Source organism: Roseateles sp. AC306 (assembly GCF_979253795.1).
The window spans coordinates 441,066-497,437 of record NZ_CEEDEB010000002.1 but is presented as its reverse complement, the minus strand read 5'-3'; the positions used below and the strand labels follow the sequence as shown (position 1 = coordinate 497,437).

General features: G+C 67.5%; 50 protein-coding genes and 1 tRNA gene (2 of these 51 cut by a window edge). 27 read left to right on the top strand and 24 right to left on the bottom strand.

The genetic code is table 11. From position 1 onward, the window contains the following. Positions 1-119, top strand: the 3' end of a protein-coding gene (locus AC0IZJ_RS07065; protein WP_471848067.1) for a glycosyltransferase family 9 protein. It extends 847 nt beyond the left edge of the window; the window shows 119 of its 966 coding nt (coding positions 848-966); its start codon lies beyond the left edge, outside the window; its stop codon occupies positions 117-119. On the opposite strand, the gene gpmA is transcribed toward AC0IZJ_RS07065, so the two are convergent. Continuing rightward, complete coding sequence (gene gpmA / locus AC0IZJ_RS07060) at positions 104-847, bottom strand: 2,3-diphosphoglycerate-dependent phosphoglycerate mutase (RefSeq protein WP_471848065.1); 744 nt, start codon at positions 845-847, stop codon at positions 104-106. The genes AC0IZJ_RS07065 and gpmA overlap by 16 nt on opposite strands. Positions 848-936: 89 nt before the next feature. On the opposite strand from gpmA, the gene AC0IZJ_RS07055 reads away from it, so the two are divergent. From AC0IZJ_RS07055 to AC0IZJ_RS07040, 4 genes are all read left to right on the top strand, one after another. Then, positions 937-1,347 carry a rhodanese-like domain-containing protein gene (locus tag AC0IZJ_RS07055; RefSeq protein ID WP_471848063.1) on the top strand — a complete coding sequence of 137 codons (411 nt, stop codon included), beginning with the start codon at positions 937-939 and terminating at the stop codon, positions 1,345-1,347. A gap of 51 nt (positions 1,348-1,398) precedes the next feature. Then, on the top strand, positions 1,399-1,659 hold the full coding sequence (gene grxC / locus AC0IZJ_RS07050) for a glutaredoxin 3 (protein WP_457422427.1): 261 nt from the start codon (positions 1,399-1,401) through the stop codon (positions 1,657-1,659). A gap of 129 nt (positions 1,660-1,788) precedes the next feature. Next, positions 1,789-2,262: a protein-export chaperone SecB gene (secB, locus tag AC0IZJ_RS07045; protein ID WP_457422429.1), complete on the top strand. Its 474-nt coding sequence runs from the start codon at positions 1,789-1,791 to the stop codon at positions 2,260-2,262. A gap of 74 nt (positions 2,263-2,336) precedes the next feature. Beyond that, complete coding sequence (locus tag AC0IZJ_RS07040; RefSeq protein ID WP_471848060.1) at positions 2,337-3,335, top strand: NAD(P)H-dependent glycerol-3-phosphate dehydrogenase; 999 nt, start codon at positions 2,337-2,339, stop codon at positions 3,333-3,335. Here AC0IZJ_RS07040 and trmL read toward each other — a convergent pair whose 3' ends face one another. Both trmL and AC0IZJ_RS07030 read right to left on the bottom strand, forming a co-directional pair. Beyond that, a complete protein-coding gene (gene trmL / locus AC0IZJ_RS07035) occupies positions 3,336-3,806 on the bottom strand; it encodes a tRNA (uridine(34)/cytosine(34)/5-carboxymethylaminomethyluridine(34)-2'-O)-methyltransferase TrmL (protein ID WP_471848058.1) in 471 nt (156 codons plus the stop codon). It lies immediately after the preceding gene. Between the two features lie 22 nt (positions 3,807-3,828). Next, the gene (locus AC0IZJ_RS07030) at positions 3,829-4,572 is read right to left on the bottom strand and encodes a ComF family protein (protein ID WP_471848056.1); all 744 of its coding nucleotides are present in this window, start codon (positions 4,570-4,572) and stop codon (positions 3,829-3,831) included. A gap of 23 nt (positions 4,573-4,595) precedes the next feature. Between AC0IZJ_RS07030 and AC0IZJ_RS07025 the strand changes: the two genes are divergently transcribed. From AC0IZJ_RS07025 to AC0IZJ_RS06995, 7 genes are all read left to right on the top strand, one after another. Further along, positions 4,596-5,519, top strand: a complete 924-nt coding sequence (locus tag AC0IZJ_RS07025; protein ID WP_471848054.1) for a biotin synthase — start codon at positions 4,596-4,598, stop codon at positions 5,517-5,519. A 198-nt stretch (positions 5,520-5,717) separates the two neighbouring features. Continuing rightward, positions 5,718-6,899, top strand: a complete 1,182-nt coding sequence (gene coxB, locus AC0IZJ_RS07020; RefSeq protein ID WP_471848471.1) for a cytochrome c oxidase subunit II — start codon at positions 5,718-5,720, stop codon at positions 6,897-6,899. 27 nt (positions 6,900-6,926) lie between these two features. Next, positions 6,927-8,570 (top strand): cytochrome c oxidase subunit I, encoded by a 1,644-nt coding sequence (gene ctaD, locus AC0IZJ_RS07015; RefSeq protein ID WP_471848052.1) that lies wholly within the window; start codon positions 6,927-6,929, stop codon positions 8,568-8,570. Positions 8,571-8,575: 5 nt separating this feature from the next. After that, positions 8,576-8,686, top strand: a complete 111-nt coding sequence (locus AC0IZJ_RS07010) for a cytochrome oxidase small assembly protein (RefSeq protein WP_471848050.1) — start codon at positions 8,576-8,578, stop codon at positions 8,684-8,686. Position 8,687: 1 nt separating this feature from the next. Next, a complete protein-coding gene (locus AC0IZJ_RS07005) occupies positions 8,688-9,293 on the top strand; it encodes a cytochrome c oxidase assembly protein (protein ID WP_471848048.1) in 606 nt (201 codons plus the stop codon). Further along, positions 9,290-9,532 carry a DUF2970 domain-containing protein gene (locus AC0IZJ_RS07000; RefSeq protein ID WP_471848046.1) on the top strand — a complete coding sequence of 81 codons (243 nt, stop codon included), beginning with the start codon at positions 9,290-9,292 and terminating at the stop codon, positions 9,530-9,532. Before AC0IZJ_RS07005 ends, AC0IZJ_RS07000 begins: the two co-directional genes overlap by 4 nt. A 50-nt stretch (positions 9,533-9,582) precedes the next feature. Continuing rightward, positions 9,583-10,467 carry a cytochrome c oxidase subunit 3 gene (locus AC0IZJ_RS06995; RefSeq protein ID WP_471848045.1) on the top strand — a complete coding sequence of 295 codons (885 nt, stop codon included), beginning with the start codon at positions 9,583-9,585 and terminating at the stop codon, positions 10,465-10,467. A 56-nt stretch (positions 10,468-10,523) separates the two neighbouring features. Here the strand turns inward: AC0IZJ_RS06995 and AC0IZJ_RS06990 are convergent, their stop codons facing one another. Beyond that, positions 10,524-10,742, bottom strand: a complete 219-nt coding sequence (locus AC0IZJ_RS06990) for a DUF2909 domain-containing protein (protein WP_471848043.1) — start codon at positions 10,740-10,742, stop codon at positions 10,524-10,526. Positions 10,743-10,772: 30 nt separating this feature from the next. On the opposite strand from AC0IZJ_RS06990, the gene AC0IZJ_RS06985 reads away from it, so the two are divergent. Genes AC0IZJ_RS06985 through AC0IZJ_RS06965 form a run of 5 tightly spaced genes read left to right on the top strand, consistent with a single transcriptional unit; the run spans position 10,773 to position 14,733 of the window. Further along, a complete protein-coding gene (locus AC0IZJ_RS06985; RefSeq protein WP_471848041.1) occupies positions 10,773-11,489 on the top strand; it encodes an SURF1 family protein in 717 nt (238 codons plus the stop codon). Positions 11,490-11,493: 4 nt separating this feature from the next. Beyond that, complete coding sequence (locus tag AC0IZJ_RS06980; protein WP_471848039.1) at positions 11,494-12,138, top strand: SCO family protein; 645 nt, start codon at positions 11,494-11,496, stop codon at positions 12,136-12,138. Next, positions 12,138-13,220: a COX15/CtaA family protein gene (locus AC0IZJ_RS06975; RefSeq protein WP_471848037.1), complete on the top strand. Its 1,083-nt coding sequence runs from the start codon at positions 12,138-12,140 to the stop codon at positions 13,218-13,220. The genes AC0IZJ_RS06980 and AC0IZJ_RS06975 overlap by 1 nt, the downstream gene beginning before the upstream one ends. Before the next feature lie 2 nt (positions 13,221-13,222). Further along, positions 13,223-14,128 (top strand): heme o synthase, encoded by a 906-nt coding sequence (cyoE, locus tag AC0IZJ_RS06970; protein ID WP_471848035.1) that lies wholly within the window; start codon positions 13,223-13,225, stop codon positions 14,126-14,128. Continuing rightward, entirely contained in the window at positions 14,125-14,733 is a 609-nt protein-coding gene (locus tag AC0IZJ_RS06965) for an SCO family protein (protein WP_471848034.1), read from the top strand. The genes cyoE and AC0IZJ_RS06965 overlap by 4 nt, the downstream gene beginning before the upstream one ends. A gap of 45 nt (positions 14,734-14,778) precedes the next feature. Here the strand turns inward: AC0IZJ_RS06965 and rpoH are convergent, their stop codons facing one another. The 6 genes from rpoH to AC0IZJ_RS06935 form a co-directional block, all read right to left on the bottom strand. Continuing rightward, a complete protein-coding gene (rpoH, locus tag AC0IZJ_RS06960) occupies positions 14,779-15,696 on the bottom strand; it encodes an RNA polymerase sigma factor RpoH (protein WP_471848032.1) in 918 nt (305 codons plus the stop codon). Between the two features lie 156 nt (positions 15,697-15,852). Then, positions 15,853-16,353 carry a chemotaxis protein CheW gene (locus AC0IZJ_RS06955; protein WP_471848030.1) on the bottom strand — a complete coding sequence of 167 codons (501 nt, stop codon included), beginning with the start codon at positions 16,351-16,353 and terminating at the stop codon, positions 15,853-15,855. Between the two features lie 31 nt (positions 16,354-16,384). Next, positions 16,385-19,558: a CHASE domain-containing protein gene (locus tag AC0IZJ_RS06950; RefSeq protein ID WP_471848028.1), complete on the bottom strand. Its 3,174-nt coding sequence runs from the start codon at positions 19,556-19,558 to the stop codon at positions 16,385-16,387. A gap of 5 nt (positions 19,559-19,563) precedes the next feature. After that, positions 19,564-22,134 carry an ABC transporter permease gene (locus tag AC0IZJ_RS06945; protein ID WP_471848026.1) on the bottom strand — a complete coding sequence of 857 codons (2,571 nt, stop codon included), beginning with the start codon at positions 22,132-22,134 and terminating at the stop codon, positions 19,564-19,566. A gap of 26 nt (positions 22,135-22,160) precedes the next feature. After that, positions 22,161-23,111 carry a PA2778 family cysteine peptidase gene (locus tag AC0IZJ_RS06940; protein WP_471848024.1) on the bottom strand — a complete coding sequence of 317 codons (951 nt, stop codon included), beginning with the start codon at positions 23,109-23,111 and terminating at the stop codon, positions 22,161-22,163. Continuing rightward, positions 23,108-23,506, bottom strand: a complete 399-nt coding sequence (locus tag AC0IZJ_RS06935; RefSeq protein WP_471848022.1) for a PA2779 family protein — start codon at positions 23,504-23,506, stop codon at positions 23,108-23,110. Before AC0IZJ_RS06935 ends, AC0IZJ_RS06940 begins: the two co-directional genes overlap by 4 nt. Before the next feature lie 147 nt (positions 23,507-23,653). Between AC0IZJ_RS06935 and AC0IZJ_RS06930 the strand changes: the two genes are divergently transcribed. Further along, positions 23,654-23,727, top strand: a tRNA-Gly gene (locus tag AC0IZJ_RS06930). Positions 23,728-24,078: 351 nt separating this feature from the next. On the opposite strand, the gene AC0IZJ_RS06925 is transcribed toward AC0IZJ_RS06930, so the two are convergent. From AC0IZJ_RS06925 to AC0IZJ_RS06900, 6 genes are all read right to left on the bottom strand, one after another. Beyond that, entirely contained in the window at positions 24,079-25,626 is a 1,548-nt protein-coding gene (locus tag AC0IZJ_RS06925; protein ID WP_471848020.1) for a sensor histidine kinase, read from the bottom strand. 3 nt (positions 25,627-25,629) lie between these two features. After that, the gene (locus AC0IZJ_RS06920; protein WP_471848018.1) at positions 25,630-26,433 is read right to left on the bottom strand and encodes an alpha/beta fold hydrolase; all 804 of its coding nucleotides are present in this window, start codon (positions 26,431-26,433) and stop codon (positions 25,630-25,632) included. Positions 26,434-26,567: 134 nt separating this feature from the next. Continuing rightward, a complete protein-coding gene (locus AC0IZJ_RS06915) occupies positions 26,568-27,158 on the bottom strand; it encodes a DUF1349 domain-containing protein (protein WP_471848016.1) in 591 nt (196 codons plus the stop codon). Positions 27,159-27,168: 10 nt separating this feature from the next. After that, complete coding sequence (locus AC0IZJ_RS06910; RefSeq protein WP_471848014.1) at positions 27,169-28,107, bottom strand: diguanylate cyclase; 939 nt, start codon at positions 28,105-28,107, stop codon at positions 27,169-27,171. Further along, positions 28,104-30,704: a response regulator gene (locus tag AC0IZJ_RS06905; protein WP_471848012.1), complete on the bottom strand. Its 2,601-nt coding sequence runs from the start codon at positions 30,702-30,704 to the stop codon at positions 28,104-28,106. The genes AC0IZJ_RS06910 and AC0IZJ_RS06905 overlap by 4 nt, the downstream gene beginning before the upstream one ends. Positions 30,705-30,825: 121 nt before the next feature. Then, on the bottom strand, positions 30,826-32,493 hold the full coding sequence (locus AC0IZJ_RS06900; protein ID WP_471848010.1) for a bifunctional metallophosphatase/5'-nucleotidase: 1,668 nt from the start codon (positions 32,491-32,493) through the stop codon (positions 30,826-30,828). A 419-nt stretch (positions 32,494-32,912) separates the two neighbouring features. On the opposite strand from AC0IZJ_RS06900, the gene AC0IZJ_RS06895 reads away from it, so the two are divergent. After that, complete coding sequence (locus AC0IZJ_RS06895; RefSeq protein WP_471848008.1) at positions 32,913-35,405, top strand: TonB-dependent receptor; 2,493 nt, start codon at positions 32,913-32,915, stop codon at positions 35,403-35,405. Positions 35,406-35,608: 203 nt separating this feature from the next. Here the strand turns inward: AC0IZJ_RS06895 and AC0IZJ_RS06890 are convergent, their stop codons facing one another. Then, positions 35,609-37,093: an NAD-dependent succinate-semialdehyde dehydrogenase gene (locus AC0IZJ_RS06890; RefSeq protein ID WP_471848006.1), complete on the bottom strand. Its 1,485-nt coding sequence runs from the start codon at positions 37,091-37,093 to the stop codon at positions 35,609-35,611. A 368-nt stretch (positions 37,094-37,461) separates the two neighbouring features. Here AC0IZJ_RS06890 and alaS point away from each other — a divergent pair, with 368 nt between their 5' ends. Next, complete coding sequence (alaS, locus tag AC0IZJ_RS06885; protein WP_471848004.1) at positions 37,462-40,086, top strand: alanine--tRNA ligase; 2,625 nt, start codon at positions 37,462-37,464, stop codon at positions 40,084-40,086. A gap of 69 nt (positions 40,087-40,155) precedes the next feature. Here the strand turns inward: alaS and AC0IZJ_RS06880 are convergent, their stop codons facing one another. The 5 genes from AC0IZJ_RS06880 to AC0IZJ_RS06860 form a co-directional block, all read right to left on the bottom strand. Beyond that, positions 40,156-42,081, bottom strand: coding sequence for a methyl-accepting chemotaxis protein (locus AC0IZJ_RS06880; RefSeq protein WP_471848002.1), 1,926 nt, complete (start codon positions 42,079-42,081; stop codon positions 40,156-40,158). Between the two features lie 118 nt (positions 42,082-42,199). Continuing rightward, positions 42,200-42,724: a chemotaxis protein CheW gene (locus AC0IZJ_RS06875; RefSeq protein WP_471848000.1), complete on the bottom strand. Its 525-nt coding sequence runs from the start codon at positions 42,722-42,724 to the stop codon at positions 42,200-42,202. Positions 42,725-42,755: 31 nt separating this feature from the next. After that, complete coding sequence (locus tag AC0IZJ_RS06870; RefSeq protein ID WP_471847998.1) at positions 42,756-44,885, bottom strand: chemotaxis protein CheA; 2,130 nt, start codon at positions 44,883-44,885, stop codon at positions 42,756-42,758. 25 nt (positions 44,886-44,910) lie between these two features. Next, positions 44,911-45,273: a response regulator gene (locus AC0IZJ_RS06865; RefSeq protein WP_394410235.1), complete on the bottom strand. Its 363-nt coding sequence runs from the start codon at positions 45,271-45,273 to the stop codon at positions 44,911-44,913. A gap of 54 nt (positions 45,274-45,327) precedes the next feature. Then, positions 45,328-45,795: a hypothetical protein gene (locus tag AC0IZJ_RS06860; RefSeq protein ID WP_471847995.1), complete on the bottom strand. Its 468-nt coding sequence runs from the start codon at positions 45,793-45,795 to the stop codon at positions 45,328-45,330. 197 nt (positions 45,796-45,992) lie between these two features. On the opposite strand from AC0IZJ_RS06860, the gene AC0IZJ_RS06855 reads away from it, so the two are divergent. Further along, positions 45,993-47,150, top strand: coding sequence for a hybrid sensor histidine kinase/response regulator (locus AC0IZJ_RS06855; RefSeq protein WP_471847993.1), 1,158 nt, complete (start codon positions 45,993-45,995; stop codon positions 47,148-47,150). Then, positions 47,147-47,794 carry a response regulator gene (locus tag AC0IZJ_RS06850; RefSeq protein ID WP_471847991.1) on the top strand — a complete coding sequence of 216 codons (648 nt, stop codon included), beginning with the start codon at positions 47,147-47,149 and terminating at the stop codon, positions 47,792-47,794. The genes AC0IZJ_RS06855 and AC0IZJ_RS06850 overlap by 4 nt, the downstream gene beginning before the upstream one ends. On the opposite strand, the gene AC0IZJ_RS06845 is transcribed toward AC0IZJ_RS06850, so the two are convergent. Beyond that, positions 47,795-50,665, bottom strand: a complete 2,871-nt coding sequence (locus tag AC0IZJ_RS06845) for a M16 family metallopeptidase (RefSeq protein ID WP_471847989.1) — start codon at positions 50,663-50,665, stop codon at positions 47,795-47,797. Between the two features lie 146 nt (positions 50,666-50,811). On the opposite strand from AC0IZJ_RS06845, the gene AC0IZJ_RS06840 reads away from it, so the two are divergent. From AC0IZJ_RS06840 to AC0IZJ_RS06820, 5 genes are all read left to right on the top strand, one after another. After that, entirely contained in the window at positions 50,812-52,110 is a 1,299-nt protein-coding gene (locus tag AC0IZJ_RS06840) for an efflux RND transporter periplasmic adaptor subunit (RefSeq protein ID WP_471847987.1), read from the top strand. Beyond that, positions 52,107-52,805: an ABC transporter ATP-binding protein gene (locus tag AC0IZJ_RS06835; protein WP_471847985.1), complete on the top strand. Its 699-nt coding sequence runs from the start codon at positions 52,107-52,109 to the stop codon at positions 52,803-52,805. Before AC0IZJ_RS06840 ends, AC0IZJ_RS06835 begins: the two co-directional genes overlap by 4 nt. Before the next feature lie 16 nt (positions 52,806-52,821). Further along, positions 52,822-53,991, top strand: coding sequence for an ABC transporter permease (locus tag AC0IZJ_RS06830; protein ID WP_471847983.1), 1,170 nt, complete (start codon positions 52,822-52,824; stop codon positions 53,989-53,991). A 2-nt stretch (positions 53,992-53,993) separates the two neighbouring features. Further along, positions 53,994-55,310 (top strand): ABC transporter permease, encoded by a 1,317-nt coding sequence (locus tag AC0IZJ_RS06825; protein ID WP_471847981.1) that lies wholly within the window; start codon positions 53,994-53,996, stop codon positions 55,308-55,310. Positions 55,311-55,435: 125 nt separating this feature from the next. Next, positions 55,436-56,299, top strand: coding sequence for a DUF4394 domain-containing protein (locus tag AC0IZJ_RS06820; protein WP_471847979.1), 864 nt, complete (start codon positions 55,436-55,438; stop codon positions 56,297-56,299). On the opposite strand, the gene fliR is transcribed toward AC0IZJ_RS06820, so the two are convergent. Beyond that, positions 56,296-56,372 carry the final stretch of a flagellar biosynthetic protein FliR gene (gene fliR / locus AC0IZJ_RS06815; RefSeq protein ID WP_471847977.1) on the bottom strand. It continues 688 nt past the right edge of the window, so the window shows 77 of its 765 coding nt (coding positions 689-765); its start codon lies beyond the right edge, outside the window; it ends in the stop codon at positions 56,296-56,298. The two genes, AC0IZJ_RS06820 and fliR, sit on opposite strands and share 4 nt — an antisense overlap.

Genomic DNA, 56,372 nt, shown 5'->3' with positions numbered 1-56,372 from the left:
CCGTGGACGCCGCGCGCTGGGCGCCCTGGGGCTCGACCGTGACCCTGATGCGACGTGGACCGGGTGAGTGGTCCAGCGTCGACGAGGTCATTTCAGCCGTGGATCAGGCCTTGCCTTGATTGGCTACAGCGGCTGCCGCCTTGGCCGCCGCTTCGGCGTCACCCAGGTAGTAGCTCTTGATCGGCTTGAGGTTCGCGTCGAGTTCGTAGACCAGCGGGATGCCGTTGGGGATGTTGACGCCGACGATCGCGTCGTCCGCGATGTTGTCGAGGTACTTCACCAGTGCGCGGATGCTGTTGCCGTGGGCGGCGATCAGCACGCGCTCACCGCCCTTGATGGCCGGCGCGATGGTGTCGTTCCAGAACGGCAGCACGCGGGCGACCGTGTCCTTCAGGCATTCGGTCAGCGGAATGTCCTCGGCGTCCAGGCCGCGGTAGCGGCGGTCGCTGCGTTCACTGCGCGGGTCGTTCGCTTCCAGTGCCGGCGGCGGCGTGTCGTAGCTGCGGCGCCAGATCAGCACCTGCTCGTCGCCGTACTGCTTGGCCATGTCCGCCTTGTTCAGACCCTGAAGGCTGCCGTAATGGCGCTCGTTCAGGCGCCAGGCGTGGCGCACGGGCAGCCAGGTGCGGTCCATCTGGTCCAGCGCATGCCACAGCGTCCAGACGGCGCGCTTGAGCACCGAGGTGTAGGCGATGTCGAAGTCGTAGCCGCCTTCCTTCAGCAGCCGGCCGGCGCTCTTGGCCTGCTCGACGCCGGTGGGCGTCAGGTCCACGTCGGTCCAGCCGGTGAAGCGGTTTTCCAGGTTCCAGGTCGATTCGCCGTGGCGGATGAGGACGAGCTTGTACATGGGCAGAAGACGCACAGGGTTGATGGAAGCGGCGGATTATCGGACGCGGCGATAATCGCCGGCTTCGTTGAATCTCACGGGATGCTTGCTTGAACTTCCTGATCCAGAACTGGTACTTGATCGTCGTCGCCCTGGCCTCGGGCGGCCTGCTGATATGGCCCCTGGTGGTGTCCGGCTCGCAGGGTGCGGCCGTCAGCCCCGCCCAGGCGGTGCAGCTGATCAACCGCGAGAAGGGCATCCTGATCGACGTCAGCGAGCCCGAGGAGTTCGCCAAGGGCCACGCCGTGGGTGCGCGCAACGCGCCTCTGGGCCAGCTCGAAGGCCACAAGGCCCTGCCGTCCAACAAGGCCCTGCCGCTGGTGCTGGTGTGCGCGACCGGCGCACGCGCCGGCCGCGCCGCAGGCATGCTGCGCAAGTTGGGCTACGAGAAGGCCCAGGTGCTGGCCGGCGGCCTGAAGGGCTGGCGGGAGGCAAATTTGCCGGTGGAGAAAACCGCGTAGCGGTTTCGCCAAAACGGCGTAAAGCCGCTTTAGCTACCCAGGAGACGGACCATGGCCCAAGTCAAGATGTACACGACGCTGATCTGCCCGTTCTGCATCCGCGCCAAGATGCTGCTGAAGCGGCGCGGCGTGGAGGAGATCCAGGAGATCCGCGTCGACCTGAATCCCGCCGAGCGGGACGCGATGATCCAGATGACCGGCCGCCGCACGGTGCCGCAGATCTTCATCGGCGACACCCATGTCGGGGGGTGCGACGACCTTGTCGCACTGGACCAGCAGGGTCGGCTGGAGCCCTTGCTCCAGGCCGCCTGATTTCAAGCCCGGGCAAGTCCCCGCATTCCCGCGTGGGGCCTCTCACGAGGCCTCACCCATAATTCATCACCGCCCGCAGCGCGCCGCCTGCGGGCTTTTGTTTGACGCTTCGTTCGAAAGAAGAGTTCCATGGCCGACGAGATCCAAGCTGCCGCCGAAGGCACCCCCGTGTTCCAGATCCAGCGCATGTATCTGAAGGATCTGTCGCTTGAGCAACCCAATGCGCCGCACATCCTGCTGGAGCAATCGCAGCCCCAGGTCGACATCAACCTGACGCTGTCGGCCGAGAACGTCACCGACGGCATCTTCGAAGTCACCGTCACTGCCACCGTCAACACCAAGGTGGGCGACAAGACGCTGTTCCTGGTGGAAGCCAAGCAGGCCGGCATCTTCGAGATCCGCAACGTGCCCCAGGATCAGGTCGAAGGCATCCTGGGCATCGTCTGCCCGCAGATGGTCTACCCCTATCTGCGCGCCATCGTGTCGGACGTCTGCACCCGCGCCGGCTTCCCGCCCGTGCTGCTGACGGAAGTGAACTTCCAGGCCATGTTCGAAGCCCAGCAGGCGCAGCGCGCCGCGCAAGGCGGCCAAGCGGTCAACTGATTCACCTGAGCTGATACGACGCCCCGCCAAGTGCGGGGCGTTTTACTTGGGTGAAACTCTCGCGCATGACGACGATGAAGATCAGCGTTCTCGGTGCCGGCGCCTGGGGCACGGCCCTGGCCATCCAGGCCGCGCGGGCCGGCCATGACGTGAGCCTGTGGGGCCGGGACGCCGAGGCCATGGCGCAGATGCGCGCCAGCCGCCGCAACGCCACCTATCTGCCAGATAGCGACCTGCCCGCCGCCCTCGGATTGACGGCTGACCGGAGTGCGGCAATCGCCCACGCCGCCGAGGGCCTGACCATCATTGCGACGCCCATGTCCGGACTGCGCGAAACCCTGGCGGCGCTGCCGTCCACCCAGCGCGTGCTGTGGCTGTGCAAGGGCTTCGAAGCCGGCACGGGTCGGCTGGGCCACGAGATCGCTCGCGAGCTGCAGCCGGCCATGCATGTCGGCGTGCTGTCGGGGCCAAGCTTTGCGCAGGAAGTAGCCGCCGGCAGGCCGACGGCGCTCGTCGCCGCCAGCGAGAACGCCGAACTGGCGCAGGCCGCCGTCGATGCCTTCCACGGCGAGCGCTTGCGCGTCTACACCTCCAGCGACCCGGTGGGCGTGGAGGTGGGCGGCGCGGTCAAGAACGTGATGGCCATTGCCGTGGGTATCTGCGATGGGCTGTCAGCTGCGGCGCCCGACGGGCCCGGTCTGAATGCCCGCGCCGCGCTGATCACGCGCGGCTTGGCCGAGATGCTGCGGCTGGGCGTGGCGCTGGGTGCCAAGGTCGAGACCTTCATGGGACTGTCCGGCCTGGGCGACCTGGTGCTGACGGCGACGGGCGACCTGTCGCGCAACCGGCGTGTCGGCCTGATGCTGGCCGAGGGCCTGGCGCTGCCGGAAATCCTGGCCCGCCTGGGCCATGTCGCCGAGGGCGTCTACAGCGCGCCAACGGTGCTGGCGCGGGCGCGCGAGGCGGGTGTCGAGATGCCGATCACCGAAGGCATGGTGGCCTTGCTGGAAGGCCGACTGCCGGTCGGCGAGGCGGTCGAGCGGTTGATGAGCCGGGACGCGCGGGCTGAGTAGTCAGCCCCCGCCTGCGTAGCCGTTCTGGCGCCAGGCTTCAAACACGGCGACGGCGACGCTGTTGCTCAGATTGAGGCTGCGCTGACCTTCCCGCATCGGCAGCCTGACGCGCTGTTCGAGCGCAAAGCCGTCCCGCAGCGCGGGCGGCAGGCCGGCGGTCTCACTGCCGAAGACGAACCAGTCGCCCGGCTGCCAGGCCACTTCGCTGAACGGCCGGCTGCCGCGTGTCGTGAAGGCGAACATCCGCGCCGGGTCGGGCGACTCGGCAGTCAGAAACGCGGCCCAGTCGGCGTGGCGCTGAACGCGGGCGTACTCGTGATAGTCCAGGCCGGCGCGCTGCAGCAGCTTGTCTTCCATCGAAAAGCCCAGCGGCTCGATGAGGTGCAGCGTGCAACCGGTGTTGGCCGCAAGCCGGATCACGTTGCCCGTGTTGGGCGGGATCTCGGGGTTGACGAGGACGATGTGGAACATGGGGCGGGAGTATCCCGCGCAGCTACTCGTCGCCAGGCTCCGGCGTCCTTGAAATGACCCAGGCCCGCACGCTCATCGCGCCCGCCTGCAGCAGCACGCGGGCCAGCTCGAACAGCGTGGCGCCGCTGGTCATCACGTCGTCCAGCACGGCGACGCTGGCGCCTTGCAGCCGGGTCGTCTTCAGCGGCTCGACGGCGAAGACACCGCGCACATTGGCCGCGCGTGCCTCCAGCTTGAGGCCTGCCTGGCGCTCGTTGTGGCGCACGCGCAGCAGCATGTCGGGCTCGCAGCGCAGGCCGCGCCGCCGCGCCAGCGCCTTGGCCAGTTCGTGCGCCTGGTTGTAGCCACGCTCGCGCAGCCGCTCGACGGACAGGGGCACCGGCAGCAGCCAGTCCGGCGTGTTGACGTCGGCCGCACCGAGTGCGGAGTTCAGCCGCTCCAGCAGGCTCTCGCGCAGCTCCAGGGCCTGGTGGTACTTGAAGTGCTGCAACAGGCCGTCCCACGGGAAGCGGTAGTCCAGCGCAGCCACCGTGCGGTCCAGCGGTGGGGCGTCGACGAGGCAGCGGCCACACTGCGGCCGCGGCCTGTCGGTCAGTGCAAGCGGCAGCTTGGCCGCGCAAGTCCAGCAGCGCGGCTGCGGCCGGGCGTAGAGGGCCAGGCAGTGCTCGCAAATGGTCTGGTGGCTCCAGGCGCGGCAGACGGCGCACTGGCCGGCGCAGCGCATCAGGACCTTCTCGACGAGTGCCGGTTTGGGCGCTGGCAGCATCGGCTCAATATACTGACCGGCCCATGAGTGATTCCGTCCCGGCCCCTACTTCAAACAAGGGGCCGCGGCCTCAGGACCTGGATGAGGCTGCGCTGCGTCACCATGCCCGCCGTCTCGCCAAAGCCGCCGAGGCGCCCTGGCTCCATGCCGAGGCAGCGCGCCGCATGGCCGAGCGCCTGCCCTTCATCAAACTGCAGCCGGACCGCCTGCTGGATGCGTCGCCCGCGCTGGGCGCCAGCACCGAAGTGCTGCGTCTCACCTACCCCAAGGCAGAGATGCTCTGGCACGAAGCGGACGCGTCGCTGGCCAGGCGCGCGGCCGCAGCGCGCTCCCTCGGCTGGTGGCAGAAGCTGCGCGGCACGGGCTCCGGCCAGGTTGACGCCTTGCCTGTGAAGCCCGATGTCGAGCTGCTGTGGTCCAACATGGCCTTGCATGCCAGCGCCAACCTGCCCGAGCAGTTGAGCGCATGGCAGGCGAGCCTGGCTGTGGGTGGCTTCGTCATGTTTTCCTGCCTGGGCCCGGACAGCTTCGTCGAACTGCGCCCGCTCTACGCCCGCAACGGCTGGGGCCGGCCGGCGCCGGACTGGTGGGACATGCACGACATTGGCGACCTGGTGCTGAAGGCCGGCTTTGCCGACCCGGTGATGGACCAGGAGCGGCTGCGCCTGACATGGGCCAGCCCCGAAGCCCTGCTGACCGACCTGCGCGCCCTGGGCGGCAACCTCGCCCCGGCGCGCTTCCAGGGCCTGCGTGGTCGCAAGTGGCGGGCCGGACTCGTCGCGCAACTGGAAAGCCTGCGTGGCGCCGATGGGCGGCTGGGCCTGACGCTGGAGCTGGTATTCGGCCATGCCTTCAAGGCTGCGCCGAGGCTGACGATGGCAGCAGAAACCCATGTCTCGGTCGACGCCATGCGCGCCACGCTGCGCAAGGGGCGGGCCGAAGGCTGATCGCTAGGTGATTCCCGGGGGCCGGCCTGCGCCGAGCACCCGGGCACCTCGGGCTAAAATCCCGGGCCGCTTAGAGGGCTACGGGCAAAACCCGGCCCAATCCGCGGATCTTGCAGCGCCAAGTCCGGCCCATTCCTCAGTTTGGGATGGACAAGCAAGTCCTGCTCTTCAAAGAACCAAGTGACAACCATGACGATGATGAACGCACGAGTGCACAGCGCCTCACGCGGCTGGGCCTACCGGGCCGCTGCGGCGGCGACGGCCGCCCTGGCCACGGGTTCGGCCCTCGCGGTGAATGACCTCAAAGGCGGCCCGGGCGTCAATCAGCTCAATCTGCACGAGCCGGTCACGCGCATCGCGCACGACCAGATGTGGCTGCACAACTTCGTGTTGATCGTCTGCGTGGTCATCTTCGTCGCCGTGTTCGGCGTCATGTTCTATTCGATCTTCAAGCACCGCAAATCCAAGGGTGCGGTCTCGGCCAACTTCCACGAAAGCGTGGCCGTCGAGATCGCCTGGACCGTGGTGCCTCTGCTGATCGTCATCGGCATGGCCCTGCCGGCCACCAAGGTCGTCGTTGCCATGAAGGACACGACCAACGCCGACGTGACCATCAAGGCCACCGGCTACCAGTGGAAATGGGGCTACGACTACCTGAAGGGCGAGGGCGAGGGCATCGGCTTCCTGGCCACGCTCGACACCGCCCAGCGCGAGCAGTCCGACTCCGGCAAGCCAGCGCCGGTCGACGACTACCTGCTGAAGGTCGACAACCCGCTGGTCGTGCCGGTGGACAAGAAGATCCGCATCATCACCACGGCCAACGACGTCATCCACGCCTGGATGGTGCCGGCCTTCGGCGTCAAGCAGGATGCCATCCCCGGCTTCGTGCGCGACACCTGGTTCAAGGCCGAGAAGCTCGGTGACTTCTATGGCCAGTGCGCCGAGCTGTGCGGCAAGGAACACGCCTACATGCCCATCCACGTGAAGGTCGTGTCCGCCGAGGATTACACCGCCTGGGTCACGGCCAAGCAGAAGGAAGCCGCCGCCAAGGCCGATGATCCGAGCAAGGTCTGGGAGCAGGCGGCGCTGATCGCCCGCGGCGAGAAGGTCTACACCGCCAATTGCGCGGCCTGCCACAAGGCGGACGGCAGCGGCGCAGGCCCCGTCAAGCCGCTCGACAAGTCGCCGGTGGTGCTGGACGCCGACAAGTCCAAGCAGATTGCCATCCTGCTCAACGGCATCCTCGACAAGGGCATGCCGGCCTGGAAGCAGCTGAGCGACACCGACATCGCGGCCGTCATCACGTACACGAAGAACAGCTGGTCCAACAAGACGGGCCAGACCGTGCAGCCGGCCGAAGTGCTGGCAGCCCGCAAGTAAGACGAACGCCGAATCAGAGGAAATCACATGAGTGCAGTGCTCCCCCCCCACGGCGTTCACGGCGGCCACGACGGCCATGCCCACGACCACCACGACGACCACCATGCACCCCACGGCTGGCGCCGCTGGGTGTTCGCGACCAACCACAAGGACATCGGCACGCTGTACCTGCTGTTCTCGTTCGCGATGCTGATGGTCGGCGGCATCCTGGCGCTGTGCATCCGCGCAGAACTCTTCCAGCCGGGACTGCAGTTCTTCAACCCCGAGCTGTTCAACCAGTTCACGACCATGCACGGTCTGATCATGGTGTTCGGCGCCATCATGCCGGCCTTCGTGGGCTTCGCGAACTGGATGATCCCGCTGCAGATCGGCGCGGGTGACATGGCCTTCGCGCGGATGAACAACTTCAGCTTCTGGCTGCTGATCCCCGCGGCCCTCATGCTGGTGGGCAGCTTCTTCATGCCCGGCGGCGCCCCCGCCGCCGGCTGGACGCTGTACGCGCCGCTCACGCTGCAGATGGGCCCGTCGATGGACGCCGGCATCTTCGCGATGCACATCATGGGCGCCTCGTCCATCATGGGCTCCATCAACATCATCGTCACCATCCTCAACATGCGCGCCCCCGGCATGACGCTGATGAAGATGCCGATGTTCGCGTGGACCTGGCTGATCACAGCCTACCTGCTGATCGCCGTCATGCCCGTGCTGGCCGGCGCCATCACGATGACGCTGACCGACCGCCATTTCGGCACCGCCTTCTTCAACCCTGCGGGCGGCGGCGACCCGGTGATGTACCAGCACATCTTCTGGTTCTTCGGCCACCCCGAGGTCTACATCATGATCTTGCCGGCTTTCGGCATCGTCAGCCAGATCGTGCCGGCCTTCGCCCGCAAGCGTCTGTTCGGCTATGCCTCCATGGTGTATGCGACGGCCTCCATCGCCATCCTGTCGTTCATCGTCTGGGCCCACCACATGTTCACCACCGGCATGCCGGTGACGGGCCAGCTGTTCTTCATGTACGCGACCATGCTGATCGCGGTGCCCACGGGCGTGAAGATCTTCAACTGGCTGGCGACGATGTGGCGCGGGTCGATGACCTTCGAGACGCCGATGCTGTTTGCCGTCGGCTTCATCTTCGTGTTCACCATGGGCGGCTTCACCGGCCTGATCCTGGCCATGGCGCCGGTCGACATCCAGCTGCAGGACACCTACTACGTCGTGGCCCACTTCCATTACGTGCTGGTGGCAGGCTCGCTGTATGCGCTGTTCGCCGGCGTGTACTACTGGGGCCCGAAGTGGACCGGTGTCATGTACTCCGAGACGCGCGGAAAGATCCACTTCTGGGGCTCGCTGATTGCGTTCAACGTGACCTTCTTCCCGATGCACTTCCTGGGTCTGGCCGGCATGCCGCGTCGTTATGCCGACTATCCGATGCAGTTCACCGACTTCAACGCCATCGCGTCGGTCGGCGCCTTCTGGTTCGGCCTGATGCAGGTCTACTTCTTCCTGTTCATCGTCGTGCCGATGATGCGCGGGAAGGGTGAGAAGGCCGCTCAGAAGCCGTGGGAAGCCGCCGAAGGCCTGGAGTGGGAAGTGCCGTCGCCGGCTCCGTTCCACACCTTCGAGAACCCGCCCAAGCTGGACGCCTCGGCGACCAAGATCATTGCCTGAACGCGATGACGCCCGAACAGCGCAAGAGCAATCGCCGGCTGGGTCTCATCCTGCTGACGATTGCGCTGACCTTCGGCGTCGGCTTCATCGCCAAGATGGTGCTGCTGGCGCATTGACATGAACTTCCTAGCGGCCCTGCATCGTGACAACCGCCAGCTTCTGAAGAAGCTGCTGTTCATCGTCACGTTGATGTTCGGCTTCAGCTATTCGCTCGTGTACTTCTACGACGCGATCTGCAAGGCGCTGGGCATCAACGTGCTGTCGCTGGCTGAACGCCAGGTGATGTCTGCGGACAAGGGTCTCGCCAACGGCAATGGCCAGGTCGACTACAGCCGGGAGATCACGGTCGAGTTCGACGCCAATGCGCGCGGCCCCTGGGACTTCAAGCCTGCGGTGCGGCACATGACGGTGCACCCGGGCGAGTTGAGCCAGGTCATGTACGAGTTCCGCAACAAGCAGGACCGCACCATGGCCGCGCAGGCGATCCCGAGCTACGCGCCCATGCAGGCGAGTGCGCATTTCAACAAGCTGGAATGCTTCTGCTTCAACGAGTACACGTTGCAGCCGGGTGAGAGCAAGCAGTGGCCGGTCGTGTTCGTCATCGACCCCAAGCTGCCCAAGGATGTGAAGACCATCACCCTGTCCTATACCTTCTTCGAGGTGGCGGGCAAGGGTGGGGTCAAGGTCGGCAAGGCAGCCCAGGGTGCAGAGGCTGCGCTGTGACGAAGCCGGGCCAGGATTTCAAGGACGCGGTGGGCCGCAAGGCCTCGCTGCGCCAGACGATCTCGGCCGTGGCCTGGAGTTTTTTCGGCGTGCGCCGGGGCAGGGATCATGAGAACGACATGGCCAGGCTCAACCCGGTGCATGTGGTGATTGCGGGCGTGCTTGGCGCAGCCCTGTTTGTATTGGTGCTGGTGCTGCTGGTCCGTTGGGTCATCAGCAGTGGCGTGGCCGGCGCCTGACGGCGGCGGTCGCAACAGAGTTCAGAACGAGCGAGTACTAGGAGAACAACATGTCGGCAGCGACTACCCCGGGCAAGACCCCGTACTACTTCGTCCCGGCGCCCTCACGGCACCCGGTGATGGCCGCCATCGGCCTGTTCTTCGTCATCCTGGGCGCTGGCCAATGGATCAACGGCCATGGCTGGGGCATGTACTCGCTGTTCGGCGGCCTGCTGTTCTGGGCCTTCGTGCTGCAGCAGTGGTTCCGTGAAGCCATCGGCGAGAGCGAGGGCGGCCTCTACAGCGATCGCATCGACGTCTCCTTCCGCTGGAGCATGGGCTGGTTCATCTTCTCGGAGGTGATGTTCTTCGCCGCCTTCTTCGGCGCGCTGTACTGGGCACGCGTGTACTCGGTGCCGGTGCTGGGCAGCCTGGAGAACAGCCTGCTGTGGCCCGACTTCAAGGCCATCTGGCCGAGCACCGCCGCCGGCTTCACCGCTGCGCCCGGCGGCACCGTCGAACCCTTCTCGACCATCGGCCCCTGGCCGCTGCCGACCGTCAACACGGCGCTGCTGCTGACCTCGGGCGTCACGCTGACCATTGCCCACCACGCGCTGATCGCCGGCAACCGCGCCAAGACCATCGCCTTCATGTGGATGACGGTGCTGCTCGGCGTGATCTTCCTGTTCGTGCAGGGCTTCGAATACGCCCATGCCTACAAGGACCTGAACCTCAAGCTCAGCTCCGGCGTGTTCGGCTCCACCTTCTTCATGCTGACCGGCTTCCACGGCTTCCACGTCTTCGTGGGCATGCTGATGCTGCTGTTCATCACCATCCGTCTGCACAAGGGCCACTTCACGGCCGACCGCCACTTCGGCTTCGAAGGCGCCGCCTGGTACTGGCACTTCGTGGACGTCGTCTGGCTGGGCCTGTACATCGTCGTCTACTGGATGTAGAGCGCTCAGGCGCTGAAATACAAAGCGCCGCAAATGCGGCGCTTTTTCATTGAACTTCAACGACTCAGGGGCAAGCCGGTCGGCTGTATCCAGCCCATCCACCAGCTGAACAGGACGATGAGGAACAGCGCCACCGACACACCGACGCGAACGGCCAGTGCGCGCGCCATGTTCGGGCTGCGCCTGTCGCCGCGACCCTTGCGCAGCATGAAGAAGCCGGCGGCCGCCAGCGCGCCGAGGATGCCGATGAAGGCGATCAGGATCACGAATTTCATGGCTGCGGATTATCCGTCCGAGGTCTCGCCATGTTGACGGGGCGGGGTTGGCTGGTGTTGGTTGCGGCTCTGCTGAGCGCCGCGTTGACCGCTCGCCTGGGTGTCTGGCAACTCGACCGCGCCGCGCAGAAGCTCAGCATGCAGGCCGCCCTGGACGCACAAGCGCAGCGGCCCGCCCTCGGCAACGCCGACCTGGCTGGGGACGCCCAACTCCACCGCCGCGTCGCGCTGCGCGGCACATGGCTGCCCGAGCACACCGTCTGGCTGGACAACCGCCCCATGGACGGCCGCGTCGGCTTCTTCGTCGTGACGCCGCTGCGTCTGGCCGGCCGCGCAGAAGCCGTGCTCGTGCAGCGGGGCTGGGCGCCGCGTCATGCGGCCGAGCGCAGCCGCCTGCCGCCGCTGACGACGCCGGCAGGCGAGGTCGAAGTGGTCGGCCGCCTGGCCGCATCGCCCTCGCGGCTTTATGAGCTGGGCGAAGGTTCGGCCGGGGCGATCCGGCAGAATCTGAACCCTGCGGCCTTCGGTATCGAAGCGGGACTGAAGCTGCTGCCACTGACCGTGGTCCAGACTGAAGGCGCCGCCGGAACCGACGATGGCCTGCTGCGTCACTGGCCGGCACCGGAACTCGGCCTTCACAAACACTACGGCTACGCCTTTCAATGGTTCTCGCTCTGCGCGTTGATCCTCGTCCTCTATGTCTGGTTCCAACTTGTCCGCCCCCGGCTCCGCCGCCAACCCTCCTGAACCCGTGAGCTTTGCTGTGCACAGCCTGCCCGACCCGCGGGCCGTGCCACAGCAGCGTGCCGGCCGTTGGAAGATGCTGCTGGTGCTGGCCATGTGCGCGGCACCGGTCGTGGCGTCCTACTTCACCTTCTATGTCGTCAAGCCAAGCGGCTCAGCGTATGGCGAGTTGATTGCCCCGGCCGTCGACATGCCTGCCGATCTGCCGCTGACAGACCTGGAAGGCCGCGCCGTCACGCCCGCCTCGCTGCGCGGCCAGTGGCTGCTCACCGTCGTGCACGGCTCGGACTGCCCGGCCGCCTGCGAACGCCAGCTCTTCGTGCAGCGCCAGCTGCGCGAGATGCTGGGCAAGGAGCGCCCGCGCGTGGACAAGCTCTGGCTGATCCCCGACACCGGCATGCCGCGCCCGGAGGTGCTCGCCGCGGTGAAGCAGAAGGGCGCCGAGGTCACCGTGCTGCGCGTGCCGGCCGAGCGGCTGGAAGCCTGGCTCAAGCCCGCCGAGGGCCGCAGTCTCGCCGACCACTTCTTCGTCATCGACCCGATGAACCGCTGGATGGAGCGCGCGCCGGCCGAGCCCGAGCCCAAGAAGCTTCAGGCCGACCTCAACAAGCTGCTGAAGGCCAGCGCCAGCTGGGATACCGCAGGCCGATGATGGACAGCCTGATTCCACTCGGCCAGGTCGCCGCGATTGGCGGCGCCGTCGCCATCGGGCCGCTGCTGTGGTGGCGTCAACGCTCGCGGTCCAGCACCCCGGCCGGCCGCCTGCGAGCACTCACCGCGCTGACGCTGTTCCTGACCTTCGACCTCATCGTCTTCGGCGCCTTCACACGCCTGAGCGATTCCGGCCTGGGCTGCCCCGACTGGCCTGGCTGCTACAGCTCGGCCAGCCCGGCCGGCGCGCGCGAGCACATCGAGGCCGCGCAGACCGCCATGCCTACCGGCCCCGTCACGCATGGCAAGGCCTGGATAGAGATGACGCACCGCTACCTCGCCAGCGGCGTGGGCCTGCTCATCCTCGTCATGGCCGCACTCAGCTGGCGCCTCAAGCGCCATGGCGGTGAACGGGCGCCGTCGCCCTGGCTGCCGACGCTGACGCTGGTCTGGGTCTGCGTGCAAGGCGCGTTCGGTGCGCTCACCGTGACGATGAAGCTCTTCCCGGCCATCGTCACGTTGCATCTGCTGTTCGGCATCGGCCTGTTGATGTTGCTGGCCTGGCAACACGAGGCCTACGAGCCCCGCCCGCTCGCCGTGCCTGGGCCGCTGCGGCACGCCGTGCTGGCCATGCTCGTGCTGGCAATCGTCCAGGTCGGCCTGGGCGGCTGGGTCAGCACCAACTACGCCGTGCTCGCCTGCAACGAATTTCCGACCTGCCACAACGGCCAGTGGTGGCCAGCGCTGGACTTCGCCCAGGGCTTCCAGCTCTGGCGCGAGCTTGGCGAGCGCGCCGACGGCGGCCTCCTCAGCTTCGAAGCGCTGGCCGCCATCCACATGGCCCACCGCATCGGCGCGGGCGTCGTTTTCGCGGCCATCTTGGCGCTGGCATGGACCCTGCGGCGGCCGGCGCCTGCCTGGTCGCGCTGGCTGCTCGCCGGCGCCGGCTGGCAGCTCGCCTCGGGCCTGTCGAATGTTGTGCTCGACTGGCCCATCGTCGCGGCCCTGGCCCATACCGGGGGCGCTGCCGTGCTGCTTGCCCTGCTCACCACCTTGCTCGCGCGACTTCGCGCCAATCGTTGACCATGGCTTCCACGTCCACCGCCAGCGCCCTCATGCACAGCCCGCGCTGGCAGCAGTTCTATCAGCTGACCAAGCCGCGCGTCGTCCAGCTCATCGTCTTTTGCGCCGCTATCGGCATGGCCCTGGCCGTGCCCGGCCTGCCCGACCTGTCTCAGGCGCTGACCATGCTGGCCGCCGTCGCCGGCATCTGGCTCGTGGCCGGCGCCGCCGCCGCGTTCAATTGCCTCATCGAGGACGGCATCGACGCGCGCATGAAGCGCACCGCCTGGCGCGCCACGGCCAAGGGCGAGCTCAGCCGCACGCAGACCCTGGCGTTCTCCGGCCTGCTGTGCGCGGCCGGCATGGCGCTGCTGGGCTTTTACGTCAATGTCCTGACGATGTGGCTGACCTTCGCCACCTTCATCGGCTACGCCGTCATCTACACCGTCATCCTCAAGCCGATGACGCCGCAGAACATCGTCATCGGTGGCGCGTCGGGCGCCATGCCGCCGGTGCTGGGCTGGGCTGCGCTGCGCGGCGACCTCGGCCCGGAGCCCTGGCTGCTCTGCCTCATCATCTTCCTGTGGACGCCGCCGCACTTCTGGGCGCTGGCGCTGTACCGCGCGGAGGACTACGCCCGCGCCGGCCTGCCGATGCTGCCCGTCACGCACGGCAACGACTACACCCGCCTGCAGATCCTGCTCTACACCTGGGTGCTGTTCGCCGCCACGCTGCTGCCCTTCCTGACCGGCATGAGCGGCTGGTTCTACCTCGTCAGTGCTGTTGTGCTTGGCATGGGCTTTTGCGGCTATGCCTTCCGGCTCTGGCGCTCGTATTCGGAGATGCTCGCGCGGCGGACCTTTTGGTTCTCCATCTGGCATCTGTCGCTGCTGTTCGCGGCCCTCTTGATCGACCACTACATCGCATGAGCACACGCCGTTTCGCCGTCACCGCGCTGGCCGCTCTCGCGCTGGCGGGCTGCCAGAAGGCCACCTCCGACAAGCCGGCCTTCAAGGGCATCGACCTGACCGGTGCCGAGTACGCCAGGCAGCTCAACCTGACCGACCAGGACGGCCGCGCCCGCTCGCTGGCCGACTTCAAGGGCAAGGTGCTGGTGATCTTCTTCGGCTACACGCAATGCCCCGACGTCTGCCCGACGACGATGATGGAAGTCGCCGAGGTCAAGAAGTCCCTCGGCGCCGACGGCGAGAAGGTGCAGGGTATTTTCGTCACCGTCGACCCGGAACGCGACACGGCGGCTCTGTTGAAGGCCTACCTCGGCAGCTTCGACCCCAGCTTCGTCGGCCTGCGCGGCAGCGAGGAGCAGACCAAGGCGGCCGCCAAGGAGTTCAAGGTCTTCTACGCCAAGGTACCCGGCAAGACGCCTGAGACCTACACGATGGACCACACGGCAGCCAGCTTCATCCTCGACACCGAAGGCCGTGTGCGCGTCTACGTGCGCTACGGCGCCGGCGCCCAGCCGCTGGCCGACGACATCAAGCTGCTGCTGGCCGAAGCCCAGGCCAAGAAGTGACAAAGGCCCCGAGAGGGGCCTTTGCTTTTCGAGCGCAGAAGAAGCTCAGGCGGCTTCGGTCAACGCCTTCTTCATCTTCTTCATCGCCGCCACCTCGATCTGGCGGATGCGCTCGGCCGACACGCCGTACTCGGCCGCCAGGTCGTGCAGCGTCATGCCGCCGGACGAGTCGTCGTTCACCTTCAGCCAGCGTTCCTCGACGATGCGGCGGCTGCGCGGGTCCAGCACGTCCAGCGCGCGGTGGATGCCGCTGCCGGCCAGTTCGTCGCGCGAGCGCGCTTCGATGACACGCGTCGGCTCGCTGCTGTCGTCGGCCAGGTAGGCGATGGGCGCGAAGCTCTCGCCTTCGTCGTCCGTCAGCGGCTCCAGCGCGACGTCGCCGCCGGACATGCGCGTCTGCATCTCCAGCACTTCTTCGCGCTTGACGTTCAGCGTGCTGGCGACGTGCGCAATCTCCGCCTCGCTCAGCGTGTTGCGGTGGGTCTGGCCGTCTGCCTGATCCGCCTTCATGGTGTGCTTCATCGAGCGCAGGTTGAAGAACAGCTTGCGCTGGGCCTTGGTCGTGGCGACCTTGACCATGCGCCAGTTCTTCAGGATGTACTCATGCATCTCGGCCTTGATCCAGTGCATGGCGTAGCTCACCAGGCGCACGCCCTGGTCGGGGTCGAAGCGCTTGACCGCCTTCATCAGGCCAACGTTGCCTTCCTGGATCAGGTCACCCTGGGGCAGCCCGTAGCCAACGTACTGGCGCGAGATGGACACCACCAGACGCAGATGCGACAGCACCATGCGGCCAGCGGCTTCCACGTCGCCTTTGTCTCGCAGGCTGCGCGCGGCGGAAGACTCTTCCTCGGCCGTCAGCAGCGGCAGGCGGTTGACGGCGGAAATGTAGGCGTCGAGATTGCCCAGCGAGGGCACCATGGCCCAGGGGCTGCGAACGGCAATGGCAGAAGAGGCAGACATCGTCTCAATTCCTAGCTAACCGCCGCGTGAAATGCGACGGTGCAAAGATATTAGCACTCCCAACATCAGAGTGCTAAAAGCCAGGAGGTATCAGCTGGAACGCTGTGTTTCTAAGGCAGAAACAGTGGGTAACCGCTAACTTGCTTGGAGCTTGCCTCAGTCGACCAGGCCGAGATCGGGGCTTTTGATCATGGCCTCGATATCCAGCAGGATGAGCATGCGCTCGCCGAGCTTGCCCAGGCCGGTGATGAAACGGGCGTCCAGCGCCGCGGGCACTTCGGGGCGCGGCTTGATGTCGTCGGCGGTCAGCGCCAGCACGTCGGAGACCGAGTCGACGACGATGCCGACGACCCGGCCACCCACATTCAGGACGATGACGACGGTGAAGGCGTTGTACTCGCTGGGCTGCCCGAGCCGGATGCGCAGGTCCAGGATGGGCACGATGACGCCGCGCAGGTTGACGACGCCCTTGATGAAGGACGGCGCGTTGGCCACGCGGGTGGGGGCTTCATAGGAGCGGATCTCCTGCACGCGCAGGATGTCGATGCCGTATTCCTCCTCGCTGATGCGGAAAGTCAGGAACTGGCGACCGTCGCTGCGGGCCAGAGCCTGCCCGGCTTGGGCGCCGGTGCTGGGGACGAGTTCGGTGGAGCTCATTGTTTGCTGCGCTTGGAGAGTGACCGGCGCCTCATTCTGCACGCTGCGGGGTTGTGGGCGGTGCCAACAATTCATCGACGAGGGCCAGCAGCTCACGCACGTCCAGCGGCTTGGTGAGGTAGTGCCCGGCGCCGGCCGTCTGCGCCAGCGCGATCTGCTCGGGCTGGGCATTGGCCGACACGACGACGACGGGCGGCGGCGTGCTGCCCAGCTCGCGCAGCCGCTTCAGCAGCGTCAGGCCGTCACCGTCGGGCAACTGCCAGTCCAGTAGCAGCAGGGCCGGCGGGCGCTCGTGCAGGGCGCGCAGGCCGGACTCTACGGTTGGCGCCACCTCCAGCTCGACGCCGGGGCGTTGCTCCAGGATGCCGCGCATGACTTCGGCATTCAGCGGGTTGTCCTCGACATAGAGCACCCGCCGGTGCGGGCCTGTCTGAGGGGGAGCGGGTTCGCCCTGACCAGCTTCGACGCTGGCGGGCGCCGGTGCGCTTCCGGCGGGTAGCCTCAGCACAAAGCAGGCGCCGGGACCCTCGTCGGGACCCAAACCTTCGGCGCGCAGACTGCCGCCCATCATCTCGGCCAGGCGCTGGCTGATGACCAGGCCTATGCCGGTGCCGGGCAGGCCGCTGCGCTCGCGGCCCAGGCGGTTGAACGGCTGGAAGAGGGCGGCGCGCTGCACATCGGTCATGCCCAGGCCCGTGTCGCGCACCGCCACCTCCACCCAGCCGGGCTCAGGGCTGGAGGACGCGACGCTGACGCTGCCGCCAACGCGGTTGTACTTGACGGCGTTGCTCAGCAGGTTGGTCAGCACCTGGGTCACGCGCGTCGGGTCGCCCATCACGTGCAGCGCGGCCGGGTCCAGGCGCTGGCTGATGGCCAGGCCGCGCTCGGCGGCGTTCTGCTGCACCAGGGCCAGCGCGCGGGCCAGCAGCGGCGCCAGCTCCAGCACGGTGGGCTCCAGGGGCAGCGAGCCGGCCTCGATGCGCGACAGGTCCAGCGTGTCGTTGATCATTTCCAGCAAATGCCAGCCCGCCTGGGCGATCTGCTGCGCCCGTGTGCGCTGGGTCGACGACAGCGGTTCACTGGCGTCCATCTGCATCAGCTGCGTGAAGCCGAGGATGGCGTTCATCGGCGTGCGGAGCTCATGGCTCATGCGCGACAGGAATTCGTTCTTGGCCTGGTTGGCAGCCACGGCGGCCTCGCGGGCGCGGTCCAGCTCCTCGATGCGCAGCTGGTCGGTGATGTCCTCAATGATGCCCACCAGCCGGTGCGGCCGGCCGTCGGCGCCGCGCAGCAGGCTGACCAGCACGCGCGCATGGACGACGCTGCCGTCCGGCCGCACATAACGCTTCAGGCGCCGGTAGAAGGGGATCTCGCCGCGCATCAGCCGGCTCGCCAGGCGGATGTCCTCGCGGCGGTCATCGGCATGGGTCACATCAATGGCGCGACGGCCGGCCAGCGCCTCGGCTGGGACGCCGACCAGGTTGCAGAAGTAGGCGTTGACGTCCTGGAAGCCGCCGTTCAGGTCGGTGAAGACGATGCCTATCGGCGCCGTCTCGAAGATGCTGTGAAAGCGCTGCTCGCTCTGGTTCAGCGCGTGTTCTCCCTCGGCGCGGCCGGCAATCTCGCGCTCCAGCGCCGCGGTCCTTTCCCGGACGAGCGCCTCGACGTGCTGGGTGCGGCCCGACATCAGCAGCAGCAGGGCGCCCACCATGGCCGTCGCCAGCAGGCCCACCAGCGCGAAGGCCCAGCTGCGGCCGGGCGCCTGCGCCATGCCGGGCAGGTCGTAGACGCGCACCTCCCAGTGCCGGCCGCCGAAGTCCAGCGGCATGGTGACCAGGGGCAGGTCGGCGTTGTCACCGCGCTGTACGGCCTCGCAGCCGGGCCGCCCGCCCAGGCGCGGGTGGACGGCGCCGGGCTCCAGGTCAACCAGGCAGGCGCCGAGGTGCTCGGGCCAGCCGGCGGCCAGGCGCGACAACAGCAGGTCCGGCCGCAGCGTGGCGAAGACGACCCCGTCCACCGACGGCTCGCCTGGCGCGACATGGCGCCGGTAGAGGGGCTGGTAGACGACGACGCCGACGGCGCCTTCACCGTCCTGCGACAGCTGGAAACCCGCCGATGCAATCGCGCGCCCCTGGCTCACGGCCTGGTCGATGGCCGCGCGCGCGCTGGGGATGGTGCGCACATTGACGCCCAGTGCGGTGCCATTGCGCGACAGCGGCTCGATGAGGCGGATGACCATCATGTCTTCATCCGGCGGCGGGGTCACGTCGCCGGCGCGCTTGCGATCGCGGGCCTGGAAGCGGCTGGGGAAGTTGTCTGCCGCCGCCGCCGCGTTGAAGCGCTCGACATCGGCACGCGGCACGCGCAGCGTCAGGCCCAGCGCAAGCAGCGGGCTGTCCTCGGTCAACAGGCCACTGGTTGCCCGCGCGAACTCCTCGCGCGTCGGTCGCGGCTTGACCTTGACGAGGCCATGCACGCCTTCCAGCGTCAGCAGCGGCTCGCGCAGCCGGCCGGCCAGCGCCTGGGCGGCATTGGTCGCGTCGCGTGTGAAGTCGGAGCGGTTGCGTTGCCGGTCCCACGCCATCGTTGCCGCCACGCCCATGCCGACCAGCAGCGTCGTCAGCAGCATGGGCAGGCCGACGCTGAGGCGCCGGGTGGCCCAGGCCGAGCGTGGTTGGCCGATGAGGGCCAGCGTGATGGGCGTGGCGATGAGCACGCCCATCAGGTCGCCCGTCCACCAGATCGTCCAGACCTGCCCCATCAGCGGCGCGGTGATGACATCGGCGGCGTTCAGCAGCAGCGTCGCGCAAGTCGGGCTGACGACGCCGGCCAGTGTGGCCGCCGCGAGATAGCCGGCCACTTCGCGCGGCGAGGCCAGCACCAGCGGCCGGCCGCACCAGCGCCGCATCAACAGCGTGCCGGCGGCCGCCTGCGCTGCCGCGCCGCAGCCGATGCCCGCCGCCAGCGGCAGCGCATCGCTGCCCAGCATCGTCGCCTGCACGACAAAGGAGCCCAGCGCCACCGCCGGCAGGTAGCGCAGCCCCAGCACCAGCAGCACCGCCAGGCCCCAGCCGGCGGCCGGGTACATGGGCGACAGCTGGTAGGGCGGCAGCACCATCAGCAGGCCCAGTCGGCCCAGCAGGTAGTAAACGCCCGTGATGCCCGCGGACAGCGCCAGATAGCGGCCGATGTCGCGGGCACCCATCGGCTTCATTCCGCCTGCGCCTCTCGCAGCGTCTGCATCACGGGCCGCTGCAGCACGCCGCGCAGGCTCCACCAACCGGCGCTCCAGGCCAGCAGCGCGCCGCAGGCGGCGCTCACCAGCGGCACCCAGGGCTTGATCTGCCAGTCAAACTCGAACACGAAGCGCGCCAGCAGCGCTGCCAGCACCAGCGCCACGCTGCCGGCCAGGAAGCCCGCCAGCGCGCCCACGCCCAGCAGCTCGGCGCGCTGCACCTGGGCCAGCAGCGACGACGGCGCGCCCAGGGCCCGCATCAGCCCGAACTCGCGCGTGCGTGCCTCCCGGGTGCTGCCCACGGCCGCCAGCAGCACGACGAGGCCGGTCGCCAGCGTGAAGCCGAACAGGAACTGCACGGCCTGGATGACCTGGTCCAGCACGCCTTGCACCTGGTTGAGCTGGGCCGACACGTCGATGACCGTCAGGTTGGGGAACTGCCGCGCCAGTTGGCGGTCCAGCTTGCTACCCGCCGGCGTGCCCGGTGTTCGATAGGCAGCGATCTGCGTGGCCGGCAGCTCGGGCAGCTCGGCCTTCTCGAACAGCACGAAGAAGTTCACCCGCATCGACGACCAGTCCACCTTGCGCAGGCTGGTGACGCGGCCCTGGGCCGGCTGGCCGGCGATGTCGAAGGCGAGGGTGTCGCCGAGCTTCAGGTTCAGCGTCTTGGCCAGGCCTTCCTCGACGCTCATGCCCAGCTCACCGGGCGCGGCAGCGCCCCATCGGCCGGCCACGATCTGGTTGTGCTCCGGCAGCTCGGCCGTGTGGCTGAGGTTGAACTCGCGCTCGGCCAGGCGCTGGGCCCGGTCTTCGGTGAAGCGCTTGCCCTGGACGGTCTCGTTGTTGATCGTCGTCAGGCGCCCTCGGATCATGGGATACCAGTCGAATTTCGCGATGCCGGCGTCGGTCAGCATCTTGCGGAAGGCCTCGCCCTGGTCGGGCTGGATGTTGATGACGAAGCGGTCGGGTGCTGCGGCCGGCGTGGCGCGGCGCCAGCTGTCGATGAGGTCGGTGCGCAGCAGTACCAGCAGTGCCAGCGCCAGCAGCCCCACGGCCAGAGACGACACCTGCATGACCGCGAACCCGGGCCGCGCCGCCACCTGGCGCGTGGCCAGCAGCAGCCAGCGCGGCACGCCCGCGCCACTCACATTGGTGGGCACGATGCGGCGCAGCAGCTTCACGGCGCCCCAGGCCAGCAGCGCGAACACCAGCACCGCACCGGCAAAGCCCGCCGCCGCGATGGCGCCCAGCACGAAATCGCCCGCCAGCACGACGAGGATGGCCGCCAGCCCTGCCACGCCCGCGCCGAGCACCAGCAGCGAGCTGGCCTTGGGCGCCCCCAGGTCGCGGCGGATGACGCGCAGCGGCGGCACGGCGGCCAGTTGCAACACGGGTGGCAGGCCGAAGCCGAGCAGCAGCGACAGACCCAGGCCCAGGCCGAGCAGGGCGGGCCAGATGCTGGGCGCCGGCAGCGCCACGTTGATGAGGCCAGCCAACAGCGACACGAAGACCTGGTGCAGCGCCAGACCGATCAGCACGCCGGCCACGCTGGCGACCAGCCCGGCAATCAGGAATTCCAGCCCGTAGGCCCAGGCGATGCGCCGCTGCGGCTGGCCCAGCACGCGCAGCATGGCGCAGGCATCCAGGTGGCGCGAGGCAAAGTCACGCGCCGCCAGCGCCACGGCCACGGCCGCAAGCAAAGCGGACAGCATCGCCACCAGCCGCAGGAAGCGCGCCGCGCGGTCGAGTGTCTGGCGCATCTCGGGCCGGCCGGACTCCAGCGACTCCAGCCGCAGGCCGCGTAGCTTCTGTGCCTCAATGAGCTTCTCGGCGCCCGCCACGAAGCGCTTCACCGCGTCCGGCGCCGCGCCGGGCGCAGGCACCAGCGCGAGGCGGTAGGTGATGCGGCTCGCCGGCTGCACCAGATGAGTAGCGGCCAGGTCCGCCTCGCCCAACATCACGCGCGGCGCGAAGTTGATGAAGCCGGCGCCACGGTCCGGCTCGGTCTCGATGAGGGCGCTCACCTTGAGCCGGCTGTCCCCAAGCAGAAGCGAGTCGCCGAGCTTGAGCCCGAGGCCGTCGACGACGGCCGGGTCCACCCAGACCTCGCCGGCGGCCGGTGCCGCGCCCTGGGCCGGCAGGCTCTCGCGCAGCTGGATGCGGCCCCGCAGCGGGTAGCCGCTGCTGACCGCCTTGACCGACACCAGCCGGCTCTCACCGCCCTGGCGCTCGTCGGCCCGCGCCATGCTCGGGAAGGCCGCGCTGCGCACGGTGGTCAGCTTGAGTTCGGCGGCGAGGTCGACGATGGCCTGAGGCGTCGGCTGGTCACTGGCGACGACGGCATCACCGCCGAGCAACTGGGCGGCGTCGCGGCGCAGGCCTTGATCGAGCCGGTCCGATAGAAAAGCCACCGCGCACAGCGCCGCGACGGCCAGCGCGACGGCGAGCATCAGCAGGCGGAGTTCGCCGGCGCGCCAGTCCCGCAGCAATTGGCGCCAGGCGAGCAGCAGCGTGGCGGGCGGACGCAATACAGCGGGAGACGTCATGCGCGCGACTTTAGCCGCGCAGGCCCTCAGTGCTGGTCGTCAGTGGCCGTGAGTGTGGCGAGCGCGGCATCGCGCCACGCGGGCTCGGCGGCGTTGGCGCGTTGCAGGCCCTGCTTTGCAGCGGTGTGGGCGCCGCTACGGTCACCAGCGTCCAGGCGCAAGCGCGCGAGATTGATCCAGGCCACGGCGCTGTCGTGCTGGTTTACGACGGCCTCGAAGGCGGCGCGCGCGCCGGCCGCATCGCCGGCTGCATTGAGCGTGTTGCCCAGGCCGATGCCAGCCAGCAGGTTGCCCGGCCAGCGAGCCAGCAGCGTGCGATAGGCCAGCGCCGCACGGGGCGGTGGCCCGGCGCGCTCGAAGCCGACGGCGGCGTCCAGCGCATCGGCCTCAGTGGCCGTGGCCGGCAGCCGGTCCGGCGGCAGCACGGCGATGGCCCAGCGGCCGCCGCGTGCCCAGGTGTATTCGAAGGTGCGCAGCGGCAGCGTGGCGCGCTCGGTCACGCCGCTGCGCAGGATGAGCTCGCGCGCGGCCAGGTCGTAGCCGACGACGACGGCGTAGTGCCAGCGTGGGATGAAGTCCAGGCCCAGGTTCTGCAGCACGACGACAGCGTGGCCGGCAGCCACCTCGCGCAGCAATGCCTCCAACTCGCGAGGCAGCCGGGTGGCCACCGCGCCCTGGCGCCGCGCGCCGCCCAGCATCTCCAACTGAAGGCTGCCGCCGCGTGAAGGCAGGAAGACGGCGTCGGCCAGGCGGTCGGGGTCGGCGGCCAGGCCGATGTCCGCCAGCACGGTGGCCAGCGCGGCCGGGCCGCAGTGGTCGCGCGTCTGCGCAAAGAACGGCACTTCAGTGCGCTCGACGCGCGGGCGCAGATCTTGCGGCGGCTGGGCGAGCAGCGCGGCGGTCTGGGGCGGCGTAAAAAAGCTCGCGCAGCCGCCCAGCAGCAGCGCCGCGATGGCCGCTGCGGTTCGGCCGATCAACGCACCGAGCGGGTGAAGGGGAACACCTTGGTCAGGCCCAGGATGTCGGTCACCAGCAGGACGATGAAGACGGTGAAGAGAATGCCAAGAACGTCGCTGGCGCCGGCCGGTGCCTGGTCGATCTGCGTCACCATCTGCCGGGCTTCGGCGTCTGTCAGCGCGTCGACACGGGCACGCATCTCGTCTGCCTGCACGCCGCGGGCCTGCAGCATGGCGGCCAGGTCGGCGCGGTTCAGCGCTTCATGAAGCCTGGCGTGGGCATCGCTGCGCGGTGCAGCCTGCATGGCGGCGGCCGCCTGCTCGGTGCTGATCAACGCAGTGGGCGCTGCCTGAGCCATGCCGCTGAAGACAAGGGAGGCAATCAAAAGGGAGGTGAGGGTGCGCCGTGCGGTCATGGTGTTCTCCTGCTTGGGGAGGCGGTTGTGGAATGTGGGCGGGATGCTAGGGCTGGGGGATGGAGCGCCGCCCGCACAAGTCGCATCTCGCGGCCTTGTCCTACACGCTGGCGCCGCCCGCCTGATCGCGTAAACTCGCGCCCCGATGCGGGTGTAGTTCAATGGTAGAACTCCAGCTTCCCAAGCTGACTACGTGGGTTCGATTCCCATCACCCGCTCCAGCTAGACGGCCCCCAAGGGGCCGTTTTTGTTTGGAGTGCGGTCCTGGGATAAGAACCCACCCGGGTTCGCTCAAGGACAGCCAGTGGCTGTCCCTGGACGTGCCGCAGGCGCCGGCCGAACGGGAGTGAAGCCGAGGAATCGGCCCGTGACTTCACGATCCTGGAGTTTGGAGAGAGACGGCTCGGCGCGATCACGAAACTGGCGCTGGCTTTCGTTGTTCGTGGCATCGACGATTACACCCCGACGACCGGGTCCGTGCGATGGAACAGCTTGTTGCCGCTGGCGCCATGACCGATGGCGGGATGCCGCCCGGGCTTCGGCCAGGAAGCGTTCTGAGCGGAAGGATGACGCTACGCCGACTCGCCCGTGCAGCGCGACTCCGTGCTGGCCTGGCCCAGCACAAATGTGAAGGTCGTCCCGTCCTCACGCGACGATCGAACGGACACGGCACCATCGTGGGCTTGCGCGATGGCTTTCACGATGAAAAGGCCGAGCCCCACGCTTCGCACCGAATGGTCGCTCGTGCCGCCACGCACCATGGGCTCGAAAATACGCTCAGCCATCGCTTCCGGGACCGGTTCTCCGAGGTTGTGAACCTGCAGCCTGCATCCGTCGTCATCTCCAGTGGAGGTGACGGTGATGGGACCTCCCGGCTCGCCGTAGGTCACGGCGTTCGCGACCAGATTGCCCAGGAGCTGGGCAACGCGGTCCGGGTCAAGGATGCATTTTCCGTGGCCTTGGGCGACGTGATGTATGGGGTTGGTCGGGAAGGCCAGCTTCAGTTCCTCGACGCACTGGTGGATCACTTCATGGAAACTCGCCGGCCGGCGCGTGACCGTCAGGCCGTGCCCGACCCGGACAAGCGTGAAGTCGAGGAGTTCGTCGATGAGCCCGCGAGCACGCTTCAACGAGCGGTCGATGTTGGCGAGCACTTTTTTGTGTTTGTCGCCAAGCGTGGCGTCGCGGCTCAACACCGCCGCGCCCATCGTGACAGCCGACAGCGGGTTGCGCAGATCGTGGCTGACGATGCCGACCATCTGTTCAGCAAACAAGGCGCGGTCCTCCGCTTCGGCAGCCTTTCTGGCCATCTCGGTCACGTCCTTGAGCACGCCCACGAACCGGCGCTGCGCATCGCTGCCGTAGGGCACGGCTTGGCCAGAGGCAAGCAGCACCCTCTGATTTCCGTTGGCATCTCGAACGCCGAACGTCCAGTTCCTGATCGTGGTCGACTCAGAAAGAGCCGCTTTGAAAGCTTGCTCTTCCGCTTCGCGGTCCTGCGGAAGAATTGCGGCGAGGAAGTCCTGCTCGGTCGGCGGGAGGGTTCCATCTAGCTCCAACAACTCGGCGACCGACGGCTCGAAATATCGTCGGCCCGCGTGGTCTGCACTCCACAGGTGTAGCCCTCCGACTCGCACGGCCTGGCGAAGTTGTGCCTCCGCAGCCTGAAGGATCTGCTGTGCGAGAACCTCCCTGTCGGCCAACTCTTCCGAGCGCTTGCGCTCCATCACCAGCTGCCGCTCGTACTTGTTCCGCTCCTCCGCCACGAGGATGGACACCACGTCATAGGCATCCGCGCCGGCTCCCTTGCGAATCGCGTTCAACATCACCGTGACCAGCCGCCCGTCGCTGCGGCGCAGCTCGAATTTCACTTCCGAGATGGAGCGTTGCATCTCAAGGATGGGCATCCAGTGAGTCTGGTGAAAGATGCGCCCACCGACCGTGAAAAGGTCTTGCAGCTTTTTCCATCCCACCAATTCGTGTGCTGCATACCCGGCCCACGTGCACATCGTCCCGTTCACCTTGAGTATGGTTCCTCGGGCGTCGGTGATCAGAAGTCCAACGGGCACTTCGCCGAGCAGTTCCTCAAGCGACGGGCAGGTCTCGGGCGTGAGCGGCACGATCTAGCGCCGTAGGGATGCGAGAAATCGATCGATCGCATCTGCGCTGGCGCCAGGTGAACTCAGATGTGGGCAGTGACCCACGTTGTCGACGATTTCAAGAGTGGATAGAGGGAGCACGCGGTGCATGTATTCCCCCACGGCGACGGGCGCAATGATGTCCTCGGAGCACTGGATGATCAGGGTAGGCTCTTGCAGCCGCGGCAGGTCTGCCCGGTTGTCGGACAGAAACGTCACGCGGGCGAACTGTTTGGCGATGTCGGGGTCGGTCCGGCAGAAGCTCTCGGCAAGTTCAAGCCCGAGTTCAGGTCTTTCGGGTACGCCCATGATCGCTGGCGCCATGTTGCTTGCCCAGCCCAGGTAGTTCGACTCGAGCATGTCGAGCAACCCGTCGATGTCTTCGCGCGAGAAGCCGCCAACATAGTCGCCGTCGTCGATGTAGCAGGGCGATGGGCCGATCATGATGTGCGCTGCAATCGCGCCAGGGGCGCTCAAGCCCGCGACCATGCCGATCATCGCGCTCACCGAGTGACCCACGACGTACACCGGGCCGACGCCGAATTCCTGGACGATCTCAATCAGATCGTCGCCATAGCCACGCAGCGAGTTGTATTTCTCGCGGTCATACGAGGAGAGGTCGGAACTGCCGCTGCCGACATGGTCGAAGGTGACGACCCTGAAGCGCTCCGCGTATTGCGGCGCCAGGAGCCGCCACATGTTTTGATCGCAACCAAAGCCGTGCGCGAAAACCAATGTGCCAGGGCCGGCGCCGCTGACCTGGACATTATTGCGGTGAGCAATGCTCATCAAAACCCTTAGACCTGTACGCCAGCGACCCACTTTAGCTGCCGGCTTTGTGGTGAGGGGACGATTGCGCCGCTTATCTTGTTACGGCACGGGATCGTTCGCCCGATACAGCGCCGTGTAGCACCTTCAATCTCTCAGACGCCCCACACACACGCCCCCAACGCCACGTGCAAAACCCGGCAGTCGAACCCCGCTCCCACGGGGCTGCAGGCATACATGCCTACGTCTATCTGTTGCGGGCAGTCATGCAGGTGCGTGATGCGCATTTGCTGCCACGTCGCCCCATCGGGCGACGACTCGACGCAAAAGTCCGCGCCCCGCCGACTCAGCCGATACCAGAGGCTGTTCAGCGTCGAATCCACGTCCTGGGTAGCCCAGTCGGAGTAGCCTAGATTCGTCACGACAGATCCGAGCCGGCTGGGTCCCTCAGGCTCGTATTCCGTGGATGCCTTGATCCAGGACTCGGCGCCGGCACGGCACATCACCCCGCATTGGTCGTACTGGGCGTTGGGCGCGAATGCGAGCTGGGCGGTGAGACTGAAGTCTCCCGCCACCGGCACGAAGAAGAAGTGGCCGTTGTCGCGCTGAAAGCCGTAGTGGGTGCGCTGCCAATAGTCGGTGTCCGGCCGCGTCGTGAGTTCCAGCGCATCCGTCACATGCCAGGCCGCTGGCTCGTTGGACCATTGGAACCGGGCGAGCGTGTCGCGAAGCAAGGCTTGTGTCATGCGCGGATTGTCAGCCGTCCACCCAGCTGACGCGCCCGCGCCCCGCCGCCTTGGCCAGATACAGCGCCTTGTCCGCCGCCTCGACGAGCCCCTGCGCCTGCGTGCCGGCGGACACCCCCAGGCTGATCGTCACGCAGCCCTCCACGCCGGGATGCGGCAGCGCCAGCGCCCGCACCGTGCTCTCCATCAACTGCGCCACGCCGATGGCGCCGGCCAGGTCGGTGTCGGGCAGCAGGCAGACGAACTCCTCGCCGCCATAACGAGCCAACAGGTCGGTGGGCCGGCGCAGGCAGGCGCGCAGCGCAACGGCCACCCGGCGCAGGCAGTCGTCCCCGGCCAGATGTCCCAGTGCATCGTTGTAGCGCTTGAAGTGATCGACGTCCGCCAGGGCCACTGCCAGCGGTGCGCGTGTGCGTTGGGCCCGGCGGGCTTCGGCCAGGAAGCGTTCATCGAAATGCCGCCGGTTGTGAACGCCGGTCAGGCCGTCCACAAAGGCCAGCTCGCGCAGCAGATCGGCCTGCGCCTTCAGCGTGAGCTGGGTGCGCACGCGCGCCCGGACGACCGTGGGATTGAAGGGCTTGGTGATGAAGTCCGCCGCGCCTGCATCCAGCCCGCGAGTCTCGTCGTCGGGGTGGTCCTGCGACGTGACGAAGATGACGGCGATGGCGCGCAGCAACGGGTCGGCCTTCAGCTCCGCGCAGAGTTCGTGGCCATCCATGCCGGGCATCTGCACGTCCAGCAACACGAGGTCGGGCTGGCGATCGCGGCAGAGCTTGAGGGCCTGGGTGCCGTCGGTGGCCATCAGCACCTGGCAGTCGGCAGCGAAGACGCGGTGCAGGGCCTGAATGTTGGTGGGCTGGTCGTCGACGATGAGCAGGCGCGGACGACGGCCGGTGGGCGCGCTGCCGGGCGTGAGCGGCGTGCGGTCGGGCAGTGACAGCTGCATCATGGTTGGAGCTCCAGCGTCGCGCGCAGTTCGCGGCACAGCGTCAGGGCGGTGCCGAAGTCGAGCGAGCTCATGGCTTCGTGCAGCGGGGCGTCGGCGTCGGGCGGCAGCTGGGGGCGCAGGGCCTCGTGGACGTCCAGGGCTTCGAGGTCGGAGCCGGCCAGCAGCTCGGTCAGCTTGTCCAGCTCTTCGGCAAGGCTGCCCGGCGGGGAGGGTGGGCCAGGCACGGGCGGATGGGCGGCGAGGTCGGCGGCCAAGCGGTCCAAAGCGGCGAGGTCGGCCGTGCGGCGCTCCAGAAAGCGGCGCTGCCAGTCTGCATCCAGCACGGCATCGGGCCGGTCGCCATGCGTGGCGGCGCGCTCGCCCTCAGCGGCCAGCGCGGCGAGCTGCGGGGCACCCAGCATGGCGGCCAGGCCCCGGTAGCCGTGCAGGCCGCGCGCGGCGGCCGGGCCGCCCTTGGCGAGGTCCTGGGCGAGCTTGCGGTCCTGCTCGTGCAGGGCATGCAGCGTGCGCTCGAAGAGTTCTATGCGGCCCGACATGCGTGCGAGTGCCTCGGCCAGTGCGATGCCGGCGCGGCCGGCGTCGTCGAGCACAGCGCCCGGCAGCTGCACTGGCGCGTCGCGGCCCGGCACCGGCGCGGCACCGCAGCGGCGGCGCAGCGCGGCGACGACTGTGTCGGGGTCGAAGGGCTTGCCGATGTGTTCGTCCATGCCGGCGTCCAGGCAGGCCTGTCGTTCGGTCTCCAGCGCGCCGGCGGTCATGGCGATGACGGGCAGCGTCAGGCCGAGCTGACGGCGGATCAGGCGGGTGGCGGTGGTGCCGTCCATCACGGGCATCTGCACGTCCATCAGCACGGCGTCGAAGGCGGTGCGGCCGCGGGTCTGCGCCAGCAGCGTCAGCGCCTGCTGGCCGTCGCCTGCCAACGTGACGGCGGCGCCTTCGAACTCCAGCAGTTCCTGCGTGATCTGCTGGTTGCCGGGGTTGTCTTCGACGACGAGCAGGCGCAGGCCGGCCAGGCGCTGCGGGGCGGGCTCGGGCGGGACGGCGGCGCCGTGGCGGCGCAACTGGAGGGCGCTGGTGACGGCCTGGCTCAGCAGGGCTGCGGTGACGGGCTTGACGAGGAAGCCGTCCAGCAAGGCCTGCTCGGCCGCGCTGCGCTCGGCCAGACGGTCGCGGTCGTGGCTGGTGACCATCAGCAGCAGCGGTTCGGGGCCGAGCTGCTGGCGCAGGCGCCAGGCGGTCTGCCAGCCGTCCACGCCGGGCATGACCCAGTCGAGCAGCACGACGTTTGGCGCGGCGGCTTGCGCGAGCGCGAGCGCCTCGGCGCCGCCCGCGGCGAGGCTGACCTGCCAGCCCAGCGACCCCGCCAGCGAGCCCAGGATGCGCCGCGCCTCGCCGTGGTCGTCAACCACCAGCGCGCGCAGCTCCTGGCGCGGCGCTGGCGCCGGCACATCGGAGGGCAGCGGGAAATCCAGCGTGAAGCCGAAGCGGCTGCCGGCGCCGGGCGTGCTGTCGACGTGGATGTCGCCGCCCATCAGGCGCACCAGGCGGCGGCTGATGGCCAGGCCCAGGCCGGTGCCGCCGAAGCGCCGCGCGGTCGACGCCTCGGCCTGCGTGAAGCCCGAGAAGATGCGCTCCTGCTGCTCGGGCAGGATGCCTATGCCGGTGTCGCGCACGCTGAAGGCAAGCGTCACGCCGCCCGCGCCCTGCGTGACGCGCTGTATGGCCAGCACCACCTCGCCGGCGTTGGTGAACTTGATCGCATTGCTGGCCAGGTTGACCAGCACCTGCTGTAGGCGCAGCGCGTCGGCGATGACGACGGGCGGCAGGTCGGGGTCGAGGTCGAAGAGCAGCTCGATGTCGCGCTGCTCCACCTGGGCGGCGAGGATGACGGAGAGGTCACGCAGCAGCTCTTCAAGGCGCGTGGGGTGGGGGTCCAGGCCAAGGTGGCCGGCCTCGATCTTGGAGAAGTCGAGCACGTCGTTGAGCAGGCCGAGCAGGCCGCGCGCGGCGCCCTCGCTCTTCAGGGCGTAGTCACGCTGGCGGGCGTCCAGCGGTGTCTTCTGCAGCAGCCGCAGCATGCCGAGCACGGCGTTCATCGGCGTGCGGATCTCGTGGCTCATGTTGGCCAGAAAGCGCGTCTTGGCTTGCGAGGCGCGCTCGGCGGCGACGCGGGCCTGGGTCTGGGGCGTCAGATCCAGGCAGGTCACCACCAGCCCGCCATCCGGCAGCGGCGCGGTGCGCGCCTCGATGACGCGGTCGCCGGAGCGATAGGTCTCGAGGCGTCGCGGCTGGGTGTCGCGGCCCAGCGCGAGGGCGGCCTCGACAGTCGCGCGGGCCTTTTCGCCCTGGCCGTAGTCCCCGCGGGCCGCGAAGAAGCTGACGAGATCGTCGAAACGCAGTGACGGCTCTTCGAACAGCGAGGCCGGCACGTTGAGCAGGCGCTCGAACTCGGCGTTGTGCACCAGCAGGCGACGCTCGGCGTCGAACACGGCCAGCCCGCAGGGCAGGTGGGCAATGACTTTGCGGACCAGCGGGGTTGGCGCGGGCCTGTGCCGGTGCTGGGCACCCGCGCCACCTTGCATGTCCCATGCCGCCATCGCGCTCCCCGAACCGCTGGCGCCCGGCAAGGAGTGCCGGACGTCATGAGTCTAGGACCGGGCCATCGGGCCGCCCGGACGGGGTCGCTGCAACAGGCGACAGGTTTGCCCTGACCTTTTGTTACTCCTTGACGATGCGGCCCGGTGCCGTCCGCTCTACCGCCTGGGGTTGGTTGCGCAGCATCTCGACCAGGGCGTCGATGTCCGTGCCCAGCACGGCGCGGTCGCGGCCGTGGCGGAAGCCGGTTTGATCGTCGCCGCCTTCGGCGAGAAAGCCGTTGACGATGACGCGGTAGTCCCTCTCGCGCTCCAGCGGCTTGCCATCGATGAGGATTTCGCCGAGCTGAGGCTTGCCGTCAGCACCCTTGCGCCATTTGTAATGCAGCGTCCACGAGGGTTGCAGGACACGCGGTACGGTGTCGCCTTTGGGCAATTGCCGTTGCAGCACATCCCACAACTGCTGCCCGGTCATCGTCAGCGCGACGATCTCGTTGCCAAAAGGCTGGATGGCGAGCAAGTCGCTCATCGTCGTCGGCTTGCCGGCCTCCACGACGAGATCGGAGCGGATGCCGCCCTGGTTCATGAACGCGACGTCCGCGGGGCCCTGCTTGCGGGCGAAGACGAGCTGGCTGTCGGCGATGAGGTTGCCTAACGCGGCGTCGCCATTGGGCTCTTTGGGGAATCGCGCCGCGCCGCGCGGCAGCAACGCCACCGGCTTCATGCGCGCGGTTTCGGTCAACGCGGCGGCGCGGGCCACCAGCTCGGCCAGCGCCGGGTTGGGCGCATAGACCGACTGAAGCACCGGGTGGTTGACGGCTTGGGCATCGAGCACGCGGCCGGATGCGTCTACCTTCAGGCGGCTCTCGGTGATCCAGCCACCGTAGCTGCCCGCCTGCACGACGAGGCGGCCGTTGATCTTGCACGTGTAGGCCTGGTGGCTGTGGCCGCCGATGATGATGGCGTAGGCCGGGTCCAGGCGCTTGGCGATGTCGTGCACGCGGCCGGTCAGCGTCGGGCAGGCGTAGCTCGTGTCGTTGGCACTGGAGCCGAGCGCCTGCACGCCGCCTTCGTGCATGACGGCCACCAGCACCTGGGCGCCTTCGGCCTTCAACTGCGGCACGAGGGCGTTCAGCGTGTCGGCCTCATCGGCGAAGCGGATGCCCTGGATGGCCTTGGCGACGATGACCTGCGGCGTCTCCCGGGTTGCCACGCCGGCGATGGCGACCTTCAGGCGGCCGGCCTGCCTGATGACATGGGTCGGCAGCAGGGGTTTGCCGGTCTTGGCGTCCAGCACATTGGCGCCGAGGTAGGGAAAGCCGGGCCCTTTGTAGCCCGGCCACAGGCAGCCGTTCGCGCCGCATTCGCCGCGCGTCTGGCGCAGCAGTTCGGGCAGGCCTGCGTCCAGCTCATGGTTGCCCAGGGCGCTGGCCGTGATGCCGAGCTGGGACATGGCCGCCAGCGTCGGCTCGTCGCGCAGCAGGTTGGAGATGAGCGGCGAGGCGCCGATCAGGTCGCCGCCCGCCACGATGAGGGCGTCGGGGTGCTTCGCCCTCAATCCGGCCAGCGCGGTGGCCAGGTGGGCCACACCGCCGGCAGCTTGGGGCTTGACTTCCCCGGTGGTTGCGTCAGGTAGCCGGGGCATCAGCGGCGTGGGGCGGGCGGGCTGGATGTTGCCGTGGAAGTCGTTGATGGACAGCAGCGTCAGCTCGGTGGGGGTAGCGGGCGGCTGAGTGGCGCAGCCACCGAGCAGGGCGCTGGCGAGCGCAACGGCGAGAAGGCGAAGGTGCATGGCGGGCAGGGTTGTTCGGAGCAATCAGCCATCTTAGGAGGGGCCGCTCCGCACCGGTTTGTAGCGGTTTTGCGACAGTTACAACAAACGAGGGGCACGCTGTTGAAGCAGCAGTCGACCCAATTTGGTGCCTGCGAGGATGAATCGGAAGGCCGATTGCCCTGGGAAAAATTCAACAGCGAATGAAAGCTGCGGGCCTGGCGCCACAGTCGGTTGACTGCACTTTTGTGGTGCATTCGAGAGGGCGGTGCTCTAAAAACCGCCACTTCTGACTTACCCGTAAAGTTCTGTCACGGAAAGTCATGACAATTCGAGGACGGTCGCACGCAGTCCCTCAGCTGCTGGTCATTTGACGCGCGGCGACCCAACGAATCTGTCAACGCCACGCGCGCCTTGCCGCGCCCACTAGGAGTCTAGGAATGAAGAGCAGACTGTTCTGCAAGACGGCCACCGCCCTGGCTGTCTCCGTGCTGGCCACCGGCGTCGTCTACGCCCAGGAAGCGGCAAAGGAAGAAGCCGCACCGCGCGCCAAGGACGACATGGTCCGTCTGGGCACGATCACGGTCGTCGGCTCCGGCGCCAAGCTGGGCACGGGCTCGATGATCAACGACGACTCCGTCAAGGGCCGCAGCACGATCACCAAGGCGGCGATGGAAAAGGAACTGGGCACCGGCAACGTGCTGCAGAGCATCGCGCAACTGCCTGGCGTGAACACCTACAACTACGACGCGACCGGCCTGTTCGGTGGCGACGTGACCATCCGCGGCTTCAGCTCCGACCAGATCGGCTTCACGGTCAACGGCGTGCCGGTCAACGATTCCGGCGGCTATGCCTTCTACGCCCAGGAAATGATCGACAAGGAGAACGTCTGTACCGCTTCGGTGGCTCAAGGTTCTCCCGAGCTGGAATCGCCGCACAGCGGCGCCACCGGCGGCAGCGTGAGCATGATCACCTGCGACCCGACGGACCAGTTCCGCATCCGCGCCACCCAGACCGTTGGCGGCCTGAACCTGAATCGCAGCTTCGTGCGCGTCGACTCCGGTCGGTTCATGAACAACATGGCCAAGGTGTTCCTGAGCTATTCGCACGCCGAGGCCGACAAGTGGAAGGGCGTCGGCAAGGCCAAGAAGGATCACATTGACGCCGGCTTCTCGCTGGACCTGAGCGAGGACAACAAGATCCTGGGCTCGGTGCTGTACAACCGGATGGTCAACCAGAACATCTGGAGCGTCAGCAACGCGCAGGTCGCCACCAACGGCTACAACTTCGACTACGCGGCGACCTTCACGCCGCTGAAGACGCCGGGTCCGGGCGCTCAGACCGACGTGATCCAGAACCCGCTTTATTACGGCATGGCGCTGAACCCGTTCAAGAACGTGATCGCGTCCGTGTCGGGCTCGTTCAAGATAGCCCCGGACACGTACCTGAAGGTGCAACCGTACATGTGGTACGGCTTCGGAAATGGCGGCTGGTCGCAAATCCTTCTCGACGAAACGGGCGCTACGCAGGTGTCTAGCACCACGGGTGGGGGCGGCAGCAGCCTTCTCGGTGGCCCCGTCGACGTCAACGGTGATGGCGACAAGCTGGACAAGGTGGTCGTGGGCCGCGCCAGCGTGACCAAGACGAACCGCCCCGGCATCACCGGTGAGCTCAGCACCACGATGGGTAACCATTATCTGAAGGTGGGCCTGTGGTACGAACGTGCCCAGCACATCCAGACCCAGCCAGCCGTGCGTATCGGTACCGATGGCGTGCCGATGGACATCTGGTTGCAGGAAGGCTGCGTCCAGCGCGCTGACAAGAGCTGCTATCAAGGCCGCAACACCAAGACGATCAGCACGGCCTACCAGGTCTATCTGAACGACCAGATCTCGCTGTTCAACGACCGTGCGTTCCTGAACCTCGGTCTGCGTCTGCCCCACATCACGCGTGACGTGACCAACATCGCCAACGAAAGCGGCAACCTGCCCTTCACCGTGAACAGCACCACCGGCGCCTACACGCCAGGCGGTCCCGCCACCCGCGTGTTCCAGGACTACCGCATCAAGCGCTCGTTCTACAAGGCGCTGCCGCAACTCGGCGCCCGCTTCAACGTGAACAGCCAGCAGCACGTCTTCCTGAACGTCGCCAAGAACTTCCGCGCACCGCCGAACTTCGCCTACTTCGGCAGCTACGTCGGCCTGGTGACCCACGGGACCGCCAACATCGTGATGGAGCCTCTGGTCGAAGTGCAGCCGGAAACCTCGGTGATGATCGATGGCGGCTGGCGCTTCCAGTCGAAGGACGTCACGATCTCGGCCACCGTCTATAACAAGAGCTTCAAGAACCGCCAGGTTCAGGCGACGGACCCGAACACGCTGCAAAGCACCTACATCAATGCCGGCGGCACGAAGGGCCAGGGCCTTGAGCTGGAAGTGGGTAGCGGTGTCTTCAACGGCTTCTCGGCCTACGGTTCGCTGACGCTGCAGAAGGAAACGATGAACGAAGACCTGCGGGTCAGCTCCACGGGCTCTCTGCCGACCGCGGGCAAGCTGTTCGGCAAGGTGCCTGACAAGATGGCCTCGCTGTCCCTGCAATACGAGCAGGGCCCGATCTACGCGCGCCTGAAGGGCAAGTTCACCGCCGCGCAGTACGTCGACCTGATGAACCAGGAAGCAGCGCCGAGCTACAGCACGTTTGATCTGGACGCTGGCTATAAGTTCGCCAACTGGGGCTTCCTCAAGAGCCCGCAACTGCGCCTGAACATCTCCAACATCGGCAGCAAGCAGTACCGCAACCCGTCGTCGATCATCACCAACGCGGCCAACACGACGCTGAAGGGCTCCGGCGCGAACTTCACGCCGAGCACCGAGTTCTACTACCTTGGCGCCCCGCGCATGACCTCGCTGACCTTCAGCGTGGATTTTGAGTAAGCCGTAAGTACCACGTCGGCCGGGTGCACAAGGCCCGGTCAGTCGTTTCGGCAACCGCGAGCGCAGTCAAAAGCTGCCTCGCGGTTTTTTCGTTTCTGGATCAGCGGGTTTGAAATCCGAGCGAGGACAAGGCGCGCAGCCGCAGACAGTGCTTCAGCACGGCAAGGCGAAGCAACGCCGTCATCGCTTGGATTGCGAAGCCGTCAGCGAAGGATGTCGCCGAGGCAGATGTACTTGACCTCGACATAGTCCTCGAGGCCCTGGCGCGCGCCCTCACGCCCCAGGCCCGATTGCTTGACGCCGCCAAACGGCACCTCCGCCGTCGAGATCAACCCGGTGTTGACGCCCACCATCCCGTACTCCAGCGCCTCGCTGACGCGGAAGATGCGGCCGATGTCACGGCTGTAGAAGTAGCTGGCCAGGCCGAATTCCGTGGCGTTGGCGAGCGTGATGGCGTCCGCCTCGGTCTGGAACTTGAACACCGGCGCCACCGGGCCGAAGGTTTCCTCGCGCGAGCACAGCATCTGCGGCGTCGCGTCGGCCAGCAGCGTGGGCTCGAAGAAGTTGCCGGCAGAGGTCTCCACCCGCTTGCCGCCGGCCAGCACCTTGGCGCCCAGGGCAACGGCGTCCGCCACGTGGGTCTCGACCTTCTCCAGCGCCGCCGCATCGATCAGCGGACCCACGTTGATGCCGCTCTCGAAGCCATTGCCCGTCTTCAACTGGCCCAGCTTGGCCGCGAACTTCTCCAGGAAGGCGTCGTAAACGCCGGCCTGAACGTAGATGCGGTTGGCGCTGACGCAGGTCTGGCCGGCGTTGCGGTACTTGCTGGCCAGGGCGCCGTCCACGGCAGAGTCCAGGTCGGCATCGTCGAAGACGAGGAAGGGCGCGTTGCCGCCCAACTCCAGGCTGAGCTTCTTGATGGTCGGCGCGCACTGCTTCATCAGGATGCGGCCGACCTCGGTGGAGCCGGTGAAGGACAGGTGGCGCACGACATCGCTTTCGCACAGCACCTTGCCGATCTCGATGGACTGCTCGGAGTCGGCCGTCAGCACGTTCAGCACCCCCGCCGGCATGCCGGCCTGCTGGGCCAGTTCGGCGGCCGCCAGCGCCGTCAGCGGCGTGGCCTCGGCCGGCTTGATGATGACGGTGCAGCCTGCGGCCAGCGCTGGCGCGACCTTGCGCGTGATCATCGCCAGCGGGAAGTTCCACGGCGTGATGGCCGCGCAGACGCCCACGGCCTGCTTGATGACCAGGTAGCGCTTGGTCGGGTCGGTGGTCGGGATGGTCTCGCCGTAGACGCGCTTGCATTCCTCGGCAAACCAGTCCAGAAAGCTCGCGCCGTAGATCACTTCGCCGCGCGCCTCGGCCAGCGGCTTGCCCTGCTCGGCCGTCATCAGCCGGGCAATGTCGTCGGCGTGCTTGACCAGCAGTTGCTGCCAGCGCACCAGCACGGCGGCGCGCTCCTTGGCGGGCTTGGCGCGCCAGGCGGCGAGCGCGTTGGCGGCGGCGGCGATGGCTTCCTGCGCTTCGGCGCGGCCCAGGTTGGGCACTTGGGCCAGCTCGCGGCCGGTGGCCGGGTCGGTCACCGCAAAGGTGGCGGCGCCACCCACCCATTCGCCATTGATCAGCGCCTGCGTGCGCAGCAGGCCGGGGTTGTCGAGTGCGTCCAGTGGGGAATTGGTGTCCATCGGGTTCTCTCCTGTTCCTGTTGAGAGTCACTCTACCCGGGCAGACGGGGCCTGCCTGCGCCACGGCAATACGCCGCGTTGTAACCAAAAGCGCCGTAGGCAAGGCGCGGACCGCAAGCCGGGTTCATACCCGGCGAGGATTCGCAACGCAGCATGCGACGCTTTTGGTTGCAACCCGTAGGGAAGGCCAGCAGCCTGGACCACTCTGCGTTGCGTCGCTTGCCCGCACATGAGTGCGGGCCGCGCGCCACGCCTTGATTGGCCCAGGCTGCTGGCCTTCGCGGCGCATTGCCGTGGCGCAAGCAGGCCCCCGCCCCCTCTCTACAATCGACCCTCTTTGTCACCGACCTTTCCAGGGAAGCCGCTGCATGAAAGCCGCCGAGATCCGCCAGACCTTTCTGAAGTTCTTCGAGTCGAAAGGCCACCAGATCGTCGCGTCCAGCCCCGTCGTGCCGGGTGACGACCCGACGCTGCTGTTCACCAACGCCGGCATGAACCAGTTCAAGGACGTGTTCCTGGGCTTTGACAAGCGCGCCTACTCGCGCGCCACCACCAGCCAGAAGTGCATCCGCGCCGGCGGCAAGCACAACGACCTGGACAACGTTGGCTACACCGCCCGCCACCACACCTTCTTCGAGATGCTGGGCAACTTCAGCTTCGGCGACTACTTCAAGAAGGATGCGATCAGCTACGCCTGGGAGCTGCTGACGGTCAACTTCGGCCTGCCCAAGGAAAAGCTCTGGGTCACCGTCTACAGCGAGGACGACGAGGCCTACGACATCTGGAACAGGACGGTTGGCGTGCCCGCCGAGCGCATCGTGCGCATCGGCGACAACAAGGGCGCGCGCTACATGTCCGACAACTTCTGGATGATGGGCGACACGGGTCCCTGCGGCCCCTGCACCGAGATCTTCTACGACCACGGCCCCGACGTGGCCGGCGGCCCCCCGGGCTCGGCCGAGCAGGACGGCGACCGCTACATCGAGATCTGGAACAACGTCTTCATGCAGTTCAACCGGACCGAGGACGGCGTGATGCACCCGCTGCCCAAGCCCAGCGTGGACACCGGCATGGGGCTCGAACGCCTGGCGGCGGTGCTGCAGCATGTGCACAGCAACTACGAGATCGACACCTTCGTGAACCTGCTCGCGGCCGCCAAGTCGGCCGTGGACGCGGCCGGTGGTGGCGACTGCGATGCCTCAAGCCCGTCGCTGAAGGTCATCGCCGACCACATCCGCGCCTGCTCGTTCACCGTCGTCGACGGCGTCATCCCCGGCAATGCCGGCCGCGGCTATGTGCTGCGCCGCATCGCCCGCCGCGCCATCCGCCACGGCTACAAGCTGGGCGCGCGCGCGCCGTTCTTCCACAAGCTTGTCGCCGCACTCAGCGCCGAGATGGGCGAGGCCTATCCCGAACTGCGCCAGGCCCAGGCGCGCGTGACCGAGGTGCTGAAGGTCGAGGAAGAGCGCTTCTTCCAGACCATCGCCACCGGCATGGAAATCCTCGAGACTGCGTTGGCCAAGGGCGGCAACGTCGACGGCGACACCGCCTTCAAGCTGCATGACACCTACGGCTTCCCGGTCGACCTGACCGCCGACGTCTGCCGCGAGCGCGGCGTGGCGGTGGACGAGGCGCGCTTCAACGAACTGCTGGACGAGCAGAAGAACCGCGCCCGCGCTGCCGGCAAATTCAAGATGGCGCAGGGCTTGGCCTACAGCGGCGCGCCGACCGAGTTCCACGGCTACGACGGCCTCGTCGTCGAGACCGCCACGGTCACCGCCGTCTACGTCGATGGCGCGCAGGTCGATGAAGCCCGCGCTGGCGACGACGCCGTCATCGTGCTCGACCGCACCCCCTTCTACGCCGAGAGCGGCGGGCAGGTGGGCGACGCCGGGGAGCTGCGCAGCGGCACGACGCGCGTCGTCGTCGCGGACACGATCAAGATCCAGGCCGACGTGTTCGGCCACCACGGCCAGGTGGCGGAAGGCTCGGTCAGGGTCGGTGACGTGCTCGTGGCCCGCGTCGACACCGAGCGCCGCGCCAGGACCGTGCGCAACCACAGCGCCACCCACCTGATGCACAAGGCCCTGCGCGAGGTGTTGGGCGGGCATGTGCAGCAAAAGGGTTCGCTGGTGAATGCCGAGCGCACGCGCTTCGACTTCGCCCACAACGCACCGATGACACCCGAGCAGATCCGCGAGATCGAAGCCATCGTCAACGCCGAGATCCTGGCCAACGCTGCCGCCACCGCCAAGGTCATGGCGCTGGACGACGCGCAGAAGACCGGCGCCATGATGCTGTTCGGCGAGAAGTACGGCGACAACGTGCGCGTACTGAGCATCGGCTCGTCCAAGGAACTCTGCGGCGGCACGCACGTGAAGGCGACGGGCGACATCGGCCTGTTCAAGATCGTGGCCGAAGGCGGTGTGGCAGCCGGCATCCGCCGTGTCGAAGCCGTCACTGGCGACAACGCGCTGGCCTATCTGCAGTCGCTGGAGTCGACGGTGTATGCCGCCGCGCAGACGCTGAAGACGGCGCCGGCCGAACTCGATGCCCGCCTGCATGCGGTGCTGGACCAGATCAAGTCGCTGGAGAAGGAACTCACCGCAGCCAAGAGCAAGCTGGCGTCTGCCCAGGGCGACGAACTGATGGCGCAGGCAGTCGACGTCAAGGGGCTCAAGGTGCTGGCTGCCAGGCTCGAAGGCGCCGACGCCAAGACGCTGCGCGAAACCATGGACAAGCTCAAGGACAAGCTGAAGACGGCTGCCATCGTGCTCGCGGCGGTGGACGGCGACAAGGTCCAGATCGCGGCGGGCGTGACGGCCGACAGCGTGGGCAAGGTCAAGGCTGGCGAGCTGGTGAACTTTGTCGCCCAGCAGCTGGGCGGCAAGGGCGGCGGCAAGCCGGACCTGGCCATGGCGGGCGGCACGCAGCCGGCCGGTGTGGCAGCGGCGCTGGCAAGCGTGCAGGGCTGGGTGGCTGAACGCGTTTGATGCTGTTTGGTCGCCCATGAACAAGGCCCGCGAACTGCGGGCCTTGTCGTTCGTGCCGCACTCGCGGAACTATTCGCTGCCGGCGACGCGGAACACGGCCACCGCCTCGACGAGGCGCTGCGCCTGATCCTTCAGGCTCTCTGCCGCCGCAGCGGACTCTTCCACCAGCGCCGCGTTCTGCTGGGTCATCTGGTCCAGCTGAACGACCGAGGTGTTGACAGAGGCGATGCCCTCGCTCTGCTCGCTAGCCGCCGAGGCGATCTCGCCAATGATGTCCTGCACGCGCTGCACGCTGGCGACGATCTCGCCCATCGTCGTGCCGGCCGTCTGCACGAGGCGGGCGCCGTTCTCGACGCGGGACACGCTGTTGCCGATCAGTGCCTTGATTTCCTTGGCCGCCTCGGCGCTGCGCCCGGCCAGCGAGCGCACCTCGCTGGCCACGACCGCGAAGCCGCGCCCCTGCTCGCCGGCGCGCGCCGCTTCCACTGCGGCGTTCAACGCCAGGATGTTGGTCTGGAAGGCGATGCCGTCGATGGTGCCGATGATGTCGGCGATCTTCTTGCTGGCCGTGTTGATGTCGTCCATGGTCGTGACGACCTGACCCACCACCTCGCCGCCGCGTGTGGCGGCCGATACGGCGGACTGCACGAGCTGGTTGGCCGTGCGGGCCGAGTCGGCCGTCTGGCGCACGGTGCCGGTCAGCTCGCTCATCGACGAGGCGGCGTTCTGCAGATTGCTTGCTGTCTGCTCGGTACGCTGGCTCAGGTCGAGGTTGCCGGTCGCGATCTCGCTGCTGGCGGTGCCTATGCTGTCGATCGAATTGCGCACGGTGCCGATGGTGCTGGACAGCCGCTGGCGCATGGCCTCGGTGTCCTGGATCAGCGAGCCGATTTCGTCGTTGCGGCGGGTGCTGACCGACTGGCCCAGGTCGCCGTCGGCAATGGCGCCGATGGCTTTTTGCAGTGACGCCAGCGGCTGGGCCACCCAGCGGCGCATCATCCACATCAGCCCGAAGCCCAGGCCCACGGCCGTCAACGCGAGGGCGCCCCAGAAGAACCACAGCGTGGCGCGGCTGGCGGCCTGGGCCTCGCCGTGCGACACCTGGGCGACGACCCAGTAGCCGGTCTTCTCGCTCTTGCGGGCAATGGCAAAGTTGTCCTTGAGGCCGTTGCCCAGCACGTCGGGTGCGTCGTCGAGCGTGGCCGTGTTGGCGGTCTGCTCGGCCAGCAGCTTCTCGAAGCCCGGTGCCACGCTGGACAGCAGCTTCCCCTTTGCCGTCGGGTGTGCCGCCAGCAAGGCCTTGGTCGGGTCCTTGGGCACGGCGACGATGTAGGTGCCGCCATGCTCGAAGAACCTGGCACTGCCGGCCATGCGGTCCATGGCCAGCTCGAAGGCGTCGAGGTCATAGCCGACGAACAGGATGCCGATGATCTTGCCGGCATCGTTCTTGATCGGCTCGTAGTGCGTCATGTAGGCGCGGCCGAACAGCAGCGCGCGGCCCGTGTAAGCCTTGCCGGCGGTGATGGCCGCGTAGGCTGGACCCTGCTTGTCCAGCAGCGTGCCCATGGCGCGCTCGCCCTTCTCGTCTTTCAGCGAGGTGGTGATGCGCTCGAAGTCGGCACCCTTGGCCGCAAACACCGTGGCGACACCACCGTTGACGGCCGCGAACTTGTCGACCTGGGTGAAGTTGCCGTTGAGCTTGGGGCCCCAGTCGCGGAGGTCGCCCGTCGTCTCGTCCAGCGTGAAGCTGGGGCCGAACTCCTGTCGGAAGGAGCCGAAGCTGCGCTGGATCTGTTTGGACGCGACATCGTCCATCGCCTGCATCGCGTCGACCAGCGAAGCCGCCTTGTCGCCAACCCAGGTATGGACCTGCTCATTGATGGCACGCTTGAGCAGCGTGCCGACGACCAGGCTGACGCCCAGCAGCACGGCTGCAACGGCCACTGCGCCGGTCAACGAGACCTGACGGGCAATGGAATTGACGGGCTGGTTCATTCGCACCTTCACAACATCTGATGGAGAGGGCAAACCTGCGCCACGCCGCGCCGTTGCGGGTGCGTTTGAAACAACCCGCGCCGTTGCGGGTTGGGTTCTAAAGACTGGGATCGGGCGGTCAGGCCGCGATGGCGGCTTCCATCAGGCCCATCTCGGCGCTGCTCATCAGGCCTTCGATGTCCATCAGGATCAGCATGCGGTCGGCGACCGAGCCGATGCCGGTGATGAAGCTGGTGTCCACCGTGGCCGAGCTCAGTTCGGGCGCCGGCTTGATCGCGTCGCGGCTGAGTTCCAGCACGTCGGAGACCGAATCGACGACCGCGCCGACGACGCGGTTTTTCACGTTCAGCACGATGACGACGGTGAAGCTGTTGTATTCCGCCGTCGGGCAGTTCAGCTTCAGGCGCAGGTCGACGATGGGCACGATGACGCCGCGCAGGTTGACGACACCTTTGATGAAGTCCGGCGCATTGGCGATGCGCGTGGGCGCCTCGTAGGAGCGGATTTCCTGCACCTTCAGGATGTCGATGCCGTATTCCTCGGAACCGAGACGGAAGGTCAGGTACTCGCCGCTCTTGGGGCCGTGGGCCTTGGTGGTGAGGGCGCCGGGTTGGCGCAGGGCGGGGACGTTGCTGGCTTCCATGCGAACCTCTCTGTCGGTCTTGGTTGATTTGTTAGTGGCGCGAGCGGCGCACCAGGCTGCCGACGTCCAGGATCAGCGCGACGCGACCGTCACCCATGATGGTGGCGCCGGACACGTCGTTGACCTTGCGGTAGTTGGCTTCGAGGTTCTTCACGACCACCTGCTGCTGGCCGAGCAGTTCGTCCACCAACAGCGCAACGCGGCCGCCTTCGGCCTCGACGACCACCATGATGGAACTGACGTGCTCGAAGTCGAAGCGCGGCACATCGAACACTTTCTCAAGTTCGATGACCGGCATGTATTCGTCACGCACCTCGACGACGCGGCCGGAGCCGGCGACGGTCTTGATGGTGTCGGACTGGACCTGGAAGGATTCGACGACGGAGGACAGCGGCAGGATGTAGCACTCGTCGCCAACGCCCACGCTCATGCCGTCCATGATGGCCAGCGTCAGCGGCAGGCGCACGGACACCTTCATGCCGTAACCCTCGGCCGAGTCGATCTCGACGGTGCCACCGAGCGACGTGATGTTCTTCTTCACAACGTCCATGCCGACACCGCGGCCGGACACGTCGGTGACCACATCGGCCGTGGAGAAGCCCGGCGCGAAGATCAGGCTCCAGCACTCGGCGTCGGTCATGGTGTCCGGCGCGTCGATGCCCTTTTCGCGGGCCTTTTTGATCAGCTTGTCGCGGTTCAGGCCGCGGCCGTCGTCGCGCACTTCGATGACGATGCTGCCGCCCTGGTGGGACGCCACCAGCGTGATCGTGCCTTGCTCGGGCTTGCCCCGCGCCTCACGGTCGGCGGGCATCTCGATGCCGTGGTCGCAGCTGTTGCGCACCAGGTGGGTCAGCGGGTCGGTGATCTTCTCGACCAGGCTCTTGTCCAGCTCGGTGGCTTCACCCTGCGTGACCAGTTCGACTTTCTTGCCCAGCTTGGCCGCCAGGTCGCGCAGCATGCGCGGGAAGCGGTTGAAGACCGTCGACATCGGAATCATCCGGATCGACATGACCGACTCTTGCAGGTCGCGCGTGTTGCGCTCCAGGTCGGCCAGGCCCGAGGTCAGCTGCTGGTACATCGCCGGGTCAAGCTCTCGGCTGTTCTGCGCCAGCATGGCCTGGGTGATGACGAGTTCGCCCACCAGGTTGATGAGCTGGTCGACCTTTTCGATTGAGACGCGCAGCGTCGTCTGGTCCATTGCGGCCGGCTTGGCCTCGACCTTGGCCGGCGTGGCCGCGCGGGTCGGCACGATGGCGGCGGTGGGTGCGGCCTCGACGGCCGGCGCAGCGGCAGCGGCGCCACCAGCGGGCGTGCCGGGGGCGTCGTCGAAGAAGCCGTAGCCGGGGTCGGCAGACGGGGCCTCGGCCGGCGGCGCGCCGGGCGAGCCGTCGTAGAAGCCAAAGCCCGGGCCCAGGGGAATCAGCTTGACCTGTTCACGCGCGACGTGGAAGGTGAAGAGGTCCAGCAGGTCGTTGTCCGTTGAACTGGTCAGCACCTTGAAGCGGCGCATGCCGTCAGAACTCTGGCCGGCATCCAGCGGCTCGATGTTGCCGAGGTCGGTGATTTCCTTGAACAGCTCGACGAGGTTGTCGGCCAGGCTCAGGTCGGTCAGCGGGCCGACCTGCAGCTCGAGCAGGCGCGCGCCGGGCTTGCCGGGGGCGGCCGGTGCCGAAGCAGAAGGCGCGGGTGCCGTGGCGGCCTTGGGTGCGGGCGCAGCAGCAGCAGCGGCCGTGCCGCCGCCGCCTTCGACGAAGCTCTTGATGTTGACGAGCAGGTCGGTCGTGTCGAACACGTCACCGCCCGAGCCCTGGTGGCGGGCCAGCTGGGTGCGCAGCGCGTCGCCGGACTGCAGCAGCACGTCGACCATGGCCGAGTTGGGCTGCAGCTCGTGGCGGCGCAGCTTGTCCAGCAGCGTCTCCATCTGGTGGGTCAGCTCGGCGACGTCGCTGAAGCCGAACGTTGCCGCGCCACCCTTGATGGAGTGGGCGCAGCGGAAGATGGCGTTCAATTCCTCGTCGTCAGCCGCCTCGACGTTCACATTGAGCAGCAGTCGCTCCATGTTGTCGAGGTTCTCTCCGGCTTCCTCGAAGAAGACCTGATAGAACTGGCTGAGGTCGATGCCAGCACTGATGCTGGCGCCTTCGGTGGTCATGTCACCCATGGCTGTACTCCCTTTGGACCGGACTTCAGCGGATGACCTTGCCGATCACTTCGATCAGCTTGGCAGGGTCGAAAGGCTTGACCAGCCAGCCAGTGGCGCCCGCAGCGCGGCCGGCCTGCTTCATCGTGTCGCTGGACTCGGTGGTCAGGATCAGGATGGGCGTGGTCTTGAACTTCGGGTTCTCGCGCAGCTTCTTGGTCAGGCTGATGCCATCCATGCGCGGCATGTTCTGGTCGGTGAGCACCAGGTCGAAGTCACGCGTGCCGGATTTTTCCCAGGCGTCCTGCCCGTCGACTGCTTCCACCACGTTGAAGCCGGCGTTCTTGAGCGTGAAGGCCACCATCTGGCGCATCGAGGCCGAGTCGTCGACAGCAAGGATTGAGTGCATTTGAGTTTTCTCCGAGAGACGTTTTGCCTGGGGGGCCGAATTGAACTGCGGGATTCAGAAAAGTTCGATGGAGCCGGCGTCCATCTCGTCCTGCGTGACCGGGTTGGGCCGCAGCGGCGCGATCTCGACGACGGCCGCGCCGTCCTCGTCATCCATGCCGAAGGTGTCGCGAGCCAGCTGGTCGGCGCAGTTGCGCAGGCGCTGGCTGGTGTGGGCGATCAGCTGTGTCGCCATGTCCTGGAACTGCAGCGCCGTGATGGCACCGGCGATGTCTTGCATGATCTGCTTCAGCCCAGCGGCGGCCGGTGTGCCCTCGCTCTTGCCGAGCAGCGACATCGCCTCGTTGGAGGCGCTGTAGAAATGGGTGGACAAGGCCTCGCCGGCGTCATCGAGCAGGCGCTGCAGGCGCTCAAGGTCATTGGTCACCGTCATCAGGTGATCCTGCAGTTCCGCAGCCGCCAGCAGAGGCATGGCGGCCAAGGCACCGTCTATTTCTGCTGCGTTGGAGGTTTCTATCTGCATCGTGTCTCCGCGAGGGGATGCCGCTTCTTTTCCGATGGCCCTGGGTATTCGATCAGGGCGAATGCATCATGGCATGTTCACCTGATTTTCGACCGCTGTCGACCTGGAGATGGCGTGAGAACGAGCCGTATTACCGGTCTGAACGGCGTTCGGCGCGCGCCGGGCTGGCGGGCGTCGGCGCGGCATACTGCGGCCCCATGACGATTTCTGGTGTGGAGCAGGCTGGCCGGGTCCTGCGTGTGCTGCATGTCGAGGACTCCGACCTCGACCATCAACTCATCCTCGCGCAACTGTCCCGCGCCGGGCTGCGCATCGAGATGCAGCGGCAGGACGCACTGCCGGCCGTGCTGGCGGCGCTGGAGCGCCCCTGGGACGCCATCATCTCGGACTTCAACCTGCCGGGCTACACGGGCCTGGAGGTGCTGGAGGCCGTCAAGGAAAGGCAGTTGCTGACGCCGTTCCTGCTCGTCTCCGGCGAGATCGGCGAGGACGCCGCCGTGGCGGCGATGCGCAACGGCGCCTCCGACTACCTGCTCAAGAACAACCTGGCCCGGCTTGCACCCGCGTTGCTGCATGCCATCGACGCGGTGGAAAGCGAGCGCGCCCGGCGCGCGGCCGATGACGAGCTGCTGAGGTCAAAGCAGCGCCTGCATCAGCTGGCTGGTCATCTGCAGACCAGCGTCGAACTGGAGCGGGCCGCCATTGCGCGGGAGATCCATGACGACGTCGGCGGTTCGCTCACGGCGCTGAAGTTCGACCTCGCCTGGATAGACCGCCACGCCCAGGAGCCCGAGGTGCGCCAGCGCGTCGCGGCGGCGCTGGAGACGGTCAGTTCGGCCATCGACGCCAGCCAGCGCATCATGCACAACCTGCGCCCCGCCATCCTGGAGCAGGGCCTGGTGGCCGCGCTGCAGTGGATGACGGCACGCTTTGAGCGCCGCACCGGCATCGAGGCCGGCCTGCGCATCGGCGAGGAGCGCCTGGCCTTGCCGCCGGGCGTGCCGCTGGTGGCCTACCGTACGGCCCAGGAGGCGCTGACCAATGTGTCCAAGCATTCAGGCGCAACGCGCGTCGACATCGAGCTCAGCCTGGACTCCGGCGTGCTGACGCTGGAGATCTGCGACAACGGCCGCGGTGTCGCAGCGGGCGACCTGGCCAAGGAGCGCTCCTTCGGCATCCGCGGCCTGCACGAGCGCGCGGCGACCGTCGGCGGCTGGGTGGACCTCTCCAGCACGCCGGGCAAGGGCACCAGCCTCATCCTGACCGTGCCGCTCGCGCCCGACGCCATCGACGCGCTGGACGACGCCACGGACTTCGGCAAGGACCTTGGCAACTCCATCTGGGGGCGCGTGTGATCCGCGTCATCCTCTGCGACGACCACGGCCTGATCCGTCGCGGCATCCGCGACACGCTGGCCGATGCCGACGACATCGAGGTCATCGGCGAGGCCGGCGACTACACGGAACTGCGCGGCCTGCTGCACAAGCTCGGCAAGGACAACCCCTGCGATGTGCTGGTGCTGGACATCAACATGCCCGGCCGCTCGGGCCTGGACGTGCTGCATGTGCTGAAAGACGAGGGCGCGCCCGTGCGCACGCTGATCGTCTCGATGTACCCGGAGGACCAGTACGCCATCCGCGCGCTGAAGGCCGGCGCCTATGGCTATGTCAACAAGGGCGGCGACCCGGCCACGCTGGTTCAGGCGGTCCGCACCGTGGCCCAGGGCCGCAAGTACGTGACGCCCGAGATCGCGCAGATGCTGGTCGAGAGCCTGACCGCGCCGGTGACCGAGCAAGCCCACCACAAGCTGTCGGACCGCGAGCTGCAGACCCTGGTGATGATCGCCTCCGGCAAGCGCCTGTCGGACATCGCCGAGGAGCTGATGCTCAGCCCCAAGACCGTCAGCGTCTACCGGGCCCGCATGCTCGAGAAGCTGGGCCTGACCAACAACTCCGAGCTGACGGTCTATGCCATCCGCAACGGGCTGGTAGAGAGCTAGTCAGTTGGCGCCCTGGGTGATCAACGTCACCCACCGATCGGCCTTGAGCAGGCGGCGCATGGCCAGCAGAACACGCTCCGGTGTGACGGCCGCCAGGCCATCTTCCTCTTCGGCGAGCAGCTGCGCAAAGGTGATTTCGCGGTCCAGCTGAACCATCAATGCGCCGGCGAGACCCAGCTCGCTGCCCAGGCGCTGCCGTCGGTCCGCATGCAGGCGGGACCGCGCCTGCTCCACCTCCTCGGCGCTGACGCCTTCGGCCAGCAGGCGCTGCAGCTCCTCATGCATAGCTGCCTCCACCTGCGCCACGCGGGCTGACGCGCCGCTGGCCTGCAGGCGCAGCCCGGCGCGGTCGCCGTCGTTGGGCATGCGCAGCTGCACGGTGACGCTGTAGCTCATCGCATCCTGCGCACGCAGGCGTTCCGTCAGGCGGCCGCCGCCGAGCGGGCCGCCGCTGAGGATGCGCGTGCCGACGAGCAGCGGGAAATAGTCGGGGTCGCTGCGGTTCAGCGGCAGCTCCTGCATCAGCGTGATCACAGCGGCGCGCTGCCCGGCGGTCTCGCGGCTGGCGATGCCGGACGACAGCGGAGCGAAGTGCCCTGCCACCACCGGCTTGTGCGCCGGCGCCGTGCGGACGAAGGCAGGGGCGTCCGGCTTCTTCCATCCGGCGAAGATGCTTTCGACCAGCGGCAGCAAGGCCTCCGGCACCTGGCCCGCGACGGTGACCGTCAGGTCATTGGCCGACCAATGCCGGCGCTGGAACTCGCGCACCTCGTCCAGCGTCAGCGCCCGCCACTGCGCGGCCAGTTCGGCACCCGAGGGCTGGTAGCCGACGTCGCCCGGCTGCAGGCCCATCTGCGCCATGCGGTGCTGGCGTTCGCGCTCCGTGGCACTGCTGCGACCCTCGCTGCTGTTGCGCTCTGCGGCAGCCAGGCGTGCGAGTGCCGTGTTGCGCTCCTGCTCAAAGGCAGCCTGGGGCAGCTCGGGCTCGCTGAGCATCTCCTTGAGCAGCTGCAGAGCGGGCGCCAAGTGCTGCCGCCTCGTCAACAGCTGCACCGTCAGCGACTGCGGGCCGCTGGTGACGCGCACCTCCGCCTGCAGCGCCTTCTTGAGTTGGCGGATCGTGGCGCCGGTGCGGCCGGCAGCCCCGGCCTCCAGCATGTCGCCGCCGAGCGCGCGCCAACCGCTGAGCCGAGCCATGTCCTCGGCACGCCCCCAGCGCAAGCTGAGCAGCACGGCCACGCGTTCGTCTGCGGACTTGCGCGGCAGCACGCCCAGCTTGATGCCGCTTGGCAGCAGATAGCGCTTGGCGGCCCGCTCGAGTGCGGCGGGGTCGGTCTCGAAGGCATCCCCTGTGCCGAGCGCCTGCTGCGGCTTGAGCTCGCCGATCTCGCTGGCCGGGTCGCTGACGTGGGCCACGTCCGCCGGCCGCTCGAACCAGCTGGCGATGCCGGTCACAGGCTGCTCCTCGAACTGCATCGCCAGCCGCGGCACGGCGGCATCGGTGACGCCGCGAGCGTTGACGCGGTTGAGGCTGCGCAGGTAGAGGTCGGCCGCCTTGTAGACGTCTGTTGGCTTCAGCGCAGCCAGGCGCTCCTGCAGCTTGAATGCCAGGCGCCAGTCGCCTGCGCCGACGGCGTCGCTGATCAGCACGGACGCACGCATGGGATCACGAAGCCCTTCAGCAAGCTCGCGGGCGCGGGTGTCGGACACCTGGCGCACGAGATCGGGGCCGATGATGCGTTTCAGGTCCTGCAGGCGGTCGACCCACTGGGACTCCAGAGACGTCACGGCCGTGCGCGCCTCGGCGTCTGCACTGGGCGTGTTCGGCAGTTGCACGATGAGGCCGACGACGGTCGGATCACGCGTGCGGTTAGCCTCGAGGATGCCCAGCGAAAAGGGCCGCTCGGGATTGCGCTCGGTCACGCGGGCAGGCACACGCCCCAGCAGTTGGCCCAGCACGACCACGGCCGCCGCATGCTCGTGGGCCATGCCCGGCACCCGCCAACCCACGGCGAGCGCCGTGCTGCTGACGCGCATGGTCATCACACGCGGTGCCTGCTGCTGAGGCTCGGCCTGCTCGGGCAGGGGCGGCAGCAGCTCCGCCGAGGGCGGCTCGGGATTCTTCAGCGGCCCGAAGGTCTCGACCACGGCCGCCAGCGCCTGCGCCGGCTCGAAGCCGCCGGCCAGCATCAGCACGGCGTTGTCGGGCCGGTAGTGGCGGCGGTAGAAGGCCTGCAGCGTCGGCAGGGACAGCTGCTCGATATCGGCCACGTAGCCGATCACCGGTCGCCCGTAGGGATGCTGGCGGAAGGCCGCCGCGAGCAGGCCTTGGCGCATGCGACTCACGGGCGACATGCCGTCGCGCAGGCCCATCTCGTTGAGCACAATGGGCTTCTCCTTGGCGAAGTCGCCCTCCGCCAGGCGCGCCTCGCTCATGCGCGATGCTTCCAGGCGCAGCATCCGCTGCAGCGTGGTCGCGGCATCGCTGCTCGGAAAGCTGCTGAGGTAGTTGGTGCGGTCGACGCTGGTCGTGCCGTTGAAGCTCACGCCCAGATGCTGCATCTCGCTACCCAGGTCGGCGATGGACGCCGTGCCGCGGAAGGTCACATGCTCCAGCAGGTGCGCCATGCCGGCCTGGCCGGGCCCTTCATGCCGGCTGCCGACGCGGTAGGTCACTGTCAAGCTGATGCGCGGCGCACCGGCCTGCGGCATCAACAGCAGCTGCAGGCCGTTGTCCAGACGGTATTCGGTGATGCCGCCGAGCGTTCTCTGTTCGGCGGGAAGGGGAAGGGTGGTTTCAGAAAAGGCTGGCTTTGACAGCGCCAGCAGCAGGGCCATGGCAGCCCGCATCAATCGGTGTTTCGTGCTCATGGGCTCCGAGTCTTGTTTTCTCCCGGCGGGGAATCTAGCAGACGCTGGACCGCCGATTTGCACCGGGAACACAGCCGGGCCGCCGTTCGTCCGCGCCGATGTCGTTTCAACCGCGCCGGGCGCCGTTCGTCGAAAGCCCTGATCACATGACAGCCTTGTCTGTGCAAAATCCGACCCGTCCCAAACCCGGGGCATCAACTCATCGGGAGCGCGTCATCGACACCGGACTGCTGAAGGAGCTGCGCATTGAAGGCGCGCATCGCGAGGACCATGGCGGCGGGCCGCCGAAGTGGGTCTGGGGCGTGGTGGCCGGCCTCGTGGTCGTCGCGTTGGCTGGAGGTGCTGCGTGGTGGTTTTTTGCCGCTGGCAAGCCGGTCGCCGTGCAGACGGCCACGGCACGCGCCAATGGCCAGGGCGCCCGCAGCGACGCGGTGCTGCAGGCCACCGGCTATGTGACGGCGCGCCGCATGGCCACCGTGTCGGCGCAGATGACCGGCACGCTGACCGAGGTGCTGATCGACGAGGGCTTCAAGGTCAAGAAGGGCCAGGTGCTGGCCCGGCTGGACGACACCGGCCTGAAGGCGGGCATGGCTGCTGCCCGGGCCCAGGTGCGCACCGCCGAGGCCAACCTCGGCCAGCTTCAGGCGCAGCTCGAACTGGCCCAGTCCAATGAGCGCCGCCAGATCGAGCTTGCGGCCAGCGGCATGACGACTCACCAGTCCCGCGAGCAGGCGGCCACGTCCGTCAAGTCCTATGCCGCGCAACTTGAAGCCGCCCGGCGGCAGATCGAGGCCGCCCAGGCGCAGGTGCGCCAGTCTCAGGTCAACTTCGACTACGCCACCGTGCGGGCGCCGTTCGACGGCATCGTTACGGCCCGCGCCGCGCAGGTCGGCGAAATCATCTCGCCGCTGTCCGCCGGCGGCGGCTTCACGCGCACCGGCGTGGGCACCATCGTCGACATGGACTCGCTGGAAGTGAACGTCGATGTCAACGAGGCCTACATCGCCCAGGTCAAGGCCGACATGCCCTGCGAGGCGGTGCTCGACGCCTACCCCGACTGGAAGATTCCGGCCCACGTCGTGGCGGTCATCCCGAGTGCCGACCGCGGCAAGGCGACGGTGAAGGTGCGTGTGGCGCTGGAGCAGAAGGACGAGCGCGTCGTGCCCGACATGGGCGTGCGCGTGAGCTTCCTGGCGACCAAGCCCAAGGCGGATGCCAAGCCGGTGCCCGGCACGCTGCTGCCGTCCGAGGCTGTCGTCGAGCGCGATGGCGCGCAGGTCGTGTTCGTGATCAACGAGAACCGCGCCGAGCAGCGCGCGGTCAAGCTGGGCGGTGATGTCGGCAAGTTCCGACTCGCCACCGAAGGGGTGAAGGCAGGGGAGACGGTTGTCGTGTCGCCGCCCGCCGAACTGAAGCAGGGTTCAACCGTCTCCAACAAGGAATGAGCATGAGCGCATTGATCGAAGTCCGCGACCTGTCCAAGGTCTACACGCGCGGCAAGCAGCAGCTGGAAGTGCTGCACCACATCGACCTGGACGTTCAGCAAGGCGACTTCCTCGCGTTGATGGGCCCGTCCGGTTCTGGCAAGACGACGCTGCTGAACCTGATGGGCGGGCTGGATGCGCCCAGCGGCGGCTCCATCACCGTGGGCGGCGAGCGCATCGACAAGCTCGGCAGCGCGGCGCTGGCCAAGTGGCGTGCATCCCGCGTCGGTTTCGTCTTCCAGTTCTACAACCTGATGCCGACGCTGTCGGCGCAGAAGAACGTCGAGCTGCCGCTGTTGCTGACCAAGTTGTCGGCGGCCGAGCGCAAGAAGCGTGCGGCCATCGCGCTGCAGCTTGTCGGCCTGGCCGACCGCGCCTCGCACAAGCCGACCGAGCTGTCGGGCGGCCAACAGCAGCGCGTGTCCATCGCGCGGGCCATCGTGTCGGATCCGACGCTGCTGGTCTGCGACGAACCGACCGGTGACCTGGACAGGCAATCGGCCGAGGACGTGCTGACGCTGCTGCAGGCGCTCAACCGCGAGCATGGCAAGACCATCGTCATGGTCACGCACGACCCGCGCGCCGCCGCCCGCGCCAGCCATACGCTGCACCTCGACAAGGGCACGCTGGTGACCGCTGCCGAAGCCCTGGCCTGACACGCGAGGTGACGCGATGAAATACCTCCATCTCATCTGGGCGGCGCTGTTCCGGCGCAAGCTGCGGACGTTCCTGACCCTGTTCTCCATCGTCACGGCCTTCCTGCTGTTCGGACTGCTGGACGCGGTGCGCGTCGGCTTCGATCAGGCGGGAAAAAGTGCGAATGGCGCGCAGCGCTTGCAGACCGGCGCCAAGCTGAGCTTCATCCAGCTGCTGCCGATGTCGCTGAGCGCGCGCATCGCGCAAATCGACGGCGTCAAGGACGTGGCCTTTGCCAACTGGTTCGGCGGCGCCTATCAAAAGCCCGAGAACCAGGTCTTCAGCTTCGCCGTCTCGCCCAACTACCTGGACGTCTATCCCGAGATGGTGGTGTCGGCCGAGCACCGCAAGGCCTTCGCCGAGACCAAGGACGGCATCCTCGTCGGCGAGGGGCTGGCGAAGAAGTTCGGTTGGAAGGTGGGCGACCAGATCCCCATGCAGTCCACGATCTTCCCGGACCGCAACGGCAGCCAGAACTGGCCGTTCAAGGTCGCCGGCATCATCGTCGTGGCCGACAAGAAGGCGGGTGCTTTCTACGACCAGATGGTGTTGCTGAACTGGAAGTACTTCGACGACACGACGCCCTGGAACCAGGGGCAGGTGGGCTGGTATGTGACGCGCGTGAAGGACGTCAACCAGGCCGACCGCGTGCTCAAGGCCATCGACGAGATCTCGGCCAACTCCGACCACGAGACCCGCACGCAGACCGAGCAGGCGGCCATGTCGGCCTGGATGCGGCAGCTGGCGGACATCAACCTCATCGTCACCTCCATCATGGGCGCCGTGTTCTTCACGCTGCTGCTGCTGGCCGGCAACACCATGATGCAGGCCGTGCGTGAGCGCACCGGCGAGATCGCGGTGCTGAAGACGCTCGGCTTCTCGGGCGAGAGCGTGCTGTCCATGGTGCTGGCCGAGTCGGTGCTGCTGCTGCTGCTGGGCGGCGTCATCGGCCTCGGGTTGGCCAGCGTCATCGGGCCCGCCGCCAGCGCGGGCAGCGGCGGCATGCTGAATCTGCCAGCCGCCGGCCCCAGCAGCTGGGCGATCGGCGTTGGCCTGGCCCTGGTGTTCGGGCTGCTGGTCGGCGCACTGCCGGCACTGCGCGCCATGCGCGTCAACATCACCGATGCACTGGCCGGGAGGGCATGAGCATGAAATTCCTCAAGAACTTTGGACTCGTGCTGCTGATGATCGTGCTGCTTGTCGGCTGGGTGGTCATGCCCTGGTACGGCGCGCTGGCCCTGGCCGTGCTGCTGGCAGTCTGGATGCTGCTGTTCCGCAGCGGCGCGCAGGCCCGCTCGGTCACGGCGGTGGGCATCAGCACGTTGACGCAGCGGCTGGGCTCGTCGGCCGTCATCGTCGTCGGCATCGCCGGTGTGGTGGGTGTGCTGGTGGCCTTGTTGGCGATGGCGGAGGGCTATGCGGAGACGCTGCGCAACTCCGGCAGCCTGGATACCGCCATCGTCATGCGCGGCGCCTCGGCCAACGAGGTCTCCTCCACGCTGAGCCGCGAGGACATCGTGCAGATCGAACAGGCGCCCGGCGTGGCCAAGAACGCCGAGGGCCAGCCCGTCATCTCGGCAGAAACCGTGGTGGCGGCCAACCTGCCCGTCAAGGGGAGCAAGACCGGCGACACGGGCAGCGCCCAGGTGCGCGGCATCAGCGAGGCCGCCTTCGCCGTGCGCCCCAACGTCAAGATCATCGAGGGCAAAACCTTCCAGCCGGGGTTGCGCGAGCTCATCGTCGGCAAGGGCGCGGTGCGGCAGTTCGAGGGGCTCACGGTGGGGTCCAGCCTGAAGCTGGGCAACCAGCCCTGGACCATCGTCGGCATCTTCTCGTCGGGCGACTCGATGGAGTCCGAACTCTGGGCTGATGCCAATGTCGTCAACGACACCTACAAGCGCGGCAGCGGCAGGAACTCGGCGACGGTGAAGCTGGAGAACCCCGCAGCCATCAAGGCGTTCAGTGCGGCGCTGGAGGGCAACCCGCAGCTCAAGGTCAAGGCCACCACGACGCTGGAGTTCTTCTCCAAGCAGGGTGAGCAGATGACCAAGATCCTGCGCATCATCGGCATCACGGTCGGGTCCATCATGGCCGTGGGCGCGGTGTTCGGCGCGCTGAACACGATGTTCGCCGCCGTGGCCACGCGGGCCCGCGAGATCGCCACGCTGCGCGCCATCGGCTTCCGGGGCCTGCCGGTGGTCGTGGCGGTGATGCTGGAGACGACGCTGCTGGCGCTGATCGGCGGGCTCATCGGCGGTTTTGTCGCCTGGCTGATGTTCAACGGCTTCGAGGCCTCGACGATGTCGGCCGGCTCGGTCGGCAAGCTGAGCTTCAACCTGGCCGTGTCGCCGGCGCTGTTGTGGGAGGGCATCAAGTGGGCCCTGGCCATCGGCTTCATCGGTGGCTTGTTCCCGGCCGTGCGCGCGGCGAGCCTGCCTGTGACGACCGCGTTGCGCGAGGCCTGAGCTGCATGTTGCAGTGCGACATCAAACTAGGGGGGCGATCAAGAATCGTGCATCCGTCACGGGCTGAGGGGTCGTAGGGCTATGGGGGTCTTGAGTCCCCCCACCCAACCCACCAGGAGCCTCCCATGACTTCCTCGCTACGCACTGCGCTTGCCACCGCAGCCTTCCTCGCCTGCGCTTCCTCGCAGGCTGTCACGCTGATCGGCCTGAACAGCCAGAACCAGCTCAGCCGCATCGACACCGCGAACATCGCCGGCGCGATGAACGTGGACATCACCGGCCTGATGGCCGGTGACCGCCTCGTCGGCATCGACACACGCCCCAAGAACGGCCTGATCTACGGCGTCAGCCTGTCCAACGGGCTCTACACCATCAATGAGATGACGGGCGCGGCCAGCTTCGTTGCGGCCCTGAGCGCGCCGGTCATCCAGGCCAACCTCGGCTACGGCATCGACTTCAACCCGGTGGCCGACTTCGGCACCGCCGCCTCGCTGCGCCTGGTCAGCTCGGCCGGTGACAACTTCGCCGTCAACGCCGCCACCGGCGTCGTCGGCAACGCCGCCAACAAGATTGCTGCTGGCTACACCGGAGTCGGCTACACCAACACGATGCTGATGCCCGCCGCCGCGCCGGCCAGCACGGCGCTGTACTACATCGACAGCAACACCGACATGCTGGCAATGGCGCCGTCCGCCTTCAACACGCCGAACATCTCGATGGTCGGCTCGCTCGGCGTGGACGTGCTCAAGGCCAATGGCTTCGAGGTGCTGGGCAACGGCATGGCCTATGCGGCGCTGACCGTCGACGGCTCGTCGCTGACCACCGGCATCTACAGCATCAACCTGGGCAGTGGCGCCGCCACGCTGCTTGGCACCTACAACGGCACGCTGTCTGGCCTCACCGTCAGCGCCGTACCGGAGCCGGGCACCTACGCCATGATGGGTCTGGGCCTGCTGGGCCTGGCCTTCCTGCGCCGTCGTCAAGCCTAAGAGAAGGCCGCAAGCAGACGCTCCAACGCCACCGTGAAGGGCGTCTGCATGAGCGGCAGCGTGGCGACCATGC

Coding starts and splice junctions, on each gene's coding strand:
- gpmA (WP_471848065.1), bottom strand. CDS start 847: ATGTACAAGCTCGTCCTCATCCGCCACGGCGAATCGACCTGGAACCTG.
- grxC (WP_457422427.1), top strand. CDS start 1,399: ATGGCCCAAGTCAAGATGTACACGACGCTGATCTGCCCGTTCTGCATC.
- secB (WP_457422429.1), top strand. CDS start 1,789: ATGGCCGACGAGATCCAAGCTGCCGCCGAAGGCACCCCCGTGTTCCAG.
- AC0IZJ_RS07040 (WP_471848060.1), top strand. CDS start 2,337: ATGAAGATCAGCGTTCTCGGTGCCGGCGCCTGGGGCACGGCCCTGGCC.
- trmL (WP_471848058.1), bottom strand. CDS start 3,806: ATGTTCCACATCGTCCTCGTCAACCCCGAGATCCCGCCCAACACGGGC.
- AC0IZJ_RS07030 (WP_471848056.1), bottom strand. CDS start 4,572: ATGCTGCCAGCGCCCAAACCGGCACTCGTCGAGAAGGTCCTGATGCGC.
- AC0IZJ_RS07025 (WP_471848054.1), top strand. CDS start 4,596: ATGAGTGATTCCGTCCCGGCCCCTACTTCAAACAAGGGGCCGCGGCCT.
- coxB (WP_471848471.1), top strand. CDS start 5,718: ATGAACGCACGAGTGCACAGCGCCTCACGCGGCTGGGCCTACCGGGCC.
- ctaD (WP_471848052.1), top strand. CDS start 6,927: ATGAGTGCAGTGCTCCCCCCCCACGGCGTTCACGGCGGCCACGACGGC.
- AC0IZJ_RS07010 (WP_471848050.1), top strand. CDS start 8,576: ATGACGCCCGAACAGCGCAAGAGCAATCGCCGGCTGGGTCTCATCCTG.
- AC0IZJ_RS07005 (WP_471848048.1), top strand. CDS start 8,688: ATGAACTTCCTAGCGGCCCTGCATCGTGACAACCGCCAGCTTCTGAAG.
- AC0IZJ_RS06995 (WP_471848045.1), top strand. CDS start 9,583: ATGTCGGCAGCGACTACCCCGGGCAAGACCCCGTACTACTTCGTCCCG.
- AC0IZJ_RS06990 (WP_471848043.1), bottom strand. CDS start 10,742: ATGAAATTCGTGATCCTGATCGCCTTCATCGGCATCCTCGGCGCGCTG.
- AC0IZJ_RS06985 (WP_471848041.1), top strand. CDS start 10,773: ATGTTGACGGGGCGGGGTTGGCTGGTGTTGGTTGCGGCTCTGCTGAGC.
- AC0IZJ_RS06975 (WP_471848037.1), top strand. CDS start 12,138: ATGGACAGCCTGATTCCACTCGGCCAGGTCGCCGCGATTGGCGGCGCC.
- cyoE (WP_471848035.1), top strand. CDS start 13,223: ATGGCTTCCACGTCCACCGCCAGCGCCCTCATGCACAGCCCGCGCTGG.
- AC0IZJ_RS06965 (WP_471848034.1), top strand. CDS start 14,125: ATGAGCACACGCCGTTTCGCCGTCACCGCGCTGGCCGCTCTCGCGCTG.
- rpoH (WP_471848032.1), bottom strand. CDS start 15,696: ATGTCTGCCTCTTCTGCCATTGCCGTTCGCAGCCCCTGGGCCATGGTG.
- AC0IZJ_RS06955 (WP_471848030.1), bottom strand. CDS start 16,353: ATGAGCTCCACCGAACTCGTCCCCAGCACCGGCGCCCAAGCCGGGCAG.
- AC0IZJ_RS06950 (WP_471848028.1), bottom strand. CDS start 19,558: ATGGGTGCCCGCGACATCGGCCGCTATCTGGCGCTGTCCGCGGGCATC.
- AC0IZJ_RS06945 (WP_471848026.1), bottom strand. CDS start 22,134: ATGACGTCTCCCGCTGTATTGCGTCCGCCCGCCACGCTGCTGCTCGCC.
- AC0IZJ_RS06935 (WP_471848022.1), bottom strand. CDS start 23,506: ATGACCGCACGGCGCACCCTCACCTCCCTTTTGATTGCCTCCCTTGTC.
- AC0IZJ_RS06920 (WP_471848018.1), bottom strand. CDS start 26,433: ATGAGCATTGCTCACCGCAATAATGTCCAGGTCAGCGGCGCCGGCCCT.
- AC0IZJ_RS06915 (WP_471848016.1), bottom strand. CDS start 27,158: ATGACACAAGCCTTGCTTCGCGACACGCTCGCCCGGTTCCAATGGTCC.
- AC0IZJ_RS06910 (WP_471848014.1), bottom strand. CDS start 28,107: ATGATGCAGCTGTCACTGCCCGACCGCACGCCGCTCACGCCCGGCAGC.
- AC0IZJ_RS06905 (WP_471848012.1), bottom strand. CDS start 30,704: ATGGCGGCATGGGACATGCAAGGTGGCGCGGGTGCCCAGCACCGGCAC.
- AC0IZJ_RS06900 (WP_471848010.1), bottom strand. CDS start 32,493: ATGCACCTTCGCCTTCTCGCCGTTGCGCTCGCCAGCGCCCTGCTCGGT.
- AC0IZJ_RS06895 (WP_471848008.1), top strand. CDS start 32,913: ATGAAGAGCAGACTGTTCTGCAAGACGGCCACCGCCCTGGCTGTCTCC.
- AC0IZJ_RS06890 (WP_471848006.1), bottom strand. CDS start 37,093: ATGGACACCAATTCCCCACTGGACGCACTCGACAACCCCGGCCTGCTG.
- alaS (WP_471848004.1), top strand. CDS start 37,462: ATGAAAGCCGCCGAGATCCGCCAGACCTTTCTGAAGTTCTTCGAGTCG.
- AC0IZJ_RS06880 (WP_471848002.1), bottom strand. CDS start 42,081: ATGAACCAGCCCGTCAATTCCATTGCCCGTCAGGTCTCGTTGACCGGC.
- AC0IZJ_RS06875 (WP_471848000.1), bottom strand. CDS start 42,724: ATGGAAGCCAGCAACGTCCCCGCCCTGCGCCAACCCGGCGCCCTCACC.
- AC0IZJ_RS06870 (WP_471847998.1), bottom strand. CDS start 44,885: ATGGGTGACATGACCACCGAAGGCGCCAGCATCAGTGCTGGCATCGAC.
- AC0IZJ_RS06865 (WP_394410235.1), bottom strand. CDS start 45,273: ATGCACTCAATCCTTGCTGTCGACGACTCGGCCTCGATGCGCCAGATG.
- AC0IZJ_RS06860 (WP_471847995.1), bottom strand. CDS start 45,795: ATGCAGATAGAAACCTCCAACGCAGCAGAAATAGACGGTGCCTTGGCC.
- AC0IZJ_RS06855 (WP_471847993.1), top strand. CDS start 45,993: ATGACGATTTCTGGTGTGGAGCAGGCTGGCCGGGTCCTGCGTGTGCTG.
- AC0IZJ_RS06845 (WP_471847989.1), bottom strand. CDS start 50,665: ATGAGCACGAAACACCGATTGATGCGGGCTGCCATGGCCCTGCTGCTG.
- AC0IZJ_RS06840 (WP_471847987.1), top strand. CDS start 50,812: ATGACAGCCTTGTCTGTGCAAAATCCGACCCGTCCCAAACCCGGGGCA.
- AC0IZJ_RS06835 (WP_471847985.1), top strand. CDS start 52,107: ATGAGCATGAGCGCATTGATCGAAGTCCGCGACCTGTCCAAGGTCTAC.
- AC0IZJ_RS06830 (WP_471847983.1), top strand. CDS start 52,822: ATGAAATACCTCCATCTCATCTGGGCGGCGCTGTTCCGGCGCAAGCTG.
- AC0IZJ_RS06825 (WP_471847981.1), top strand. CDS start 53,994: ATGAAATTCCTCAAGAACTTTGGACTCGTGCTGCTGATGATCGTGCTG.
- AC0IZJ_RS06820 (WP_471847979.1), top strand. CDS start 55,436: ATGACTTCCTCGCTACGCACTGCGCTTGCCACCGCAGCCTTCCTCGCC.